53 protein-coding genes and 1 pseudogene (1 of these 54 cut by a window edge) are annotated in these 55,999 nt (G+C 68.3%); 24 read left to right on the top strand and 30 right to left on the bottom strand.

Annotated elements, in window-relative coordinates:
* Both B0293_RS34220 and B0293_RS34215 read left to right on the top strand, forming a co-directional pair.
* A protein-coding gene (locus B0293_RS34220) for an ATP-binding cassette domain-containing protein (protein ID WP_005162413.1) crosses the window boundary here: on the top strand, positions 1-194 show its 3' end. The gene continues 466 nt to the left of window position 1, outside the view; the window shows 194 of its 660 coding nt (coding positions 467-660); its start codon lies off the left edge, out of view; the stop codon is at positions 192-194.
* Positions 191-1,306, top strand: coding sequence for an FtsX-like permease family protein (locus B0293_RS34215; RefSeq protein WP_005162410.1), 1,116 nt, complete (start codon positions 191-193; stop codon positions 1,304-1,306). Before B0293_RS34220 ends, B0293_RS34215 begins: the two co-directional genes overlap by 4 nt.
* Here B0293_RS34215 and B0293_RS34210 read toward each other — a convergent pair.
* The 5 genes from B0293_RS34210 to B0293_RS34190 form a co-directional block, all read right to left on the bottom strand.
* Positions 1,303-2,004: a response regulator transcription factor gene (locus B0293_RS34210; RefSeq protein ID WP_005162407.1), complete on the bottom strand. Its 702-nt coding sequence runs from the start codon at positions 2,002-2,004 to the stop codon at positions 1,303-1,305. The genes B0293_RS34215 and B0293_RS34210 overlap by 4 nt on opposite strands.
* Positions 2,005-2,080: 76 nt before the next feature.
* The gene (locus tag B0293_RS34205) at positions 2,081-3,565 is read right to left on the bottom strand and encodes an apolipoprotein N-acyltransferase (RefSeq protein WP_005162406.1); all 1,485 of its coding nucleotides are present in this window, start codon (positions 3,563-3,565) and stop codon (positions 2,081-2,083) included.
* Positions 3,566-3,641: 76 nt separating this feature from the next.
* Positions 3,642-4,448, bottom strand: coding sequence for a sugar phosphate isomerase/epimerase family protein (locus tag B0293_RS34200; RefSeq protein WP_005162405.1), 807 nt, complete (start codon positions 4,446-4,448; stop codon positions 3,642-3,644).
* The gene (locus tag B0293_RS34195; RefSeq protein ID WP_005162404.1) at positions 4,448-5,599 is read right to left on the bottom strand and encodes a dihydrodipicolinate synthase family protein; all 1,152 of its coding nucleotides are present in this window, start codon (positions 5,597-5,599) and stop codon (positions 4,448-4,450) included. The genes B0293_RS34200 and B0293_RS34195 overlap by 1 nt, the downstream gene beginning before the upstream one ends.
* Positions 5,600-5,677: 78 nt before the next feature.
* Complete coding sequence (locus B0293_RS34190; RefSeq protein WP_039919077.1) at positions 5,678-6,718, bottom strand: LacI family DNA-binding transcriptional regulator; 1,041 nt, start codon at positions 6,716-6,718, stop codon at positions 5,678-5,680.
* Positions 6,719-6,756: 38 nt separating this feature from the next.
* Here B0293_RS34190 and pip point away from each other — a divergent pair.
* The 4 genes and pseudogenes from pip to lpdA all read left to right on the top strand — a co-directional run.
* Positions 6,757-7,695, top strand: a pseudogene (pip, locus tag B0293_RS34185) (prolyl aminopeptidase); the annotation flags it as partial.
* A gap of 63 nt (positions 7,696-7,758) precedes the next feature.
* Positions 7,759-8,166, top strand: coding sequence for a nitroreductase family deazaflavin-dependent oxidoreductase (locus B0293_RS44985; protein WP_425331830.1), 408 nt, complete (start codon positions 7,759-7,761; stop codon positions 8,164-8,166).
* Positions 8,167-8,229: 63 nt separating this feature from the next.
* Positions 8,230-9,000, top strand: a complete 771-nt coding sequence (locus B0293_RS34180; RefSeq protein ID WP_005162389.1) for a lysophospholipid acyltransferase family protein — start codon at positions 8,230-8,232, stop codon at positions 8,998-9,000.
* Between the two features lie 47 nt (positions 9,001-9,047).
* Positions 9,048-10,433, top strand: coding sequence for a dihydrolipoyl dehydrogenase (lpdA, locus tag B0293_RS34175; RefSeq protein ID WP_039919076.1), 1,386 nt, complete (start codon positions 9,048-9,050; stop codon positions 10,431-10,433).
* A gap of 44 nt (positions 10,434-10,477) precedes the next feature.
* Here the strand turns inward: lpdA and B0293_RS44740 are convergent, their stop codons facing one another.
* Complete coding sequence (locus B0293_RS44740) at positions 10,478-10,729, bottom strand: AMED_5909 family protein (RefSeq protein ID WP_143254704.1); 252 nt, start codon at positions 10,727-10,729, stop codon at positions 10,478-10,480.
* 119 nt (positions 10,730-10,848) lie between these two features.
* Here B0293_RS44740 and B0293_RS34170 point away from each other — a divergent pair, with 119 nt between their 5' ends.
* Both B0293_RS34170 and B0293_RS34165 read left to right on the top strand, forming a co-directional pair.
* Positions 10,849-11,592, top strand: coding sequence for a DUF5919 domain-containing protein (locus B0293_RS34170; protein ID WP_005162385.1), 744 nt, complete (start codon positions 10,849-10,851; stop codon positions 11,590-11,592).
* 10 nt (positions 11,593-11,602) lie between these two features.
* Positions 11,603-12,073 (top strand): NUDIX hydrolase, encoded by a 471-nt coding sequence (locus tag B0293_RS34165; RefSeq protein ID WP_039919075.1) that lies wholly within the window; start codon positions 11,603-11,605, stop codon positions 12,071-12,073.
* A 22-nt stretch (positions 12,074-12,095) separates the two neighbouring features.
* Here B0293_RS34165 and B0293_RS43310 read toward each other — a convergent pair whose 3' ends face one another.
* On the bottom strand, positions 12,096-13,583 hold the full coding sequence (locus B0293_RS43310; protein WP_143254703.1) for a hypothetical protein: 1,488 nt from the start codon (positions 13,581-13,583) through the stop codon (positions 12,096-12,098).
* A 63-nt stretch (positions 13,584-13,646) separates the two neighbouring features.
* Here B0293_RS43310 and B0293_RS43305 point away from each other — a divergent pair, with 63 nt between their 5' ends.
* Positions 13,647-13,829: a hypothetical protein gene (locus B0293_RS43305; protein WP_125681322.1), complete on the top strand. Its 183-nt coding sequence runs from the start codon at positions 13,647-13,649 to the stop codon at positions 13,827-13,829.
* A 961-nt stretch (positions 13,830-14,790) separates the two neighbouring features.
* On the opposite strand, the gene B0293_RS34160 is transcribed toward B0293_RS43305, so the two are convergent.
* Positions 14,791-15,162, bottom strand: a complete 372-nt coding sequence (locus B0293_RS34160; protein ID WP_005162383.1) for a PH domain-containing protein — start codon at positions 15,160-15,162, stop codon at positions 14,791-14,793.
* Positions 15,163-15,288: 126 nt separating this feature from the next.
* Between B0293_RS34160 and B0293_RS34155 the strand changes: the two genes are divergently transcribed.
* Positions 15,289-16,059, top strand: coding sequence for an FHA domain-containing protein (locus tag B0293_RS34155; RefSeq protein ID WP_005162382.1), 771 nt, complete (start codon positions 15,289-15,291; stop codon positions 16,057-16,059).
* Between the two features lie 35 nt (positions 16,060-16,094).
* Here B0293_RS34155 and B0293_RS34150 read toward each other — a convergent pair whose 3' ends face one another.
* From B0293_RS34150 to B0293_RS34140, 3 genes are all read right to left on the bottom strand, one after another.
* Positions 16,095-16,391, bottom strand: coding sequence for a hypothetical protein (locus tag B0293_RS34150; RefSeq protein WP_005162381.1), 297 nt, complete (start codon positions 16,389-16,391; stop codon positions 16,095-16,097).
* A 76-nt stretch (positions 16,392-16,467) separates the two neighbouring features.
* Positions 16,468-17,553 (bottom strand): winged helix DNA-binding domain-containing protein, encoded by a 1,086-nt coding sequence (locus tag B0293_RS34145; protein WP_005162380.1) that lies wholly within the window; start codon positions 17,551-17,553, stop codon positions 16,468-16,470.
* Positions 17,553-18,683 carry an epoxide hydrolase family protein gene (locus B0293_RS34140; RefSeq protein ID WP_005162379.1) on the bottom strand — a complete coding sequence of 377 codons (1,131 nt, stop codon included), beginning with the start codon at positions 18,681-18,683 and terminating at the stop codon, positions 17,553-17,555. Before B0293_RS34140 ends, B0293_RS34145 begins: the two co-directional genes overlap by 1 nt.
* Positions 18,684-18,746: 63 nt before the next feature.
* On the opposite strand from B0293_RS34140, the gene B0293_RS34135 reads away from it, so the two are divergent.
* The gene (locus B0293_RS34135; protein WP_005162371.1) at positions 18,747-19,700 is read left to right on the top strand and encodes a helix-turn-helix transcriptional regulator; all 954 of its coding nucleotides are present in this window, start codon (positions 18,747-18,749) and stop codon (positions 19,698-19,700) included.
* Here B0293_RS34135 and B0293_RS34130 read toward each other — a convergent pair.
* The gene (locus B0293_RS34130; protein WP_039919074.1) at positions 19,678-20,139 is read right to left on the bottom strand and encodes a GNAT family N-acetyltransferase; all 462 of its coding nucleotides are present in this window, start codon (positions 20,137-20,139) and stop codon (positions 19,678-19,680) included. The two genes, B0293_RS34135 and B0293_RS34130, sit on opposite strands and share 23 nt — an antisense overlap.
* A gap of 101 nt (positions 20,140-20,240) precedes the next feature.
* Here B0293_RS34130 and B0293_RS34125 point away from each other — a divergent pair, with 101 nt between their 5' ends.
* Positions 20,241-21,152, top strand: a complete 912-nt coding sequence (locus B0293_RS34125; RefSeq protein WP_005162361.1) for an NADP-dependent oxidoreductase — start codon at positions 20,241-20,243, stop codon at positions 21,150-21,152.
* 25 nt (positions 21,153-21,177) lie between these two features.
* Here the strand turns inward: B0293_RS34125 and B0293_RS34120 are convergent, their stop codons facing one another.
* On the bottom strand, positions 21,178-21,501 hold the full coding sequence (locus B0293_RS34120; RefSeq protein ID WP_005162359.1) for a hypothetical protein: 324 nt from the start codon (positions 21,499-21,501) through the stop codon (positions 21,178-21,180).
* Positions 21,502-21,784: 283 nt separating this feature from the next.
* Between B0293_RS34120 and B0293_RS34115 the strand changes: the two genes are divergently transcribed.
* Positions 21,785-23,044, top strand: coding sequence for an HNH endonuclease signature motif containing protein (locus B0293_RS34115; RefSeq protein ID WP_039919107.1), 1,260 nt, complete (start codon positions 21,785-21,787; stop codon positions 23,042-23,044).
* Positions 23,045-23,128: 84 nt separating this feature from the next.
* On the opposite strand, the gene B0293_RS34110 is transcribed toward B0293_RS34115, so the two are convergent.
* The 4 genes from B0293_RS34110 to pstC are packed head-to-tail and all read right to left on the bottom strand — an operon-like array spanning position 23,129 to position 27,637.
* Positions 23,129-24,676, bottom strand: coding sequence for a substrate-binding domain-containing protein (locus B0293_RS34110; RefSeq protein ID WP_005162355.1), 1,548 nt, complete (start codon positions 24,674-24,676; stop codon positions 23,129-23,131).
* On the bottom strand, positions 24,673-25,473 hold the full coding sequence (locus B0293_RS34105; RefSeq protein ID WP_407640114.1) for a phosphate ABC transporter ATP-binding protein: 801 nt from the start codon (positions 25,471-25,473) through the stop codon (positions 24,673-24,675). The genes B0293_RS34110 and B0293_RS34105 overlap by 4 nt, the downstream gene beginning before the upstream one ends.
* Before the next feature lie 41 nt (positions 25,474-25,514).
* The gene (gene pstA / locus B0293_RS34100) at positions 25,515-26,651 is read right to left on the bottom strand and encodes a phosphate ABC transporter permease PstA (RefSeq protein ID WP_005162351.1); all 1,137 of its coding nucleotides are present in this window, start codon (positions 26,649-26,651) and stop codon (positions 25,515-25,517) included.
* Positions 26,648-27,637 (bottom strand): phosphate ABC transporter permease subunit PstC, encoded by a 990-nt coding sequence (pstC, locus tag B0293_RS34095; protein WP_005162347.1) that lies wholly within the window; start codon positions 27,635-27,637, stop codon positions 26,648-26,650. The genes pstA and pstC overlap by 4 nt, the downstream gene beginning before the upstream one ends.
* A gap of 218 nt (positions 27,638-27,855) precedes the next feature.
* On the opposite strand from pstC, the gene B0293_RS34090 reads away from it, so the two are divergent.
* From B0293_RS34090 to B0293_RS34080, 3 genes are all read left to right on the top strand, one after another.
* A complete protein-coding gene (locus B0293_RS34090) occupies positions 27,856-30,195 on the top strand; it encodes a hypothetical protein (RefSeq protein WP_005162344.1) in 2,340 nt (779 codons plus the stop codon).
* Complete coding sequence (locus tag B0293_RS34085) at positions 30,192-31,076, top strand: sortase (RefSeq protein WP_005162327.1); 885 nt, start codon at positions 30,192-30,194, stop codon at positions 31,074-31,076. The genes B0293_RS34090 and B0293_RS34085 overlap by 4 nt, the downstream gene beginning before the upstream one ends.
* A gap of 236 nt (positions 31,077-31,312) precedes the next feature.
* A complete protein-coding gene (locus tag B0293_RS34080) occupies positions 31,313-33,205 on the top strand; it encodes a S8 family serine peptidase (protein WP_005162323.1) in 1,893 nt (630 codons plus the stop codon).
* Between the two features lie 67 nt (positions 33,206-33,272).
* Here the strand turns inward: B0293_RS34080 and B0293_RS34075 are convergent, their stop codons facing one another.
* The gene (locus B0293_RS34075; protein ID WP_005162321.1) at positions 33,273-34,376 is read right to left on the bottom strand and encodes a substrate-binding domain-containing protein; all 1,104 of its coding nucleotides are present in this window, start codon (positions 34,374-34,376) and stop codon (positions 33,273-33,275) included.
* 156 nt (positions 34,377-34,532) lie between these two features.
* The gene (locus B0293_RS34070; RefSeq protein ID WP_005162310.1) at positions 34,533-34,940 is read right to left on the bottom strand and encodes a YegP family protein; all 408 of its coding nucleotides are present in this window, start codon (positions 34,938-34,940) and stop codon (positions 34,533-34,535) included.
* Between the two features lie 221 nt (positions 34,941-35,161).
* On the opposite strand from B0293_RS34070, the gene B0293_RS34065 reads away from it, so the two are divergent.
* Positions 35,162-35,902, top strand: a complete 741-nt coding sequence (locus B0293_RS34065; RefSeq protein WP_005162300.1) for an SDR family oxidoreductase — start codon at positions 35,162-35,164, stop codon at positions 35,900-35,902.
* 84 nt (positions 35,903-35,986) lie between these two features.
* On the opposite strand, the gene B0293_RS34060 is transcribed toward B0293_RS34065, so the two are convergent.
* Entirely contained in the window at positions 35,987-37,021 is a 1,035-nt protein-coding gene (locus B0293_RS34060) for an SDR family oxidoreductase (RefSeq protein ID WP_039919072.1), read from the bottom strand.
* Between the two features lie 71 nt (positions 37,022-37,092).
* Here B0293_RS34060 and B0293_RS34055 point away from each other — a divergent pair, with 71 nt between their 5' ends.
* A complete protein-coding gene (locus tag B0293_RS34055; protein ID WP_005162296.1) occupies positions 37,093-37,971 on the top strand; it encodes a LysR family transcriptional regulator in 879 nt (292 codons plus the stop codon).
* Here the strand turns inward: B0293_RS34055 and B0293_RS34050 are convergent, their stop codons facing one another.
* Positions 37,972-39,414 (bottom strand): peptide ABC transporter substrate-binding protein, encoded by a 1,443-nt coding sequence (locus B0293_RS34050; RefSeq protein WP_005162287.1) that lies wholly within the window; start codon positions 39,412-39,414, stop codon positions 37,972-37,974.
* A gap of 100 nt (positions 39,415-39,514) precedes the next feature.
* Between B0293_RS34050 and B0293_RS34045 the strand changes: the two genes are divergently transcribed.
* The 3 genes from B0293_RS34045 to B0293_RS34035 all read left to right on the top strand — a co-directional run bounded on the left by B0293_RS34045 (position 39,515) and on the right by B0293_RS34035 (position 42,448).
* Positions 39,515-40,852 (top strand): LVIVD repeat-containing protein, encoded by a 1,338-nt coding sequence (locus tag B0293_RS34045; protein ID WP_005162284.1) that lies wholly within the window; start codon positions 39,515-39,517, stop codon positions 40,850-40,852.
* Between the two features lie 14 nt (positions 40,853-40,866).
* Positions 40,867-41,307 carry a hypothetical protein gene (locus tag B0293_RS34040; protein ID WP_039919071.1) on the top strand — a complete coding sequence of 147 codons (441 nt, stop codon included), beginning with the start codon at positions 40,867-40,869 and terminating at the stop codon, positions 41,305-41,307.
* A gap of 67 nt (positions 41,308-41,374) precedes the next feature.
* The gene (locus B0293_RS34035) at positions 41,375-42,448 is read left to right on the top strand and encodes a hypothetical protein (protein WP_005162281.1); all 1,074 of its coding nucleotides are present in this window, start codon (positions 41,375-41,377) and stop codon (positions 42,446-42,448) included.
* Here B0293_RS34035 and B0293_RS34030 read toward each other — a convergent pair.
* Positions 42,414-43,883, bottom strand: coding sequence for a sensor histidine kinase (locus B0293_RS34030; RefSeq protein ID WP_005162279.1), 1,470 nt, complete (start codon positions 43,881-43,883; stop codon positions 42,414-42,416). The two genes, B0293_RS34035 and B0293_RS34030, sit on opposite strands and share 35 nt — an antisense overlap.
* Positions 43,880-44,569, bottom strand: coding sequence for a response regulator transcription factor (locus tag B0293_RS34025; RefSeq protein WP_005162278.1), 690 nt, complete (start codon positions 44,567-44,569; stop codon positions 43,880-43,882). Before B0293_RS34025 ends, B0293_RS34030 begins: the two co-directional genes overlap by 4 nt.
* A 149-nt stretch (positions 44,570-44,718) precedes the next feature.
* On the opposite strand from B0293_RS34025, the gene B0293_RS34020 reads away from it, so the two are divergent.
* Both B0293_RS34020 and B0293_RS34015 read left to right on the top strand, forming a co-directional pair.
* Positions 44,719-45,219 carry a hypothetical protein gene (locus B0293_RS34020; RefSeq protein WP_005162276.1) on the top strand — a complete coding sequence of 167 codons (501 nt, stop codon included), beginning with the start codon at positions 44,719-44,721 and terminating at the stop codon, positions 45,217-45,219.
* Complete coding sequence (locus B0293_RS34015) at positions 45,144-45,362, top strand: hypothetical protein (RefSeq protein WP_039919070.1); 219 nt, start codon at positions 45,144-45,146, stop codon at positions 45,360-45,362. Before B0293_RS34020 ends, B0293_RS34015 begins: the two co-directional genes overlap by 76 nt.
* On the opposite strand, the gene B0293_RS34010 is transcribed toward B0293_RS34015, so the two are convergent.
* The 5 genes from B0293_RS34010 to B0293_RS33990 all read right to left on the bottom strand — a co-directional run bounded on the left by B0293_RS34010 (position 45,359) and on the right by B0293_RS33990 (position 52,449).
* Positions 45,359-45,907, bottom strand: a complete 549-nt coding sequence (locus B0293_RS34010; protein ID WP_005162272.1) for a DUF4232 domain-containing protein — start codon at positions 45,905-45,907, stop codon at positions 45,359-45,361. The genes B0293_RS34015 and B0293_RS34010 overlap by 4 nt on opposite strands.
* Positions 45,908-46,237: 330 nt before the next feature.
* Complete coding sequence (locus tag B0293_RS34005) at positions 46,238-48,031, bottom strand: choline/carnitine O-acyltransferase (protein ID WP_039919069.1); 1,794 nt, start codon at positions 48,029-48,031, stop codon at positions 46,238-46,240.
* Positions 48,028-48,870, bottom strand: coding sequence for a class I SAM-dependent methyltransferase (locus B0293_RS34000; RefSeq protein WP_077241461.1), 843 nt, complete (start codon positions 48,868-48,870; stop codon positions 48,028-48,030). The genes B0293_RS34005 and B0293_RS34000 overlap by 4 nt, the downstream gene beginning before the upstream one ends.
* A 21-nt stretch (positions 48,871-48,891) precedes the next feature.
* Entirely contained in the window at positions 48,892-49,743 is an 852-nt protein-coding gene (locus B0293_RS33995) for a HalD/BesD family halogenase (protein ID WP_005162263.1), read from the bottom strand.
* Positions 49,744-49,893: 150 nt separating this feature from the next.
* On the bottom strand, positions 49,894-52,449 hold the full coding sequence (locus B0293_RS33990) for a bifunctional FO biosynthesis protein CofGH (RefSeq protein ID WP_245192021.1): 2,556 nt from the start codon (positions 52,447-52,449) through the stop codon (positions 49,894-49,896).
* Between the two features lie 185 nt (positions 52,450-52,634).
* On the opposite strand from B0293_RS33990, the gene B0293_RS33985 reads away from it, so the two are divergent.
* Positions 52,635-54,242 carry an IS1634 family transposase gene (locus B0293_RS33985; protein WP_005162259.1) on the top strand — a complete coding sequence of 536 codons (1,608 nt, stop codon included), beginning with the start codon at positions 52,635-52,637 and terminating at the stop codon, positions 54,240-54,242.
* On the opposite strand, the gene B0293_RS33980 is transcribed toward B0293_RS33985, so the two are convergent.
* Positions 54,181-54,939 (bottom strand): SDR family oxidoreductase, encoded by a 759-nt coding sequence (locus B0293_RS33980; protein WP_039919068.1) that lies wholly within the window; start codon positions 54,937-54,939, stop codon positions 54,181-54,183. The genes B0293_RS33985 and B0293_RS33980 overlap by 62 nt on opposite strands.
* Positions 54,939-55,742: an alpha/beta fold hydrolase gene (locus B0293_RS33975; RefSeq protein WP_005162255.1), complete on the bottom strand. Its 804-nt coding sequence runs from the start codon at positions 55,740-55,742 to the stop codon at positions 54,939-54,941. The genes B0293_RS33980 and B0293_RS33975 overlap by 1 nt, the downstream gene beginning before the upstream one ends.
* Between the last annotated feature and the right edge of the window lie 257 nt (positions 55,743-55,999).

Genomic DNA, 55,999 nt, shown 5'->3' with positions numbered 1-55,999 from the left:
CGAAACTGATCCTCGCCGACGACCCGGCGGGCTGGCTGGACCGGCGAGCGGGGGAGCGGCTGCTCGGCAGGCTCGTGGAGGCCTCGGACCGGCTGGCCGCCGGGCTGCTGGTGGCCACGGCCGAGACGGCCCCGGCCGGGATGTTCGGCGAAAGCTGGGCGATGGTCGACGGGAAGCTGGTGCGGGACCGGTGATCGCGGCGATGGTGTTGTGGGTGGGCGGGATCGCGCGGGTGCGGCCCGTCCGGCTCGGCGTCCCCGCGGCCGGTGCGCTGATCGTGACCACGTTGCTCGCGGCGCACGGCTGGGCCTGGGAACCGGCGCCGCCGTGGGTGCCCGCGACGGTGCTCGTGGTGCTGCTGGCCGCCCCGTCGGAGCGTTCGCTGCGCGGGGAACACGACCTCCTGCGTGCCCGCGGCGCGACCGGCGGGCAGGTCCTCGGACTCGCCGCGGCCGAAGCCGCGGTCGCCGGAGTGGCCGGTGGTCTCGCCGGTGTCGTCGTGTCACTGGCGGGTGGCTTTCTGCCCGGCTCCGGTCTGACGCTTGTCCGGGAAATCGTTCTCTTGCTGCTCGCCGGGGTGCTCGTGGCGGCCGTCGCCGTCCTGCCCTCGGTGGTGCGCGAGTGGTACTTCGTCCCCGCCGACGACGGGCCGCCCTGGTGGTCGCCCTACGGTCTCGACATCATCCTGCTCGCGCTCGCCTTCTTCTGGCCGCTGCTCGGCTGGGCGGGCGGCACCATGTTGCTGTGGCGGCTGGTGGAACTGGGGCTGCGCAAGGGCAAACGGGCGATCGGCGGGGTGATCCGGCCGCTCGTCTCGGGGCTCGCGGGTGTGCTCGCGTTGTCCATTTCGTGGCGGAGCGCGCTGCTGGCGCGGTCGGTGGCGCTGGTCGCGCTGGCGGTGGCGTTCGCGATCTCGTCGGCCCTGACCCGGGACGGCTGCGTCGCGGCCAATGTGGACCGGGTGGTGTCCCTCGTGCTGGCCGCGGCCGCGGCGGGACCGTCGTTCGGGCTGGCGCTCAACGAACGCCGCCGTGACCTGTTGATCGTCAGCACCCTCGGCGGGAAACGCCGTCAGGTGGCGACGTTCATCGCGGGCGACGCGCTGATCGTCGGCGGCGGGGGCCTGATCGCCGGGCATCTGCTGGGCGTGTTGTTCGTCCTGCTCACGCCCGCCGAGTGGGCGGCCTTCCCCCACGGGTACTTCGCGCTGCTGGGAGCGGTGGTGATCGTGTCGTGCGTGGCGGCGTCGGCGCGGATCGCGCAGCTCGCCGCCCGCGACGAGGTCTCGGACCTGCGGGACTACTAACCCTCGAAGGGCTGTTCGAGCCGGTAGCCGTGGCCGCGCAGTGTCGAGATCCTCGGTGCCTGCTCGGGCGTGGGCGCCGATTCGGTCAGTTTCCGCCGCAGTGCCGCGATGTGGACGTCCAGGGTCTTCGTGGAGCCGTACCAGTGCGCGTCCCACACCTCGGACATCAGCGTGTCCCGGCTGACCGCGACGCCCGGCTGCTCGGCCAGCCGGGCGAGCAGGTCGAACTCCTTGGCCCGCAACGAGATCTCTCGCCCGCCGACGCTGACCCGCCGTCCGGCGGTGTCCACCCGCAGATGCCCGATGGCGATCGCGGGCCTGCTCTCCGGCGGTGCCGTCCCGCGCCGCAGGTGCGCGCGCACCCTGGCGAGCAGTTCGCCGAGCCGGATGGGTTTGGTGAGGTAGTCGTCGGCCCCGGCCTCCAGGCCGACGACGACGTCCATCTCCTCCTGCCGGGCGGTCAGGATGACCAGGACCGCGCCGGGGAGCGCCGAGCGCAGCCGACGGCAGACCTCGACCCCGTCCAGATCCGGCAGACCGAGATCGAGCAGGACGAAGTCGATGTCGTCGGCTTCCGCGGCCGCGAGCGCGGTGCGGCCGTCGCGCTGCCAGGAAACCTCGTAGCCGTGCAGACGGAGGGTCGATTCGAGGACGCCGCCGATCGCGTCGTCGTCCTCCACCACCAGCAGTTTCGGCATGCGGGGGAGCTTAACCGTTGAACACTGTTCTTTTCGGCTAAGACGTTACGAACGCCACCCATTCTGTAACGGGGCGCTAACGTTTCCCTGTGTGCCCGCGCCGGTATGTCCACAAAGGACAGATGGCGGCGACGGCCAGGCACAGCCAGGCGAACACGTCGCCGACACGGCCGTACACGGTCTGTGTTCTCGGCTGCACCGGAAGATCCGCGACGAGTGTCTGCTGATCGGTGCGGAAGTAATCGGCGTGCCCGAGAATCCGGCCCTGACCGTCCACGGCTGTGGAATTTCCGTGGGTGGAGTGCCGGAAGAGGGAGTAACCGTTTTCCACCGCGCGGAACGTCGCCTTTTCCGCGTGCAGTGAGCCGAATCCCGGCCAGTCGTTGGCGGGGACGAGCATCAGCGCGGTCTCCTTGTCCGCGGCCTGGCGCATCAACCCGGGGAAATCCGCGTCGTAGCAGATGACCGTCGCGAGCCGTCCGTGCGCCGAATCCGCGGTGGGGACCGTGCCGGGGCCCGGAGTCATCGGTTCCATCGGCGTCGGATGCGTTTTGTCGTAGGTCCACGCCACTTCGCCGGCCGGCGTGACGAGCACGGCCAGGTTGCGGATGTAGGGAGTCTGCGAGGTGTAGAGCGCGTAGGCGAGTTCTACGTGGATGCCCGCTTGCTTCGCCTCGGCGCCGACCCGCTTCAGCAGCGCGTCCTGATCGCGTTCCAGCACGCGGGCATGCGTTTCCGGCCAGACGACGATCTTCGCCCCCGCGTCCGCCTGCTGTCGTGTCCTGGTCACGAGATCCTCGGTGACCGGAGCGAACGCGGCGCCGACCGCGGCGGGATCGGCCGCGCTGACCTCCTGGGCACGCCAGTACTTGACGCCGATCCGCTCCAGCGCGTCGGAACTCGCCTTGTCCGCGCTCGCCGAAGGACTGATTCCCGCGATCCGGACGGTCTCCGTCGTCGGAGCGTCGAACAGCAGTCGCGCGCCGCCGGCGATGAACACCAGGCCGAGCACGCAGGCATGGACGAGCGCCGTGCGCCTGACCTTCGGCCATCCTTCCGCCCAACCGGTGTTCACCACCGAGGCGAACCACGCGAGGACGAAGGTGAGGCCGTAGACGCCGGTCACCGACGCCGTTTGGAGCAGCGGCAGATTCCCGGACTGGGTGCTGCCGAGCGCGCCGAAGTCACCGAAGCCGGTGATCAAGGTGAAGAGGTACTCGCCCGCGACCAGCGTCACCGGGAACACCAGCGTCCGCAACGGCCCGGCGCGATCGGCGCACAGACGGTCGGCCAGGAACGCCGTCGTCTGCAACACCGCGAGCAGGACGAAGGCGAGCAGACCGGAGAGCACGAACAGCAGACCGGTGACCCCGAGCCAGAACACCTGCCCGATCAGCAGGGACAGGCCCACCATCCGGATCGCGCGCCGGACGGGGACCTGCCGGGCGTAGCGGAGCAGGAAGATCGGGAACACCCAGGCGGCGAGAGGGACGTTCCAATCGGTGTGGACGGCGAGCAGGAGCAGCGCCGTGCCCAGCCACCAGAGGAGCCGTGGTTTCATACCGCGAACGCTAGGAAACCACGGCCCTTCGGACATCCGACCTAGGGCAGCGCCGCCCCTTACTTTCGTAAGGTTCTCAGGCGACGTGATCCCGGTACGCCACGATGGTCTCCGCGAGGACCTCGCCGCCGGGACGGCGCCAGAGGTCGGCGTCGAACACCTCGACCTCGATCGGCCCGGTGTACCCGGCGGCCTCGACACACGCCTTCAGCCGCCGGTGGTCGATCGGGCCGTCACCGGGCAGCGCCCGGCCCAGCAGCGTGTCGGTCAGCGGCACCTTCTGGTCGCACACATGGAAACCGGCGATCCGCCCGGCCGACGCGGCGATCGACTCCTCGATCCGCGGATCCCACCACACGTGGAACTCGTCGACGATCACGCCGACCTGCTCGGCCGGATGCTCCAGCGCCACGGCCAGCGCCTGATCCACTGTGGACAGCACCGACCGTTCGGCGCACTGCATGGGATGCAAGGGTTCCAGGCCGAGCCGTACGCCGCGTTCACCGGCGTACGGGGCCAGCTCGCCGACCGCGTCCGCGACCCGCTGCCGCGACGACGTGAGATCGCCGTTCACCCCGCCGACGACCAGGACGAGGACGTCCGCGCCCAGCGCGGCCGCTTCGTCGATGGCCTCCCGGGTCTGCGCGACACCGTCCACAGGGGACCCTTCCGGGGTGATCCCGGTGAAGAAACCGCCACGGCACAACGACGACACGCCGACGTCGTACTCCTTGAGCAGCCGGGCCGTCTCCGCGACGCCGGTCTCGGCGACCTTGTCGCGCCACAGGCCGATCCAGCGGACCCCGGCCTCGGCGCAGCCCGCCACGGCCTCCGGCAGCGACCACGCCTTGGTGGTGATCTGGTTCAGGCTCAACCGGTCCATCACGCCACCCCCGCCGCGGCCAGCAGCGGACGCATCCTCGCGACGGCGAGGTCCGGGTCGGCGAGTGCCCCGGCGGCGTCCGCCAGCCGGAGCAGTTCGGCCAGATGCGTGATGGACCGGGCCGACTCGCGACCCGCGACCATCCGGAAGTGGTTCTGGTGCCCGTTGAGATAGGCGAGGAACACGACGCCGGTCTTGTAGTTCCTGGTGGGCGCGCGGAAGATCGCCCTGCTCAGGGCCACCGTCGGGTCCAGCAGATCGTGGAAGCCCGCCTTGTCGCCTTCGTCGAGCCGGGCGAGTGCGGCGCCCGCGACCTGCGCGACGGCGTCGAAGATGCCCAGAAGTGCCTCGCTGTGGCCCTGTTCGTCCCCGGCGATCAGTTCCGGGTAGTTGAAGTCGTCGCCGGTGTAGCACTTGACGCCTTCGGGCAGCGCGCGGCGGAATTCGGTCTCGATCGACGCGTCGAGCACGGAGACCTTGACGCCCGCGATCACGCCGGCGTGTTCGGCGCAGAGCCTGCCGAGTTCCTTGGCGGCTTCACGGACGTCGGCGTGGCCCCAGTATCCCGCCAGGGCCGGGTCGAACTGCTCGCCCAGCCAGTGCAGCAGGACCGGACGGTCCGCTCCGGACAGCAGTTTCCCGTACGCGGCATGGTAATCCGCGGGTCCGGACGCCGACGCGGCCAGCGCCCGGCTGGCCATCACGACCGGGACGGCCCCGGCCTCGCCGACCAGGTCCAGCTGTTCACGCCAGGCGTCCACAATGGACTCAGGCGTCGCACTTCCGCCGGGGAGCTGGTCGGTGCCGACGCCCGCCACCCACGGCCGTCCGGCGGCGAGCGCGCCGGTGCGCCGGATGAGGTCCTGGGTGGTGCCCCAGTCCAGGCCCATGCCGCGCTGCGCGGTGTCCATCGCCTCGGCCACGCCGAGCCCGCAGGACCACAGGTGTTCGCGGAAGGCGAGCGTCGTGTCCCAGTCCAGGACCGCGCCCTCTTCGGGGTCTGCGGCGGCGAACGGGTCGGCGACCACGTGCGCGGCCGCGTAGGCGATCCGGGAGGTCGGCGGCGACGCCGGTTTCGCGGGCGTTTCCGCCCCTCGCGGCGTCCACTCCACCAGTCCGCCGTCGGCGGTGGGCAGGGCGATCAAGGTCATCGGGTCTCCGTGGCGCGGGTGTGAGAAAGCGCTTTCTCAGACCACGTTAAGTCACGCCGCAGGCGCCGCACAAGGGTTTCAGCGGGCGGGGGAAGCGGTGCTGGAGCGCAGGACCACCTCGCCGGACATGCGCACCACGCGCGGCCGGGTTCCGGGGGAGGCCTTGAGTGCCAGGTCCATGGCCCGTTCGCCCAGCTTCTCCAGCGGGAGCGCGACCGTGCTCAGCGACGGCGTGAGATCGCGCACTACCGGGATGTCGTCGAAACCGGCGATCGACATCTCGCCGGGGATCGAGACACCCGCGTCGCGCAGTGCCGCCATCGCGCCGATCGCCATCACGTCGGTCACCGCGAACACGCACGTGGGCCAGTCCTTGCGCGGCCGGGCGAGGACTTTCTCCATCGCCTCGTAGCCGCCGTCGCGGGTGAACGCCGCCTCGACGACGTCGTCCTCGGCCAGTCCGACGCGGTGCTCCAGCAGTTCCGCGGCGAAACCGTCGAGACGGTCGACGACGGTGGTGAGACTCTTCGGCCCGGCGAGGACGGCGAACCTCTTGTGCCCGAGGCCCAGCAGCGCCTTCGCCAGCTCGGCGCCGCCGCCCCGGTTGTCGGGCTGGACGGTGTCCACTTTGAGCCCGCGATGCCTGCTGACCGCGGCGACGTGCCCGCCGCCGCGCCGGTACGGCTCGAGTTCGGCGGCCATCGCCTTTTCCCACGATTTGTCTTCGAACGCGGAACCGATCAGCAGAATGGCCGACGCGCGCTGGGCGCGCAGCGTCGAGACGTACGCGACCTCCTTCGCCGGATCGCGGAAAGTGCTCGCGAGCATCACCAGAAGATCGTTTTCACTCGCCACGCGCATCACGCCGCCGGCGATCGCGGCGAAATACGGGTCGCCGACGTCGTGACAGATCACTCCGACGCATGCCTGTGAGCCACCGGCCAACGCCTGAGCGTGAGCATTGGGGGTATAGGACAGGTCGGCCGCCGCGGCGATCACTCGTTCGCGGAGATCTCCCCGGACGGTGGCGGTGCCGTTGAGTACGCGGGACGCGGTCGCGAGCGACACGTCCGCGGTGCGCGCCACATCTTCCAGCGTCACGTGGGGGCGGGCCTTCATCGATCCTCCAAGCTGGCGTTTGGGGCATAGTGGCGGACATGCTCGGCCTTTACCCGGAAATCGAACCTTACGTCCAAGGGATGTTGCCCGTCGGTGACGGCAATGAGATCTATTGGGAGGAATGCGGCGATCCCGAGGGCAAACCGGTGATCTTCCTGCACGGTGGCCCCGGAGGTGGTTCGAGCCCGAGACATCGGAGACTGTTCGATCCGGAGCGGTACCGGATCGTTCTTTTCGACCAGCGCGGCTGCGGACGCAGCACGCCGAACTGCGCCACCCCGGAGGCGGATCTTTCGGTCAACACGACGTGGCACCTCGTCGCCGACATCGAGCGGTTGCGCGAGCATCTGGACATCGAACACTGGATGGTCTTCGGCGGCTCGTGGGGGAGTGTGCTGGGGCTGACCTACGCGGAAACGCATCCCGGGCGCGTCACGGAACTCGTGCTGCGCGGGGTGGCCACGTTGCGGGTCAAGGAACTGCAATGGCTCTACGGCGGGGGAGCGGCGTTCCTGTTCCCCGAGGCGTGGTCGCGGTTTCTGGCGCCGGTGCCGTTTTCGCGGCGTCAGGACAACCTGATCGAGGTCTATCACGAACTGCTCAGCCATCCCGATCCCGCCGTGCACGGACCCGCCGCGATCGCGTGGAGCCGCTGGGAGGGGGAAACGGTCAAACTGCGCCCGCGGGACGAAGTGATCGACGCGTTCAGCGACCCCGAATTCGCCCTCGCGATCGCGAGGATCGAGAACCACTACTTCCGGCACGGCGGCTGGCTGGCCGAGGACCAGCTGCTCCGTGACTCCGGGAAGCTCCGGGACGTCCCGTGTGTTCTGGTCCAAGGACGCTACGACGTGGTCACCCCGGCCATCACCGCGTGGGAACTCAGCCAGGTGCTGCCGACCGCGGAACTGGTGATGGTCGGCGACGCCGGTCACGCGTTCGACGAGCCGGGCATCCTGCACGAGTTGATCAGCGCGACCGACCGATTCGCGTCAGACTGGCAGGGCGCCGCAGTATTCAGGGACGAGAGGAACGCAGACATGCTTTTCGGTGACGAGCACGTCCGTCGCTACGAAGAGACCGACGGCGAGGTGGGCCACGACTGGGAGAAGGGCGCGCCTTGCCTGATCCTCACCACCAAGGGCCGCAAGACCGGCGAGGACCGCAAGTTCGCGCTGATCTACCAGTTCGACGACGAGGACAACCCGGTGATCGTGGCCTCGAAGGGCGGGGCGCCGGAGGACCCGGGCTGGTACAAGAACCTCCAGGCCAACCCCGAGGTCAAGGCCCAGGTCAAGGCGGACAAGTTCACCGCGCGGGCCCGGACCCTCGAGGGCGCGGACCGCGCGAAGCTGTGGGAGAAGCTCGCCGCGGTCTGGCCGGACTACAACGAGTACGCGAAGAAGACCGACCGCGAGATCCCCGTGGTGGTCCTCGAACGCGTGTGATCCGCGCCGCGTTCGCGCGGGGATCCAGCCGAACCGGGGCGGGTTCGGCTACGAATTACGCTCATGGTGCTGAGACCCCGTGAACGCTGGACCGCGCTGAGCCCCGCTTCGGGTGACTTGCTGACGTTCCGCCAGATGATCGCCTTCGGCCGGCGCTTCGCCCGCGCCGGCCGGGGCGCCTGGTTCAGCCTCGCGATCAACGTCGTGTGGCCGTTCCTGGTGCTGTTCACCCGGTTCCGGGTGCGCGGCGGCGAGCACCTGCCGTCGACGGGCGGCTTCCTGGTCGCGTCGAACCATCTCTCGTTCGCCGATCCGACGACGGTGACGGCGTACTGCCTCGCGCACGGGCGCGTGCCGCGCTACCTGGCGAAGGCGAGTCTCTGGACCGCGCCGGTCGTCGGCTCGGTGATGCGCTCGGGCAAGCACATCCCGGTGTACCGGGGAGCGGCCACCGCGTCGGACGCGTACCGCGACGCCGTCAGCGCCGTCCGTGAGGGTGAATGCGTCGTCATCTTCCCGGAAGCGACCTTCAGCGATCACCCGGACGGGTGGCCCATGCGCGGCAAGACCGGGATCGCGCGGATCGCGCTGGAGACCGGCGTCCCGGTGATCCCGCTGGCGAACTGGGGCACGCACCACCTGCTGCCGTCGGACGCCGTGCTGCCGCGCGCGTTCCCGCGCAAGACGGTGAACCTGGTCGCGGGGCCGCCGGTGGATCTCTCGGACCTCGTGACTTCCTCGCCGTCGCGCGAGGTGCTGGAGGAAGCCACGAAGCGGATCATGACCGCGGTGACCGACCTGCTGATCGAGATCCGCGGCTGCCGCCCCGAGTAGGCAGTCTCACCCTTCGGACGGTCCCGGCGAGGGGTAGGTTTCGGGGTATGAGCGCACACTATGACGTCGTTGTGTTGGGGGCCGGGGTCGGCGGGTACGTGGCGGCGATCCGGGCGTCGCAACTGGGGCTGAGCGCGGCGGTCGTCGAGGAGAAATACTGGGGCGGGGTGTGCCTCAACGTCGGCTGTATCCCGTCGAAGGCGCTGCTGCGCAACGCCGAACTCGCGCACATCGTGACCAAAGAGGCCAAGTCGTTCGGGATCCAGGTCGAAGGTCAGGTCACCTTCGACTACCAGGCCGCCTTCGACCGCAGCCGCAAGGTCGCCGACGGTCGCGTCAAGGGCGTGCACTTCCTGATGAAGAAGAACAAGATCACCGAATACGACGGGCACGGCACGTTCCTCGACGCGAACACCATCGAGGTCAACGGTGAGCGGATCACCTTCGACAACTGCGTGATCGCCACCGGTGCCACCGCGCGCCTGCTGCCGGGCACCACCCGCAGCGACCGCGTCGTCACCTACGAACAGCAGATCATGGAAAGCGAACTGCCGGAGAGCATCGTCATCGCCGGCGCGGGCGCGATCGGCGTCGAATTCGCCTACGTGCTGCACAACTACGGCGTGCAGGTGACCATCGTCGAATACCTCGACCGGATGGTCCCGCTCGAAGACGCCGAGGTCTCCGCCGAACTCGCGCGCCGCTACCGGAAACTCGGCATCGAGGTGCTGACCTCGACCAAGGTCGAGACCATCGACGACACCGGCGACCGCGTGCTGGTGACCGTGTCGAAGAACGGCGAGTCCCGGGTCCTGGAAGCGGACAAGGTGTTGCAGGCCATCGGTTTCCAGCCGCGGGTGGAAGGCTACGGCCTGGACAAGACCGGCGTGGAACTCACCGACCGCGGCGCCATCGCCATCGACTCGCGCGGCCGCACCAACGTCCCGCACATCTTCGCCATCGGCGACGTCACCGCGAAACTGATGCTCGCGCACGCGTCGGAGTCCATGGGCGTCGTCGCCGCCGAGACCATCGCGGGCGCCGAGACCATGGAACTCGACTTCGTCATGATCCCGCGCGCCACCTACTGCCAGCCGCAGATCGCCAGCTTCGGCTGGACCGAAGAACAGGCCCGCGAAAAGGGCTTCGACGTCCAGGTGGCGAAGTTCCCCTTCAGCGCCAACGGAAAGGCGCACGGCCTCGGCGAGGCCGTCGGTTTCGTGAAGATCCTGAGCGACGCTACGCATGGCGAGTTGCTTGGGGCGCACCTGATCGGGCCTGAGGTGACCGAACTGCTGCCCGAGCTGACGTTGGCGCAGCAGTGGGACCTGACGGTGCACGAAATCTCGCGGAACGTGCACGCTCACCCGACACTGGGCGAGGCAGTCAAGGAAGCCGTTCACGGCCTCGCTGGACACATGATCAACATGTAGGTGGTCGGTGCGGTTGGTCGTGAGTGGTAAGTGTCGTTAGAACGTCACTTACCACTCACGACCCCAGCCGGCACGGATCGCATCCGCGCAGCCAGTTCCTCAGCCTTGCGTTCCTCGAAGCCCACCCAATACTTGAGTTCGTGGTGGTGCCATCGGTCCACCTCGGACACTTCGCGGTACATGCGTGCGTTGGCTTGGTGAAACCTCAGCCACTCTGATACTTCCGCTCCCGGCCGAGGACGCCGCGCTGTTGCGACGGAGTGTGCGTCGCGGAGGGTTTGCGGTTCGTTCTCCATAGATCACCTCCCGTTGCTTCACTCTCCGCCAGACAGCGGGGACGTGATCACCGCACGGCAGGACATCTAGGGACGTCCTTGGTACGGTCGAAGACGTCCTGCTAGTCCCTGGAGGGCGGATGCCGAACGAACGCCTGCGGGACGCCCTGCTGCGCAACGGCCTCACGCCGAAGCAGGTCGCCGACGCCACCGGGGTCGATCAGAAGACCGTGGAACGGTGGATCACCAAAGGGCGGACGCCGTACCCTAAGCACCGGCACAAGATCGCCGCGATGGCGCGCGAGTCCGAGACCTACCTGTGGCCGGACTCAGTGGCCCCGGAGCGCAAGGCCGAGACGGCCGCCGCCGAGGTCGTGCGCGTGTTCCCGCACCGCAACGCCATCCCCGTCGAACTGTGGGACCGGCTGATCAAGGAGGCGTCGGACACCGTCGAGGTGCTGGTCCACGCTGCGCTGTTCCTGGTGGAGCGCCCGCGGTTCATCAAGGACCTGACGGCAAAAGCCCAGGCCGGGGCCAAGATTCGGCTGATTTTCGGAGATCCCGAAGGGGAGAGCGTCGCTCTGCGCGGGGACGAGGAGCAGCTAGGCGACGGGACGCTTGCGGCGCGTATCCGCAACGCGCTGGCGTTCTACCGGCCGCTGATCGGGGTAGACGGGGTGGAAATGCGCTTCCACAACACCACGCTCTACAACTCGATCTTCCGCTTCGACGACGAAATGATCATCAACACGCACGTCTACGGCTTCCAGGGAGCCCACGCCCCGTCCCTGCACCTCCGCCGGCTATCCGCCGGGGACCTCTTCGAGACCTACTCGGAGAGCTTCGAAGCCGTCTGGAACCTCGCCAAGCCCGCCACCTTCTAGGAGGCCACCCATGGCACGCGTCGACTACTACAACGACCCGAACGCCCCCAAGGCGAACAGCATCGCGGTCGCGGTGTCCGCGTTCATCCAGGACGACGAAGGCCGGATTCTCATGATCCGGCGGACCGACAACGACCTCTACTCGATCCCTGGTGGACAGCTCGAACTCGGCGAGACGCTGTCGCAGGCCGCCGTGCGGGAGGTACGCGAAGAGACCGGGATTGAGTGCGAGGTGACTGGGGTGATCGGGCTCTACTCGAACCCCAACCACGTCATCGCCTATGACGATGGCGAGGTGCGGCAGGAGTTCTCCATTTGCTTCCGTGCTTCATGGCTTCAAGGAGATTTGCGGACGAGCGCCGAAAGCAAGGAGGCGCTTTGGGTGCCTATCGAAAATCTTAAATCACTTACTATTCACCCTTCCATAATGTTGCGCATAGAACATGCTCTTAGTGATAGCTTGCCGGTCTATTTTACGTAGAGAGTTTCTGTATGAATCGCCCCTATTCGTTGGTCCAGCCAAGCTCTCGACTGTAATTTTGCAGCTTGGTTAGGCAGTACTGGGCTATTGCTGATCTGTTTGAGGGTGTAAGAAAGTCCCCTGTCCGCCAAGTGTACTCAATGCATATGACTTCATTCTCGTATTCTACCGAGTTATCTGGTATTAAGGGACAGAAAGAAAGCTTCTGCTCGGAATTGACAGTCGGTAGCGGTCCCTTTTGAATTGCATAGAATGACGTTAGGGCGTCTGCCATGGCCGCGTTGTAGACCTTGTCTCTTCCTGTGGTGAAACCTACTTCTGAAAGCAGTTCGAATGCTGCGACCGAAGTGTTGCTAGGAGTTCCTCTGGTTTCATAGGTGGCTCTGGAGTTTCCGGTGAGAAACCTGCCAAAGTCCGTCCTGGTCAGGTTCCTGTGGACCGTCTGATCTCCGGTTGGCCTTATATTGAGATCGCTGAGAGCAGAAACTACATCTTCTGGGCCGTGGCGTCGCAGGACGGTAATTGATGCTGTTGGCGGAAGGCAAAATAGGCGGGCATCTAGCTGGACGATTACTTGAGTCAATAAACTTCGTCTGGCTGTCCACCACTTGCCAATTACGCTATTCTTTGTGGCGTCCAGTAGCGCTGTCGCGTCTAGTAGTCCGAATCTTGTGCTGCTCGTCAATTGAACTAGCACGCCCGCATCACTACTTTTGCTAACCCAAACTATTGCTAGGCGAAGCTGCTTTTGAACTGATCTCAATAACTCCAACTTCATTCGGGTGAAATCGCCCGCTATCCTGCGAAGGAAGTCACCGATCGACCTGAAATCGTCTGGATCATAGTCGCGGGGGTCTACTCCGAGGCCCTCCAGCGACTCGATCTCATTTGCTAGGCGCAACGTATTGGCTGCCACGTCTTGCCAGGTTTGCCGAACGGGTCCCTGTACCTCGATAGGTATCGAAACAGGTGCAGATCCGGCAATGTCCTCGTAGGCCATTGAGGTTTGCTTTGATATTTCTGCGGAGGTGTCCGGCCAAAGAATAATTGACCGCGAGCCCACTCCGGTTGTTCTTAGAAACCGCTTCATCTCGGCGATCTCCGCTCCGGAGGGTGGATTTCCTTCTCGGTGGTCGATGTTGATTGGCACGATGCGGTCATCGCTCGCAGGTAGTGCGCCAATGGCACGCCTTGTCGATTCTCTTAGTTCATCAGTTGTTACGAGACCCTCATGCACAACTGTTGGAGAAAAGGCTTTTGGTAAAAAATATGAAAGATTATTGGCAAGTGTCGTCTTGCCAGTTCCTGACGCTGCATATAGTGGTAATAACGCGCCTTCACCACGTGCTAGGACGGCATATGCTGCGTCTTCTAATGTGTTTTTAGTTTTCTCTTCTGGTGTAACCAGGAGGCTTACAACCTCGGGTCCGAGTCTTTCCACAAGTGCCTCATAGCGCGCTGGAAAGATGAGCTGCTTGAGGACATGTTGATTTGGGTCAATGCCAGCCACCTGATACCGCTTTCATGCTTCGAATTTGTCTGCTTGTGGCAATTTCTTGCCGAACTTGGCTCTATGGGATCAAGGCGCGCCGCCGTCGGCGGCGCGCTGGTCACCTTGCGTCCGCGTCTCGCCTGCGGGCGCACCTTGCCCGACACGGCGGGCTGCCGCTCCGCTCCGCCCACCGGCCGGGCGGTGCGCCCGCTGAAGCCGTGGACAGGTGCAGCCGCCGCCAGCGGCGCGCAGGTACGCCAATGAGCACGTCGGCCTCCTCGCTGAGACATTCGTGCCACCGATGTCGCAGACGGACCAACGGCTGTTACGCGGAGCCATCGCCCCGATGCCAGATCGTCACAACGGCCGTCACGACGCGTCAAGGCGGGAAAGCGTGCCTTGACCCGACGCGACGGCCGCGTGGATGGCTTCGTATCGGGGAGATGGGGGAGGAGTGGGCGAGTGCTAGGCCGTCTCCAGGCCGTCAGACGTCGGGTAGGGGTGAGAACACGCGAGAAGTGTCCAGCTCTATCCGCGCAGGCCAGGGGTCAAAAGAAGCGATCATCCCGAGGTCAGCAAAACCCCGGAACCATAAGATCAACATGTAGGTGGTCGGTGCGGTTGGTCGTGAGTGGTAAGTGACGTTAGAACGTCACTTACCACTCACGACCCACACGACAGGGCGGCCGGGTCAGTGGCTCTGCGCGACGCTGGGCCCTTGGCGTCGACTGTGTGGATTTTGGTGCGTTAGATGACCAGAAATCCACACAGTCCCTCGTGACCGGCCCCGGTCGCGAAGGGGTGTGTGGGAATAGGGACGTTGAATGTCCCTATTTCCACACACCCCTCACTCTGAGCGACACTTCGCGCCTCGTCGGCCACATCAACCCGGCACCTTGCCTCCCTTCAGCCCGAGGAACAGGGGCGGTGAGTGGCTGGTCGAGCGGGGGCCGCGGTCCCGGATCTTGATCAACGGAGGATCTGGGACACTCAACGTCCCCGATCCTCCGTTGACCAAGATCGTGCCGGTCACGACCGGTGGCTGACGACATGACGGGGGAAGATTCCGGACGTTCAATGTCCCGAATCCTCCGCACTCGATCGCCAGCCGCACCAGTGGGTAGGTAAATACGAGTCCGTCAGAACGCGACTTACCACTCACGACCACCCCGACCCAAGCCCGCCCGCAGCGCCCCAAAGCGCGCAAGTAAGTCGACGGGAGGAGCTAAAGCGTGTGGGTGGCGATGAGTTGGCCGATCGCCCGGATGTCCGAGCCTCGGAACTCCAGCCGTACGTTCCCCAGGCCGCTGAACCAGAGATCCAGCTCGGCATCCAGGTCGAAGGTGCCCGCGGTCTCGATCGAGAAGGCCTGGATCCGGTTGTAGGGCAGCGAGGTGAAGTCCTTCTTCTTGCCGGTCATGCCCTGGACGTTCACCGCGATCAGCCGCTTGTTCGTGAACACCACGAAGTCGCGCACCGCCTTGAACGACGAGATGATCTCTTCCCCCGGAATGATGATCGGCTGCACCGTGGGGGCGATGTCCTTCGGCTTGCAGGGCGAGAGCTTGAAGACGGTGTCCTTGGAGAAGTCAATCATGCTCTCCAAGGTACGGACGAAAGCGACGTCCGGCCGTGGAGCAGGCGAAGTGTACGGAGAGTGACGACGTCCGGGACCCCTCCCCGGCGGCGTGCCGCATACTGCCGTGGGACAGGAGGAGGCTCGATGAAGCGGCTTACGACGGCGCACGAAAGCCTGGCGCTCGGCGTGCCCGCGTCGGCCCCCGGCGCGGTGTTCGCCCTCACGCTCGCGGGCGGCGTCTCCCTCGACCCGGGCGAGGGCGGCGAGATCTCCTTCGGGCGCAACCGGCCGCAGGTCGACGTCTGTGTGGGGGAGAACGACCTACAGGTCAGCCGCAGGCACGGGCTGCTGAACTTCACCGGCGGACAGTGGTGGGTCAGCAACACCGGCCAGTTGCCCATCCGCCTGCCGAACTCCCGCTGGCTGTCCCGCGGCGAGGAGTCGATCCCCCTCTCGGATGGTTACACCCCGTTGTTCGTCCGCGGTTCCGGCAGGAGGGAGCACCTGCTCGAGTTGTACGTCGCCGGTGCCGACGGCGGGCAGCCCGCCACCCGGCACGACGACGTCACGGTGCCGCCCCGCCGCTGGCGCCTCAGCGCGGACGAGCGCCTGGTCCTGGTCGTCTTCGGCCAGCGCTACCTCCTGCACGACCTCAACCCGCAGCCGCTGTCCCGTCAGCAGACGGCCGAGGTGCTCGGCGAACTCCGCCCCGGCGAGACGTGGACCAGCCGCCGCGTCGAGCACGTCGTCATCGACGTCCGGGCGCGGTTGTCCGCCGGCGGGGTCTACGGCCTGCGGCGCGAGGAGGTCGGCGAACCGGTCGGCAACGCGTTGAACGACAACCTGTTGCGAGAGCTGGTGCTCTCCACCACGCTCGTCCCGCCCGACCTCGGCCTGCTCGACGCGCTCGGCTGAACGTCCGCCGCGGCTACAGCGTCCACAGAGGACGGTCAGCGCACGCCTTCCATCGCCGCCTTCGCGACCTCGCTGTCCTCGTCGGCCTTGGTGGCCACTTTCACCAGCGCCGCCGTCGCCTGGTCCCGGCTTTCCTCGGCTTTCACCCGTCCCGCCGAGGCCGCGTTCACACCGAAGAAGGCGCCCACCACGGTGCCGATCACCGTTCCCGCCGCGGTGATCACCGCCGTGACGTCCGAGGTGTTCGGGTACCGCCAGACCGCCGTCACCGCGATGACCGCGAGCGCGCTCAGCCCGGCCACCACCGTCAGGAATCCATAGTTCTTGCTCATGGCCCGCTCTCCCTTCAGGCTCCTGCGGCCTGCTTCGCCCGAACGGCGCCCTTCGTTACGGCAAAAGGCCGGACTGTTATCCGCCGATGCCGAAACGGATGTCGTGCCGTTGTCCCGGCATTACGAATTCCATGAGCCGAAGTCCCTCTTCGGTGATCGAATCCTGATCCCGCAGGGGTTTCCGGGACTCGATCGTCAAGGTCGCCCCTTCGATCGCCCAAATGGCCAGGAATTCACCGTCGACCAGCAGGGTGCCCTTTCGGCCCCCGGGGCCGGGTGGCAAGGGCACGCGACGACCGTCCGGGATCACGCGCACGCGGTCGGCGTGCGAGAGCAGGACGTTGTCGTATTCGGGCAGGAACCGGGGCGGTGCCGGGGTTTCCGGGTCGGGACGCGGCGCGTCGGGGAGGTCGAACAGCTCCTTCCCGGCGGCGTCGGCGAAAGTGCGCAGTCGCGGCCGAAGTCGTTCGAAGACCTCCTTGAGCTTGGTGAGCCCCGACCAGACCTGGGCGTCGCGGACGGTCGCCGGGCCGAACGCCGCGAGGTAGCGCGACACCAGGTCGTCCAGGGTGATCCCGTCCGTGATCGGTGCGCCGACCCATTCGTCGAGCAGGGAGAACGCCACCGGTCCCGACCGGCCCCACAGCCCTCGCGGCGTCACGTGCGCGAGCGGGAGCAGGCTGTTGACCGCGTAGGCGAGGGTGGTCGGGTCGGCGTCCGGCCACCGGTCCGCCAGCCCGGCCCGGATTTCGGCGCGAGTGCGGTGTCCTCGCGTCAGCAGGTCTCGTCCTGCCTCCGCGATCGCGGCGAGATCGAGACCGGCGACCTCCCGCGAGTAATGGCCGAGGAAACCGCGTTCGACCACCGGTTTGATGGTCGGCCACAGAGCGAGGCCGTCCTCGGCCGTCACCAGGTGCACCGTTCCCCGCATCAGTGTCGACCGGACGACCTCGCGGGCGGCCAGCGGTTTAGCCAGCTCGTCCACCTCGAAGTCCCGCAACCGCGACCACAAGCCGACGTAGGACGAGTCGGGTGCCTGCGCCTGGAGGCCTGCCAGCCGCGCGATCGCGGTGACGGCGGGCAGATCGGCACGTTCCAGCAGGAGCTGCCGGGCCAGGGTCGCGCGGTTGAGCGCGCGCGGACTCAGGATTTCCGTCGTCATCAGTGAACCTCGCGGAAGAAGGTGTGGAGGTCTTCGGCCAGAAGCGCAGGGACCTCCATCGCCGGGAAATGGCCACCGGCATCGTATTCGGCCCAGTGATCCACCGGGCCGTCCTGGAGACTTCGGATCGTGGTGTCCCCGGCGAAGACGGCGATGCCGCGCGGCGGTCCGGCGGGTGCTTCGCCGTCCCAGCCACCTTGTGACATCTGCCGATAAGCCTCCATGCCCTCGTACACCGCGTGCGCCGAGGACGCGCCCGCGCCGGTGAACCAGAACAGGCTGACCGCGGTCAGCAGGTGATCACGATCGACGGCGTCCTCGGGCAGCTCCTTGGCGGGGTTGGTCCATTCGGCGAACTTTTCCACGATCCACGCGAGCTGGCCGGTCGGTGAGTCGTTCAGCGAGTAGGCCAGTGTCTGCGGCCGGGTCGCCTGAAGATGCAGGTAGCCGAGGCCGTCGGACTGGAACCGGTTGAAGCGCTCGCCGCGTTCGCGGTCCTTTCCGGAAAGACCGTCCAGCTCGACGGCGGGCCCGAACGGCGTGCCGGCGCTCGTGCCGGTGAGGTGCACGCCGGCCACGCGATGCGGGGCGATCATCCCCAGGATGCCCGCGACGCCGGCACCGGCATCCGTGCCGTGGACGCCGAAACGCTCGTAGCCGAGGCGGTCCATCAGCGTCGTCCATGCCTGGGCGACGCGGAACAGGTTGCCCCAGCCGGGCCCACTCACCGGGGTCGAGAGGCCGTAACCGGGCAGGGACGGGATGACGAGGTGGAACCCGTCGGTCAGCAGGCCGATGACCTGCCGGAACTCGAACGGCGAACTCGGCCAGCCGTGCGTGAGGAGCAGCGGCAGCGCGTCCGGCCGGGCGGAACGGACGTGCAGGAAGTGGATGGTCTGGCCGTCGATCTCGGTGGTGAACTGCGGAAACTCGTTCAGCTCCGCCTCTTGGGCGCGCCAGTCGAAGCCGTCGGCCCAGTACTCGGCCAGTCCGTTGAGGTACGCGACCGGGACGCCGCGGCTCCAGTCGCCGATGACCTCGCGCGGCCAGCGGGTCCGGCTCAGGCGGTCCTTGAGGTCGTCGAGTTCGGCCTGGTCGACGGCGATGCGGAAGCTCTCGATTTCGTTCATGGGAGCTAAGCTAGAAGCCATTGCGGAAAGTTTCGTTCCGCGATTGCGGGCAAGGTGGAATCCATGGCGGAAACTTCGGCGAGACTGCTGCGACTCCTGTCGCTCATGCAGGCCAGGCGCACCTGGACGGGCCCGGAACTGGCGGAGAGGCTCGACGTCACGACCAGGACCATCCGGAACGACGTCGAGCGGCTCCGTGGCCTGGGCTACCCGGTCGACGCCACACCCGGCGTGTCCGGCGGGTACTCCCTGGGTGCTGGCGCAGCCATGCCGCCACTGCTGCTCGACGACGAAGAAGCCGTCGCGGTGGCGATGGGCCTGCGGACGGCCGCGGGCGGCACGATCGCCGGGATCGAAGAGACCTCGGTGCGCGCACTGGCGAAACTGGAGCAGGTGCTGCCGTCGCGGCTGCGGCATCGCGTCGAGGCGCTGAATTCCGCGACGCTCGCCGTGCAGGGCGGCGGCCCCACCGTCGACTCCGAGGTGCTCGCGGTCCTCGCCGGCGCCTGCCGCGATCGCGAGACCCTGCGGTTCGATTACTTGGGGCACAACGGATCCGAGACGCGTCGGCAGGTCGAGCCACATCGCGTCGTGCACATGAGCCGCCGGTGGTACCTCGTCGGCTGGGACGTCGACAAGCAGGACTGGCGCACGTTCCGGGCGGATCGGGTGCGCCCGCGGACCCCCAACGGGCGGCGCTTCGAGCAACGCGAACCACCCGAAGGCGGTGTCGTCGCCTACTTGCAGCGTGGGGTGGGCTCGGCGCTGTGGCGGCACCACGCGACGATCCGGCTGCACGCTCCGGCGGCCGAAGCGGCGGCCAAGGTCCCGCCCGCCGTCGTCGTCGAAGCCGTCGACGAGCGGACCTGCCTGCTCAAAGCCGGTGCGGACACGCTGGAGTACTTGGCGCTCTACCTCGGCCTGCTCGACGCCGACTTCGACATCGTCGATTCACCGGAGTTCGCCGGTCACCTGCGCAAACTGATCGGCCGGTTCAGCCGCGCGGTGGACGCTTGACGTCGAAGACCAGCTCCGGGCGCTCCCAGGTGATCTTCGGCGGGCTGGGCGGCACGACACCGGCACGGCGTGCGCCCATCCGCTCGTAGAACCCGGTGGCGGGCGGATGGGAGACGACGCGGACCTCGGCCATGCCGAGGTCCGCGGCCTGCCCGAGCATGTGCTCGACCAGCCACGCGCCGATGCCCGTGCCCTGGGCCGAATCGGCGACGAACAACAGGTCCAGCTCGGCCGGGTACTCGATCAGGCTGTAGAAACCGACCACGTCCCGCTGCGCGTGCGCGACGAACGCGGGATGGGTGGCGAGGTAGTCCTCGGTGACCCGGTAGTCCTCGAGAATCGACGCGTACTCCCCTTGATAGGCGGCCGATGCTTGCACCAGCGCTGTCACTCTGTCGGCGTCGGAGGCGCTTGCCCTGGAGATGCGGTAGCTCGTCACGTCGGCAGCTTAGAACGTCACACCGACACTTCTTGACCTCCAGTTAACTGAAGATATCAGGCTGGGTTCCGACAGCCGGGGAAACGAACTGGAGGAACGAGATGAAAGCGGCCGCGTTCACGGAAGCCGGTGGCCCGGAGGTGCTCCGGGTGCTGGAGCTGGAGGAGCCGCACGCCGGGGCGGGGGAGGTCCGGGTGCGGGTGAAGGCGGCGGGGGTGCAGCCGTACGACGCGGCCGTGCGGGCCGGATGGGAACCCGCGGGGCTCGAGCTGCGTTGGCCGCGTGTCCCGGGGAACGAGTTCGCCGGGGTCGTCGACGAGGTCGGTTCCGGGGTTACCGGCCTCGTCGCGGGGGCCGAGGTGCTCGGCTTCACCGCCGTCCAGGCGTACGCCGAGTACATCGTGGTGCCCGCGGAGAACGTCACGCCGAAGCCGCCGGAGATGCCCTGGGAGGTCGCGGGCGGTTTCACGGCCGGGACGCAGACGGCGTACCTGGCGCTGGACGCGCTGCGGGTCGCCCGCGGCGAGACGCTGCTGGTCCACGGGGCGGCGGGCGCCGTGGGCACGGCCGCCGTCCAGCTCGCCGTGCTGCGTGGCGCGCGGGTGATCGGGACGGCGAGCGAGGCGAACCAGGACTACGTCCGTTCCCTCGGTGCCGAGGCGGTGGTCTACGGCGACGGTCTCGCCGACCGGGTGCGTGCCCTCGCACCGTCGGGAATCGACGCGGCATTGGACGGGGCGGGCGGGGTCGCCTTCGACCTTTCACTCGAGCTGGTCGGCGATCCGGACCGTGTGCTCACCCTGGTCGACCACGCGCGGGCTCCTGAGCTGGGGGCGCGAGTGGTCACCGGAACGCGGTCGGCCGAGCGGCTGCGGATGCTGGCGTCGTTGTACGCCAAGGGAGAGCTGCGATTCCTGGTGCGGCGGACTTACCCGTTCGAGGAGGCCGCGGCGGCGCATCGGGAGATCGAGACCGGGCACGGGCGGGGAAAGGTCGTGCTGACCTTCTCCTAGGGGGCGGCGGCGTTTCCTGCTCCGGTCAGGGGCAGGAAACGCTGACGATCTTGATGGTCACTTTGGTCTTCGAGGACGGCGTCGAGAGGACGGAACGGTGCATTGTCACGCTGGTCCCGACAAAAGTGAGTGTTTCGGTGACCGTACCGGACTTGTCCCCGGTGATTTCGTAGGTCATCGAGCACATTCCGTGGCTCAGCATGGTTTCCGGGGTGCCTTTGTAGGACACGGCGGGTTCGCCGACCCAGACGCATCCGGCGGAACCGAAACATTGTTTGGAATGTGTCTTCGGCTCCAGGGTGAAATCGCCGGGCGTGAGCGGCGGCAGGCTGGTCGTCGTCGGCGCCACGTAGGCGGGCGGGGTCGTGCGCGTGGTGCGGTCTCGGGCTTTTCGTTGCCGAGCAGGACGAGGATCAAGGTCGTCGAGAGCGCGGCTATGGCGACGACGGCGCCGAGAATCCAAGGCCAGCGTTTGGGCTTTGCCGGGTACATGGCCGGGAAGAACTCGTTCGATCCGTGCGCAGTGTTACGTCGCCGCTGAGGCATTATCACCCACTAGTAGGAAATATGCGACTCCCGTTGTTGCTTAAAATTACGAACACGTGTTCGATTTCCGGGCGTATTATGGAGAGGTGCCCGAGACCTTCCTCCCTGAACTCCCGCAGGAGTTGTGGCGCGCCGGCAAGCTGGAGCTTGCCCATGGCGTGCGGCAGTTCTTGCAGGTGATGCGGGTGGCCTCCGCTGGTTTGGGGCGGTATTTGGCGGAGGTCGAGTCTCGGGGCGCGAAAGACTTGTTCGGGTATGGCTCGACGGCTGCGTGGTTTGCCGATGTGGCGGGCCTTTCTCGTGGTGAGGCCGGTCCGGTGGTGAAGCGGGCGATCGCGTTGAACCCGACGCGCGCTTTGGACGGGAGTGAGGTTCCGGCGGTCGCACCCGCCACTGCCGCGGTGGAGGCGGAGGGATTGGTCGGGAGTGAGCGGATCACCCAGATCCTGGAGATTCTCGCGAAGATCCCGGCTGACACGTCGGCGGAGGATCGGGAGAGTGCGGAGAAGATCCTCGGCAACCTGGCCCGGGATGCCGGGCCCCGGCAGTTGGCGGAGGCAGAGGCGAATCTGCTCGCGTGGCTCGATCCGGACGGGAACGAGCCGAAGGAGCCTGAGCCGAAGCAGCCACGCCGCGAGGTCACCATCGAGCGCCGCAAGGACGGCTTCTGGAAGCTCACCGGCCTCCTCGACGACGAAACCGGGGCCCGTACCGCCGCCGCTCTGGAGGCGTACGCGAAGCCACGGCCTGTCGACGAGTTCGGTCAGGCTGATCTGCGCATGAAATGCGAGCGTATGGGCGATGCTTGGGCCGAACTGCTGGATCTCGCGATCGCGTGCCCGGACCAGCCCGGGACCAGCGGCTACCGGACCCTCGTGCACGTGACCATCGGCCTTGAAGAGCTGAAATCCGGGATCGGGAAAGCCTGCCTCGACTTTGTCGGCGAAATGACCGCTCGCGACGCACGGATGGCCGCGTGCGACTGCCTGATGCTCCCCGTGGTCATGAACGCGGCCGGGGAGCCGCTGGATGTGGGACGGTTGAGACGGTTCGTCACCCCAGGACAACGCCGAGCCCTCAACATCCGGGACCGGGGCTGTGCGTTCCCAGGCTGTCATCGAAGACCGAGGAACTGTCACGCTCATCATATTGATCACTGGGCGGACGGCGGCCCGACCGATCTCCGGAACCTGGTGCTGCTGTGCGGTTTCCATCACCGTCTGATCCACCATGGCGACTGGCAAGTCCGGATGGCCGCCGATGGGTTACCGGAGTTCATCCCACCCCAGTACCTGGACCCGTTACGACGAACCCGGCGCAACACCCTCCACCGCGCCCCCGCCTAACCCGCATGACCCGAGGAGCCCGCCAGCCACACCGGCGACGGGCCCCTCACCATGCCTTCGAACGGCGGCTCCGCGTCTCGAGCCTCAAGAACCCCGCAGCTTCCTCACCACCCCGCGCACCACCAACGGCGCCACGATCGCCACGAACAACACCAGCGCCGCCCAGCCCCCGAAGCCGCCGAACCCGCCTTCGTCGTACGACGCCGGTGAGGCCTCCCGCCAGTTCTTCGAGCCGCCGCCCGCGGATTCCTCGTCGGGGCCCGCCGTCGCGGTCGCGGTCTTGTCGCTGACCGGACCCGCGCTGGGCCCCGAGGAGGCGCTGGGACCCGCGGCGCCCGGACCGGCCTTGGGTTTCCCGTCCGGGTTGATGATCCCGCCGGTCACCAGCGGGTCGGGCGGGCTGACCGCGCCGGCGCCGAGGCTGCCGCGGAAGGTCGGGTTGCCGCAGTTGTCCGCGTTCAGCTGCTTCGGCGGTTGCCCGGTGAGCCGCGAGTTGGAGTTCATGATCTCCTGCGACAGGTTCGGCGGCAGTGGCGAATAGCCGATCCGGGCCATGTTGATCTGGCCGTCGCAGGCGACATGTTCCAGGAAAGAGGTGATCGTCTCGGTCTTGCCGGGGTCGCCGTAGCCGCCGCGGCAGGTGTCGCGGCCGCTGGTGCACGGCATCATGACGTACGAGTACGCCGAGATCGGGTACGACTTCGGATCGGTGTTCGTGTAGACCCGGTCCAGTTTCTGGCTCAGGTCCGGCCGCAGTTCCGCGTGCTTCAACGCCGCCGCGATGTTCTCCGCGTAGGGCTGCGTGTACTGGCCTGCGCCGTTCTGCACCCACGCCGTCGGCACGTTGTGCCGTTGGGCGTAGGCGAACTCGTCGTAGCCGATGGAGAACGGGATGGTCGCGTTCTTCACGGCGGTCGCGATCTGGTCCGAGTCCGCGAGCAGCCGGTACCACTCGGCGTCCGGGCCCTGCCCGGGGAGCTGGATGGGGCGGACGCCCGCGGGCAGGTTTCCCATGCCGTTGCCGATGTTGCGGGCCACGAACCGGTTGTAGGCGTCGGGCGCGGCGTGCGCGATGAAGTCGTAGAACAACGCCGTCGTGCCCGATTGGCTGGTCCGGCCGACCAGGGTGATGGGCTGATCCGGCAGGGACTTCCCGCCGTTGGTCGCGGTGATGGCCGGGTCGCTCCAGCGGGTGATGTCCCGGCTGAAGATCCGGCCGATCGCCTCCCGGCTGAGGTGCAGGTAGTCGACGCGATTGCCGGCCTGGTCCTTGACGTTGTACATCAGCGCGATCGCGCCGGCGACGTCCGGGACGTACTGGTAGCCGCGGTTCTGCGCGGAGAGCCCACCGCCGCCCGCCGCGATGATCGAGGACACCTCGGCCTCGGTCCCGGCGAAGTCGACCGTCCGGTCGCCGAACTGGTTGACCCCGGCGGGTGAGCTGTTGGCCGAGTAGTTGATCGGGATACCGCGCGACTTCGCGCCGTTCTGCCAGTCGTTCATCGCCGGGCCGACATAGCTGGACCCGGAGCCGGTGACCGGGGTGAGCGCCGCCGCCCCGGGCGCGGTGGCCACGGAGACCAGCGACAGCAGCACCGTGACCCCGCCCAGCGCGGCCAGTCTCCGGATCATCCGAATCGCCCGTTCACGTAGTCGTGGGTGCGCTCGTCCGACGGCGCGTTGAAGATGGTGTCCGTCGGACCGTGCTCGATCACCCGGCCGGGTTCGTTCTCGGCCGCGAGGAAGAACGCGCAGTGGTCCGAAACCCGTTGGGCCTGCTGCATGTTGTGCGTGACGATCACGACCGTCACCTCGTGCCCGATCTCGGCGATGGTCTGCTCGATCCGCCGGGTCGACGTCGGGTCGAGCGCGGAGCAGGGCTCGTCCATCAGCAGCACGTTCGGTTGCACGGCGAGCGAGCGCGCGATGCAGAGCCGCTGCTGCTGCCCGCCGGACAGCGCGCCGCCGGGGGAGCTCAGCCGGTCCCGGACCTCGCGCCACAGCCCGGCCCGTTCCAGGCTCTGCTCGACGAGCGCGTCCTTGTCGCCGCATTTGACGCCGGCGAGCTTGAGCCCGGCCAGGACGTTGTCGCGGATGGACATCGCCGGGAACGGGTTCGGCTTCTGGAACACCATGCCGATGCGCAGTCGGACCTGCTGCGGACGGGTCCCGTCGGCGTAGATGTCCTTGCCGTCCAACAGGACCTCGCCGGTCAGCGACGCCGACGGCACCAGTTCGTGCATGCGGTTGAGGATGCGCAGGAAGGTCGACTTGCCGCAGCCGGACGGGCCGATGAGCGCGGTCACCTCCTTGGCGGGCATCCGCAGCGAAACCCCTTCGAGCACCAGGCGGTCACCGAACCAGGCGCCGATCTCCCGGGATTCGAGCTCCGCCGCGCCGGGCGGCGGACCACCGGTCAGTTCGACCAGCGGGCGCGCCGGACTGTCCACGTAGGACACTTCAGTGTCGGTCACCGGTTCTCCTGTGTCTTCACGGTGGTCTTCTTGGCCTTGCGCTTCGACCGGTCGCGGCCCACCACCCTGGCGATCGCGAACAGGCCGAAGATGAGCAGGATCAGCACGAGTGCGCCGATGTAGCCGCGCTGCTGGACGTTCTCCAGCGGCTGTTTGATGAACCGGTAGATGAACAGCGGAATGCTCTCCTGCGGATCGGAGAACGGATTGGCGTTCATCCCGAGCGCGCCGAACGACGTGAACAGCAGTGGCGCGGTCTCACCCGCCACCCGGGCGATGCCGAGGATCACGGCGGTCGTCACCCCGGTCCGCGCGGTCGGGAGAACCACGGACCACACCGTGCGGGCCCGGCTCGCGCCGAGTGCCAGCGACGCCTCGCGAAGGCCGTCCGGAACGAGCCGGAGCACCACGTCCACCGTCCGGGTCACGGTCGGCAGCATGACCATCGTCAGGGCCAGGGTGGCCATCATCCCGTTGTAGCTGAACAGTCCCACGCCCGCCTGGATGCCGGGGATGATCAGGGCCGCGTACACGAACAGACCGGCCACAATGGACGGAAGGCCGCTCATCGCGTCGACCATGATCCGCACCGGACGCCGGAACCGGGACCGCGTCTCGTTCAGGAACACCGCGGTGAGGACGCCCAGCGGTACCACCAGCACCAGGGTCAGCGCGGTCTGTTCGAGGGTGCCGACGACGGCGTGCAGACCGCCGGTCTCGGTCGCCGGATCGGTCGGCGCGACCGTGGACATGTCGTGGGTGAAGAAAGCGAGCCGAAGATAGGGCGCGCCTTCGGCGACGATGTAGATCAGCAGTGACAGCAGCGGGGCGAGCAGGACCAGCGCCCCGGTGACGACGACGGTGGACACGAGCCGGTCCGACGCCGCGAGCCTGCCCAGCCTGTCGCGGGTGACCAGGTAGAGCATCGCCAGGTAGAGCAGGTACGCGACGATCAGGTCGGCCAGCCAGCCGGGGGAGTCCAGCAGCAGATGCATGACGAACCAGGTCAGCAGGGTGGCCGACACCGCGCAGCCGATCGCCGCGAGCCGGTCCTGCCTGGTGGTCTCCGACGGACGCCGTTTGACGAGCTTGCGCGGGGCGGGCGCGACGGGGGGAGTCAGGGTCGCGGTCACGCGTCCACCCCCGCACCCGAACGGCTCTTGGAGATGATCACCGACGCGGTGAAGTTCGTCGCCAGGGTGAAGACGAACAGCACCAGCCCCGCCGCCATCAGGCCGGACAGCGCGAGCCCGGACGCGCCGGAGTTGTTGGCGATGAACCCGGAGATCGTCGCGCCGCCGAACTGGAGGATGTGCTTCGTGATCTCCGGAACCTGGGGCAGCAGCAGGGAAACGGCGATCGTCTCGCCGAGCGCGCGGCCGAGCCCGAGCATCGAACCGCCGATGATCCCGCCTCGCCCGAACGGCAGCATGACGGTTTTGACCATGCCCCAGCGGGTGCTGCCCAACGCGAGCGCCGCCTCCTTCTCCCCGGGCGGTGTCTGCGCGAACACCTCCCGGATCACCGACGTCGTGATCGGGAGGACCATCAGCGAGACCACCAGTCCCGCGATGAACATCGACTGGATGTACAGCGCGTTCTCCTTGTCGGAGAACAGCGGGAACCAGCCGAGGTTTTCGGTCAGCCACACCGAGATCGGCATGATCTGCGGGCCGAGGAAGGCGAAGCCCCACAAACCGTAGAGCAGGCTCGGGATCGCCGCGAGCAGGTCCACCAGCCCGGTCAGGAACCCGCGGATCTTCCCGCTGGAGTACTCGGTGATGAACAGCGCGGCCAGGATGCTCAGCGGGACCGCGATCAGGACCGCGATCAGCGCGACCACGATCGTCCCGTAGAGCAGGCCGAGCACGCCGAGTACACCCGAGGCCGGGTCGAACCGGATGGTGGCGAAGAAACCGAAACCGGCGGTGTCGAAGGCGGGCCCGGACCGGTAGACGAGGAAGAAGCCGATGACCACGAGGATCGCCAGCATGGTCAGCCCGGCACCGGTGGTGACCCGGCGGAACGCGCGGTCGGCCCGCGACAGGACTTCGGTGATCGCCCGCCGCACCGGGGCTCCCGGTGGGGACGGGTCGGGCCGGGGTGGCGCGACGGTCACGAGCGGCCTTCCTTCGTGTTGGCAAGTAAAGGAGTTCAGGGCACACCACGTCGCCCCTCGATGCGGCCAGTATGTGGTGCCCGTGGCCGGGAAAGGTGTCCGCACGGGGAACGCCCGACGGGGCGTGTGTGAATCAGTGCGGGCATACGGTCCCGGCCCGTTGACCCCGAACGGGTGATTCGGGGACGTTGGGTCGCGTGAAATCTGGGGAGCCGTCCATGGTCCTGGTCCGCGCGAGACGAGTCGGGATCCTGCTGATCTGCGGGATGCTGGCGGTCGCCGGCGTGTCCGTTCCCGCCGCGCAGGCACAGCCGCCCGACAATCCGAAGTACCGGCTCAAGACCGAGCCCGCCGATCTCTCGGCGGTCCAGAACGGCGACCCGCTGCGGATCACGCTTTCGGGCCTGCCCAAGGGGGCGCGGGCGAAGCTCGTCATCTGCCCGAAAGACGTGCCGGACAATTTGATGAAGAAGGTCTACGTCCCGCCGTGGCCGAAGGACAGCACGCTTCTCACCAGGGTGCAGTCCTACTGCCAGGACGAGTTCGGCGACGAATTCGCCGGGAAGAACGCGGGCATGCAGTCGATGGAAAGGGTGCGGAGCAGCACGACCGGGGACGTCGTCTTCGACACGACGATCCCGCGCGGCACTTTGCGGCCGCACGCCGTTGCCTGGGACCCGCTTTACACCACTTATGAGAAAGCGGTGAATCCCGGGGACAAATTCCCCAAGGTCCCGTGGGCGGACAATCCGCTGGTCGTCGATCCGGTGACCGGTGCGAAGACCAGGCGGCAATTCTCCTTCACCTGCGACGAGAACAATCCGTGCAGCGTCACGATCCAGATCACCGCGCAGGACGCGGCGGGCAAGACCGTGACCTGGGTCGACGACTCGATCAAGTTCACCCCTTACCTGCCGGGCATCGGGGTCAAGGGCTGCCAGGGGATCGGCAGGAACACGCTCGACGCCAGCATGCCGGAACGGCTCGGGCGGGCCGCGGTCGCCTGGAACCAGGCGATCTGCGCTCCGACGAAGGCCGACCAGCCCACCAACATCGTGAGCGAGACCGAGGACACCGGGCTGACCGCGTTCGACAAGGGCGCCTCCGATCTCATGATCACCGGAAGCGGGAGCGCGCTGGCCGCGCAGACCGTCCGGTCCAGGGAGTACGTCCCCGTCGGCGTCAACGCGGCGGTGATCGCCGCGGTCGGGTGGTCCCCGACCGACGTCAACGACGAAGGGAACCCCCTCGGCGCGAAGCTCGCCGGCACGATGGCGTTCACCAGCGCCGAGCTGGCGAACATGTTCACCAAGGGCGGGCAGAACCCCGACGCCGACGGCCGGGGCGGCATCTTCAAGAACGGGTCGCCGCTGGTCGGCCGCAACGCCGCGCTCTCGGCCATCAAGGACGGCCAGCCCACCGGCGTGGTCGCCGCGAACCGCCGCTCCGGGTACAACGGGAGTGCCGACTTCTTCGGGGTGACCGGGGAGTCGGGAGCGGGGACGGTTCCGCTCGCCTTGAGCAGGCTCCTCGCCGGGACCGCGCCGAAGGAGTGGGTCTTCCCGGCGCTCGGCAACGACTATTTCCTTGGGCTGAGCGGGAAGTCTCCCGGGGTGATCTCCGATCTGAGCGTGCTCGACCCCGGTCGGTCGCGGGTGAACAACGTCGACGCGAAGACCGGCCAGCTGGCGGTGCGCAAGACCGTGGACAACGCCGTCGCCGGGCGTGGCGCGGACTGCGACGGCGGCTGCGTGAACTGGGTGATCACCGATCTCGCGACGGCGACGATCAACCGCTGGACGCCGGTGGCGCTCCCGGACGGCAAGGGGAACTTTGTCGCGCCGAACGAGCAGAGCCTCCACGCGGCGGTCGACGCGATGAAGATCGGCCCCGACGGGACGGCCGAGGCCGGCACCGTGGCCAAGGACGGCGCGTACCCGCTCACCTTCGTCGAGTACATGGCCGTCCCGGTCAACCCGTTGATCGACGCGAACTGCAAGCCGATGAAGGAGAAGCAGGACAGGCTGAAGGCGTTCGCCGGTCTCGCGGCGGGCTACGGACAGGCGCTGCTTCCTCCCGGAATGGTCCGGTTGAGCTCCGGCCTGGCCGCGACCGCCTCCGAACGGATCGCCAAGATCGGCACCGGCACCGTCGAAAAGGCCTGTGAGGAAAAGGAAGAGGCGAAGAACCCGCCCCCGCCGGGAGCGAACGGTGTCACGCCCGCTGCCAACCCGTCGCTGGGCGGACCGTCCGGCGGACAGGGTTCGTCGGCCGGGACGCCGGTGACGGCCGCCGTCGGACCGGTTCCCGCGGTCGCCCCGACTCCGGAAAGCGTGGCGGCGGCGAAGAACCTCGCCGAGTCGATCAGCATCCCGAAGTTCGCCGGTGCCGGTGCGCTCGGCGCCCTGATCCCCTTGGTGGCCTTGGTGCTCCTGGCGACCCTCCCGTCCGCGACGGCGTACCTCGCGGCCGGGCGGCCGGTGCCGTCGTGGCTGACCAGGGCGCTGGCGATGCTGATCGGTCTCCTGCGTCGCAAGCCGTCGGGTGGCGTGGCGTGAGCGTCGAGGTCGAGGAGAGGCAGTTCCTGCGGTTCGGCCCCGGCTGGATCGGCGCGGTCGTGTTCGCCTGGCTGGTCACCACCCTGGTGGCGCTGGCGCTGGTCGTCTACGCGCTGGGCCCGATGCTGCAATCGGGCGATCAGCGGAAGGCGCTGACCGAGATCCGGGGCGAGATCGGGGTGGCGCTGGGCGCGAGCCAGAGCCTGTTCGGTGGCGGGCCGCCCGCCAAACCGGTCGAGTTCGGCAAGCCGGTGGCCGTCCTGGAGATCCCCGCCCTCAAGGTGCAGCAGGTGGTCATCGAGGGCGCGTCGAGCAGCGAGACGGCGTCCGGGCCCGGGCACGTCCCGGGAACGGCCGGGCTCGGCCAGCCGGGCAACGCCGTGATCGCCGGCCGCAACGCCGGATACGGCGGCCCGTTCGGCGCGCTCGACACGCTACAGCCGGGTGACGAGATCGTCGTCGCGACGACACAGGGCAAGTCCGTCTACCGGGTGACCGAGGCGGGCACGAGGACGCTGGACGAAGGTGCCGACTACGGCAAGACCCAGAACGACCGGCTGACCTTGGTGACGTCGGCGTCCTGGTGGCCGCTGGCCTCGGCCGAGGCGACGGTGGTGACCGCGGCCCTGGAGGGGAGGCCGTTCCGGCCCACCCCGCAGAACGGCCGGGCGGACGCGCAGGACGGCCGGACCGGCGACACGACCGCGTGGGCCGGGTTGGTCCTGGCCTTCGGCGGTTTCGTGGCGGCGGCGGCCGGGGCGACATTCCTTTATCGCCGGTGGCGTCCGGTTTCGACCTACGTCATCACCGGACCGGTACTGCTCACTCTGGCGTCGTTGGCGGCTTTGGCGCTTTGGCGACTCTTTCCGGCCTGGGCTTAGGTCCTGAGAGGGAGTTCGGTCTTTCCGGACTTCAGTTCCTTCTCACGATGTGGATCTTCGCCCGATACCGACTTTGGTCGGTGGACTCCTCACTGATAGCTCTTTAGATTCTCTCCATTGCACCCGATCAGGGGTAATTCATTCGGGCAACCGAAGGGATTCCTGTGACGGGGCGTCACGCCGTCAGCGCGCTTTAGCCGGAGTGCGCTGTGTTGCTGCAAAACAGGGAGAGTTCGATGAGCAGATTCAGCCGAGTGGTCACATGCTCGGTTCCGGTCGCGGTCGGCGCTTTGCTGCTGTCGACCGCGGTTTCCGGTGCCCAGCCGTCGGAGGAGGCACGCACGCAGACCGGGATCACCGCGCTGCAGAGCATCAAGAACAGCCTCACCCCGGCTGAGCGCAAGCAGTCGAGTCAGCTCGTCGTCGAAAAGCGCCTGCGCGCCGACAAGGGCCTGGCGGGCAAGCTGCCCGACTACCGGACTGGGCTGGGCGTCAGCGACGCCGGCACCGTCGCGGTGGACATCAAGGGCGCCGGACAGTCGCTGGTGGACGCTGTCAAGGCAGCGGGCGGCAGCGTCCGGTACGCCTCTCCCACCGGCGCGATCCGCGCCGACCTGCCCCTCGGCGCCGTCGACGCGATCGCCGGACGCGGGGACGTCGCCGAGGTCAAGGCCGCCTCCCAGGCGATGACCTGGAACGAGTCCGCGCCGCAGGACCGGCGCCAGGCCGCTGCCAAGAAGACCGCCGCCGCGCTCCAGGTCGCCGAGGGCGACAAGGCGCACGGCAACGACACCGCCCGCACCAAGTACGGCGTCACCGGCGCCGGGCAGAAGGTCTGCGTGCTCTCGGACGGCGTCAAGTCGCTCCAGGCGTCCCAGACCGCCGGCGAGCTCCCCGCCGTCGACGTCCTTCCCGGTCAGGCGGGCAGCGGTGACGAGGGCACCGCGATGCTGGAGATCATCCACGACATGGCGCCCGGCGCCACGCTCGGTTTCGCGACCGCGTTCACCAGCGAGCAGAGCTTCGCCGACAACATCCGCGCGCTCCGTACCACGGGCAAGTGCACGATCATCGTCGACGACGTGTCCTACTTCGACGAGTCGCCGTTCCAGGACGGCCCGGTCGCGCAGGCCGTCAACGACGTGACCGCGGCGGGCGTGCTCTACTTCTCCTCCGCGGGGAACTCGGGCAACCTGACCGACGGCACCAGCGGCTACTACGAAGGCGATTTCCGCGGCTCCACCAGCAAGATCTCCGGGATCACCGGGACGCCGCACGACTTCGACCCGAGCGGTACGACCCAGCTGTACAACGCGCTTTCGCCGAACTCGGTCGGCCGCTACGTCACCCTGTTCTGGTCCGACCCGTGGGGCAAGGCCACCAGCGACTACGACCTGTTCGTCCTGAACTCGTCCGGTTCGGTCGTCGCCTCCAGCGAGAACGCGCAGAACGGCACCCAGAACCCGTACGAGATCGCCCAGGTCCCGGCCAGCGGCTCGGGCTTCAAGGTCGCCGTCGTCAAGTACAGCGGCTCCGACCGGTTCATCGCGCTGAACGTGATCCGCGGCCGCTTCGTCGCCTCCGGCTCGCTGAAAGCCTTCAGCACCAACGGTGTCACCTCCGGCCACTCGGCCGCGGTCAACGCCTTCAGTGTCGCGGCCGCCCCGGCCGCCGGTGCCTTCGGCCGCGCGCTCGAGACCGGTGACCCGGCGAACCCGGCCGGTCCGTTCCCCGGCCTGTTCACCGCCGCCAGCAAATGGGAGCGGTTCACTTCGGACGGTCGCCGTCACCAGTTCTACAACCCGGACGGTTCGGTGATCACCCCCGGCAACGTGTCCTCGACCGGTGGTGCGACGCGGAACAAGCCGGACATCACCGCGGCCGACGGCGTCGCGACCTCGGTGACCGGCTTCCAGCCGTTCTTCGGGACCTCCGCCGCCGCGCCGAGCGCCGCCGCCATCGCGGCGCTGCTCAAGCAGGGCAAGCCCGCCGCGACCCAGGCGGAGATCCGGAACGCGCTGACCTCGACCGCGATCGACCTCGGCGCCCCGGGCTTCGACCCGGTCACCGGGGCAGGCGTGATCATGACCGACCCGGCGCTCGCCGCGCTGGGCGTCGCTCCCAAGTAAACGGTTCTCAATCAAGGAAAACGGCCCGGCGCACGCGCGCCGGGCCGTTTTCTGTCATTCAGGAGCTTCAGGACTTGACGCAGGACAGGCCGTTCGGGCCCGACACGGTCAGGAAGCCGTACCGCTGGATCGTGGTGGCGAGCTGGCCACCGCACAGCGGGCTGGCGGTCGAGGCCGAGTCACCGGCGTCGAAGCCGACGGCGCGCTTGGCCTGGTCGTAGCTGGGGGTGCGGGAGTCGACGACGTTGTAGACGCTGCGCGAGCCCAGGAACGCCGTGGTGAACGCCGGGGTGTAGCTGCCGGCCGAACCGGAGACCGGGGAGCCGTTGAAGCCGGCACCGGTCAGCGGGTTGACGGTGAAGCCCGCGCGCTTGTCGGCGGTCACCGCGTTGCCCTGCGCGATCCACTGGGCGATGGAGAACGGCGCGATGGCGGTGGCGCGGTCGGCGGCCGGGATGGAGTTGCCGTCGTGCTCCTGGAACCGCTTGACGGTGACCGGCTTGGTGGTCGGGTCGAAGCCGAGGACGGTGCCGGTGAAGAAGCTCAGCGTGCCGGAACCGGTCTGCGGCAGGTAGACCGCGATGGGGGAGTTGGCGCCGCCGACCTGGTTCCAGTTGGTGATGGAACCGTCGTAGATGCCGCGCAGCTGCGCCAGCGTCAGGGTCAGGCCCGCGCCCGAACCGGTGGCCGAGGACGACCAGGTGACACCGTCGGTGGCGAACGCGAAGAACTCGAAGCTGGCGGGGTCGGACGAGCTGCGGGCCGAGGACGACCGCGCGATGTCGATCTTGCCGTCGCCCGCTTCGGCCGAGGCCTTCAGCGCGGCCTTGCCCTGCGACGAACCGTTCGGCACCGGGACACCGCCGCTGCCGTAGGTGACCGCGTCGGCGAACGGGTCGGCCGGGACGGTGAACGTCTGGCCCGCGGCCAGCACCGGCGGCACGTTGACGTAGTTGTCGGGGTCGGTGTTCCAGGCCGCCTTCGCCGCCGCGCTGTTGGCGTTGGCCAGGATCGCGCCGGTGATGTCGACGGTGGTGTCCGAGCCCGCCGCGGCGATGACCTCTTCGAGGCCGTTGGCCGGGGCGACCGCCGAGGCGGTGCCGGTCAGGGTGAGGCAGGCACACGCGGCGATCGCGGTGGCGCCGAGAAACCGAGTGGTACGAGCACGCATCTTGTTTGCACTCTTTCTCTAGTCCCCAAGTCGTCACGGGATTCCGTGACTTGGCACAATCCTCGCTCCGCAACACTGTCCGGCGACGGTGCTTCGCCTTCCCGCCCGACGTCCTGATGGTTAATCTCCGGGGAACGCACTTTCCGTGATCGATCGTCACGGGGAACGATTCGGTGAATGTCCGCCGGAATCGCGACGGTATTTCCGGCGCCAATCGGCTATGGTCTCGATTCCTTCGCCGATGGCCGCCTCGGTGGTGGCCGACCGGAACCGGTCGAGTCCGCGCTGCGCCTCGATGCGCCGTCCGTACGCATGGGTGGCGATCGCGACGACCCGGTCGCCGGTATGCAGCCGCCAGCGCCAGCGGCCGCCGCTGAGATGGCTGAAATCGCTGGTCAGCTCGGAAATGTTCGTGCTGAGCCAGGCGATCGCGACAAGGCATTCCTCGGCTCGTGGATAGTCGGCGGGGGCGGAACCCAGCGACACGTTGTTGCCGCCGAGCAGTCGCCATCGCATGGTCTGTTCGCCGGTCTGGACCAGCTGGAAGCGTGGATTCTTCTTCACCGTTCGGCACTCCGTCGGCGGAGTGAACGGTGTGAATTCCCCCTGGGCACATCCGGTGAATCGCCTCGATGTGGTGAAGGGGTTACCGGTTTTCCTTAAGGCGCGACGGCCGCCGGGTGAACGTTTTGCCCCGGCGGCGGCGCGCTAGCCTGAACGGACGCGGGTAATCGGAAAACAATCACCGAGCCGGATCGGTCCGGCACGGTCTGCGAGGAGGATCGATGGGCAACGGCAGGACCGCGGTCGTCACCGGGGCGGGTTCCGGGCTCGGCAGGGAGATCTCCCGTGCGTTACTCGGCGCCGGTTACCGGGTCGCGCTCGCCGGCCGCCGCGCGGACGCGCTGGCGGAGACCGCCGCGGGGGACGCGAAAGCGCTTCCGGTGCCCACCGACGTCGCCGACCCCGATTCCGTCGCCGCGTTGTTCGAGACGGTGCGCGCCGAGTGGGGACGGCTGGATCTCCTGGTGAACAACGCGGGCGTGTCGGTGGGCGGGACCGTCGACGAACTGTCCTTCGCGGACTGGAAACGCACCGTCGACACCAACCTGACCGGGATGTTCCTGTGCGCGCAGCAGGCCGTGCGGCTGATGAAGGCGCAGGACCCGCGTGGCGGCCGGATCGTCAACAACGGCTCGATCTCCGCGCACGCCCCGCGGCCCGCGTCCGTCGCCTACACCGCGACGAAACACGCGGTCACCGGGCTGACGAAGTCGATCTCCCTGGACGGCCGGGCCTGGAATGTCGCGTGTGGACAGATCGACATCGGCAACGCCGCCACCGAGATGACGCTGAAGATGGCCGACGGCATCCCGCAGGCGGACGGCGGCGTCAAGGCCGAGCCGACCTTCGACGCCCGGCACGTCGCGGACGCCGTGCTGTACATGGCCGGGCTGCCGCTGGACGCGAACGTGCAGTTCCTGACCGTCACGGCGACCGCGATGCCGTACATCGGGCGGGGTTAGGGCGGCTGAAGGGGACTTTCCCCTCGTCTCACGCGGTGAAGGGCGCTTTCCCCACATCGCATGCGGGGAAAGTCCCCTTCAGCCTCACGGGATCACCTTGGCCTTCTTGAACTCGTCGAACAGCCGGAAGAACATCGACGAGGTCTCGGCGTACTCGTGGAAACCGGCCCGCCGGGCCTTCGAGCCGTCCGCGAACATGTCGTAGTCCCAGCCGAACACGAAGTCGGCGAAGCCCCACGACGACGAAACCGCGCTGTACGGAACTTCGAGGCCGTACTTCGCGGCGATCGAGGTCCAGAGTTCTTCCTTGTCCGCCATGACGACGTCCAGCGACATCGGCAGCGGCGGCGCCACCTCCAGGTCGAAGTAGCGCGCGATCTTCGGCCAGAGGTCGCTCCACCGGAACAGGTCGCCGTTCGCGATGTTGAACGCCTCGTTCTCCGCGCCCGTTGCCCAGACGGTGGCCTTCGCCAGCAGCCCGGCGTCGGTCATCTCCAGAAGGCTGTCATACGCGCCGGGCTTGCCGGGGAAGCGCAGCGGCAGCCCGAGTTCCTTCGAGATCGACGCGTAGACGGCGATGGCCAGCGCGAGGTTCATCGGATTGCCCAGCGCGGTCCCGCCGACCACCGACGGCCGGATCGCCGACCACGTCCAGGCCTTCCCTGCCTGCCGCCGCTCCAGGAACTGCTGCTGGTCCACATTGAACTCGGGCGGCATGTGCCCGGCGTCGTCCTCGCGCGCGGGGGTCTTGAACGGGCCGAGGTGGGCGCCGTAGACCTTGTAGCCCTGCATGAGGCTGACGTGGCGGAGGCCGGGCGCGGCGGGCTCGATCGCGTCGACCAGGTTGGTCAGCATCGCCAGGTTCGGCGGGACGAGCTCGGCCCAAGTCGGCTTGTCGACATAAGCCGCGTAGAACACGTGCGTGACGTCGTCCAGGCCGCCGAGCTTCGCGCGGGTGTCGTCCGCGTCGAGCAGGTCGACGGCGATCTGGCCGGGGCCGCCGCGCCGGGACAGGCCGATGACCCGCCAGCCGGGCCGGCTCTCCAGGTGTTCGATCAGGTTCTTGCCGATGACCCCGTTGGCCCCGGCGACCAGGGCGACCTTGCGTTCTTCGTTCATGTCACCGAGCCTGGACTCCTCGCGCGGATAAGTCCAAGACATAGATCTCACCGCTTCGATAAACTCTCTTCATGACCAGCTTGCGGCAGCTCGAATACCTGGTGACCGTCGTCGACACCGGCTCCTTCACCAGGGCGGCGGAGTTGCTGCACGTGACGCAGCCCGCGCTGTCCCACCAGATGCGCGCGCTGGAGAAGGGGGTCGGCGGCCCGCTGCTCGAACGCCTGCCGCGCAGTGTCCGGCTCACGCCGATGGGCCGCGCGATGCTCCCGCACGCCCGCGCCACCCTCGCCGACGCCGAACGCGCGCGGTGCGCGGCCCGGCAGGCGTCCGGGCTGGAAGCGGGCGAACTCCAGATCGCCACGGTCTACTCGGTCGGTATCGGTGTCCTGCCCACGGCGTTGCGGGTGTGGCGCCGGGAGCGGCCGGACGTCGACGTCCGCCTGGTGGAGTTCCGGCACGCGGACGAACTCCGGGACGCCATGGCGGCGGGGGAGGCCGACGTCGCGGTCGGCCCGGTCCCGCCGGGCTGGGACGGGCCGGTGCGCGAGCTCGGCACCGAGGAGTTCGTGGTCGTCCTGCCGATCGACGGGCCGCGCGAGGACGACGGCACCGGCGTCGTCGACCTCGCGACCCTCGCCGACTGCGCGTGGGTGCACTACGCGCCGGGCAACGGCCTGGCCGATCTCGTAGACCAGGCCTGCGCCGCGGCGGGATTCCAGCCGAGGGCCGCGGTCCGGACCGAACAGACCGCGGCCGCCCCGGTGCTCGCGGCGGCGGGGCTCGGTCCCGCGCTGGTCCCGGCCAACGTGCTGCCCGAAGGCTTCCACGGCCGCGTCCTTCGCCCCGAACCGGCGATCCGGCGCACGCTCGCCGCCTACTGCCGGAGCGCGCCCGACCCGCTGACGTCGGCCTTCATCGACGTCGTCGCGGGGAAGTGCACGCTCTGATCAGTGCAGGGAAACCGCCGACAGGTCCACGCCGCCGAACGTCGTCGCCGTGACGTCGCCCGCGCGCTCGGCCCACACGGCGTGCCCGTGCCCGGACCACAGCGGCGCGACCGGGAGATCACGCAGCAACTGGTTCTCCACCAGGCGATAGACCTCGCCGCTGTCGGCGGATTCGGTCTCCTCGGCCGATTTCAGCAGGTCGGCGAACCCGTCACTGGCGTAACCGGTGGTTTTCGCGATCTCGGAGAGCACTTCCTGCGGGCTCGGCGTCATCAGGCCGATATCGAGCGCGAACGGGCCCTGGCCGGGTTCCGGCGCGAGCGGGACACCGACGGCCTTGGTGACCTGGTCCGCCAGCGGTCGCAGCCAGTTCGCCTGGGACTGTCCGAAATGGACAGGTGTGGCGGGGAACTCGGCCTGGGTCAACAGGGATTTCCCGGCGCCGGCGTCGAACGTGCAGGGGCGGCAGGTGCTGCTGCGCTCACCGGGCGCGACGGCGGGCGGCAGGAGCGACTTCGCCGGGTCCACCTGCTTGCCGAGGACGCCTGCCTCCAGCGCGGCGCGATCGACACCGAGCGCGAAGCCGTGCCGGACCGTCGTGTCGGAGAAATGTGCCGCCGTCAACGGAAAGCCGAGGTAGGAGACGTTCGGGAGCGCCCACATCACGTGCCGCTGCGCGAAATCCGCGTGCATGGCCTCGTGGCGATCGCCCGGGACCACCGTGGAGAGATCGAGCTTCCCTGCCTTGACCTCGTCGTACTGCGCCGCCGCGTCCCCGGTCTTCAGCTCGATCACGCGCGCCTTGCCCGGCGCGTCCGCGACGCGGACCAGTGTGCCGCCGGACGGCTGCCAAGCGCCGTCCAGCCGGAACGGCCCGTTGCCGACGGGCCGCTGCGCGAACCCCGCCCAGTCGCGGGACGCCAGTGCCGACGCGGGCAGCGGGACCAGCGCGGGCGAGGAGAGCAGCGCCGGGGTCTGCCCGGACGGCCGGTCGAGCACGAGCCGGATGGTCAGCGGGTCCGGCGCGGTGATCTCCTTGGCCCGCAGGAGCTCCTTGACCACCCGCGACGCCTGCCACTGCTCCTGGCCGATCGTCTTCCAGGTGTCCACATAGGACTGCGCGGTCACCGGGGTGCCGTCGTGGAACTTCGCGCCGTCCTTGAGCTTGACCGTCCACGTCGTCCGGTCGGGGCTGGTGACCGATTCGGCCGCGCGTGGCGTCATTTTTCCCGTCGTCGGGTCGTAATCGCCCAGCGGCGTCCACAGTGCCCCGGCGAGCATCCGGCCGGATTGGTCGCGGATGTCGGCGGGCAGCAAGGTCGCCGGGGCGGCCAAGCCCACGCGAAGAACGTCCGGTGCGGGCGATTCGCCGGATTCCGTGCAGCCCGCCGCGACCAGGGCGGCGGCGAGGAGCGGGGCCAGAAGACGCAAGCGCATGGTCATGTCATAGCAGTCCCGGACCGACCAACGGCGGTTGTGCGGGCAAAGTGGTGATCATAGGGTGGGGTGACCAGCCTGGGAGGTTTCTGTGCGAGGAAACTGGTTGCTCCGTTCGTGCCTGGCGATCGCGACGGTCACCGTGACCCTGATCGCCACCGGCCTGCCCGCCGCCGCGTGCGGCGAGGAGGACAAGCCGGCGAGTGAGAAGGTCCGGGTCGCGGGGGCACCCGGCGCGGTGAAGAACGTCAAGGCCGTCGGCAACGTGCCCGACGCGCAAGGCGCCATCGCCATGGGCTTCCTCCAGTACGGGAATCGCGACGTCATGGCGGTTTCCGGCGAGTTCGGCCTGAAGGTCTACGACCTGACGAAGAACCCCACCGCGCCGAAGCTGATCGGCGAGGTCAGCCTGCCCGGACTGTGGGAGACCGAGGACACCGAGGTCGACGTCAAGCGCAAGCTCGTCTTCCTCGCGCGGGACCCGCGGGCCTTCGGCGGCACCACGCAGACCGGCGAGTCCGGCATCTACATCATCGACCTGAAGAACCCGGAAAAGCCGGCCATCCTGAGCTACACCAAGGTGCCCGCCGGCCACACGACCAGCTGTGTCGACGACTGCCGGTACCTCTGGACCGGCGGCCCGGCGAAGGCCGCGAACCAGCCCGCGGACTGGGGCGGCCGCCCGATCTGGGTGACCGACATCCGCGATCCGCGCAACCCGAAGACCGCCCCGGACCCGATCGAACTCGCGCGCAACGACGGCAAGACCGACTACGTGCACGACGTCCAGGTCGACGACGAGGGAGTGGCGTGGGTGTCCGGGCGCGGTGGTGTCCGCGGCTACTGGACCAGCGGCTATCACCGCGATCCCGTCCAGGGCAAGGTCCGCCGCGCGACCGCGTTCAACCCGGTGCCCTACGCGGGCGGCGGGATCGAGGAGACGGCGGCGCCGTCGAAGTTCATGCACAACAGCTTCCACCCGGCGGGGCACCGTTCGGCCGACGGCGCGGACTCGAACCGCTGGCACGGCCGCGACCTCATCTACGCCACCGAAGAGAGCTTCCTCGACGGCTGTGCCGGTGACGGCGTTCTGACGATCTCGTCGCTGCAGAACTCGTACAACGGCGAAGGCTGGCGTTCGACGCCGGAGAAGCCGTTCCGCCTCAAGTCCGTCGGCACCTGGAGCGTCGCCGGGCAGGAAGGCAGTGACCCGACGACGGGTGACTGCTCCGCGCACTACTTCGACGTCCGCGGCAAGGTCCTCGTGCAGTCGTTCTACACGCAGGGCACGCGGTTCCTCGACGTCAGCGACCCGACCGACCCGAAGCAGATCGCCTACTTCCGCCCCGCGGACGCCTCCGCGTGGGCGCCGTACTGGCACAAGGGTTATGTCTACGTCGCCGACAACACTCGCGGAATCGACATCCTGAAGCTCACCGCCTGAGTCAAGATGTCCCCATGCGCACCATGGGGAAGACGTTGGGGATCACGGCCGCGGTCGTCCTGATCGCGGCCTGTGACCCGGCACCGCCGGAAGAAGAAGCGGTCGTCCACACCGATCCGGCGCCGGTCGCCGAGACGTTCCCCGAAGTCGGGGAGATCGTCGAGGCGTCCTGGGTCGAAGAGAAGATGGGTGCTCCCGAAGGTCGCGTGGCGGCGCCCGGGCCGACCGACTACCGGCTGTCCGCCCTGGTGAAGCTCGGGCCGGGCGGGGCTCAGAAAGTACTGGGCGGCTACGAATGCCACACGGGCGTCCCGGCGGCGCCTGAACAGCTCAAAGCGCTTCTGCCGTCCGGCGCGACGTGGCGTTCCTGCGAGCTGCCCGCGAACGGCAAGGCACGGACCGCGTTCGTCGTCGCCGGGGCCGATCAGGCGTTCCTCACTTCGACAACCATGTAACGAAGCTGTGCCGAGACTGTCGCGTGACTATCACGGGAACCGCATGATCCGTTCCTAGCTTGGCGTCATGACCCTCTTGCTGGAACGGGCCCCGGTTCCCGCCGCCAAGACGACTCTGCGGCGAAGCGTCACAGCACTGTTCGCGATCGCCGTCCTCGTCGCCGGATACACCGGGTTCCGGTTGCCGGGGGAGTGGGCGGCGACCCTGCAGGCCGTTTCCCTGACCGACGGGTTCCATCGGCGTTTCCTCGTCGGCACGCTCCTGAAGCCGTTCGGGCACGACTACGTGGTCTTCGCGGTCGCGAGTTTCGCCGTCCTCGGCGCGGTGCTGGTGGCCGTGACGCTCGCGTTCTTCCACAGCCGTACCGAAAGCCGGCGGCTGCTGATCGTCGCCTGGCTCCTGCTGCCGACCGGCGGCTACCTGTTCCACGAGGTCGGCTACTTCGACCAGATGCTGTATCTCCTGCTGTTCGGCGCGCTGTGGGCGCTGCACCGGAACCGGCCGGTGGTCGCGAGCGCGGTGATGGCGCTTTCGGTGACGGTGCACGAAATCGCGCTGCTCACCGTGCTGCCGGTGTTCGGTTTCGTCCTGCTGCGGAAGGTCCCGTTCCGGCGCGCGTGCGCGCTGCTCGCCCCGGCCGCGATGCTCGGTGCGGTGATCCTCGCGTTGCCGCCGGTCGCCCCCGGCAGCATCGACAAGCTCCGGCAGGAACTGTCCACAACGGACTTCGCTTACCGGGTCGACGCGCTGAAGCTGTTCGGCCGCACGCAGGCCGAAAGCTGGCAGCTGTACTCGATCACCAATGTCCTGCTGTATTTGCTGCCGATCGTGATCGTGGTGGCCGGCGGCTTCCTGTACCTGCATCGTCCGACGCTCGCGGCGGCGGTGCCCGTCGCGGCGATCGCGGCGCCCGCGTTGCTCGCGTTCGGCGGCTGGGACGACGCCCGCTGGGGCTTCCTGCTGGTGAGCAACTTCGTCGTCGTGCTGTGGCTGTGGCTCGGCCGCCGTGAGCTGGAACTCAGGCAGGTGGCCGTGCTGACCGCGTTGTTCCTTGTCCTCACGCACGTCCCGATGCCGTACTTCGACGGTTACGCGCCGCGTGGGCTCACGCTGGTGACTCCCGTGGAAGGCTTACCGTGAAGACGGCGCCGCCGTCGTTGTGCGCGGTCAGCTCCCCGCCGTGGATCAGCGCGTTCTCCCGCGCGATCGACAGTCCCAGCCCACTGCCCTCGGTCGCCTGGCGCGCGTGATCGCCCCGCACGAACCGGTCGAACAGGATCGGGAGCAGGTCCTCGGGGATCCCCGGCCCGGAGTCGGCGACGCGGATCCACACCGCGTCCGCGGCGCCCGTCAGGGTCACGGTGATCGGGGTCCGGCCGTAGCGCGCGGCGTTGACCAGCAGGTTGACCACGACGGTGTGCAGGCGGCGCGGGTCGGCGACGATGGTCGTGTCCCCGGTGCTCGTCACCTCGACGGGGGTCTCCGGCGCGGCGGCCCCGATCGCGTCCTCGACGAGCGCGGGCAGATCGACCGGTTCGGGGCGGAAGTCCGCGGAACCCGCGTCGAAACGCGAGATCTCCATCAGATCCTCGACGAGCCGCGCCAGCCGCCGGGTCTGGGTGCCGAGCAACTCGGTCGCGCGGGACCTGATCTCGGGGCTGGAACTGTCGAGTGTGTCGACCGTCGCGACCATCGACGCGAGCGGCGTCCGCAGGTCATGGGCGACATCGGCGACGAACCGTTGTTGCTGCCGGTCCTTGGCACGCAGCTCCTCGATCGCGGCGCCGACCCGATCGGCCATCGTGTTGAACGACTGGGCGAGGTCGGCGAGTTCGTCGCGGCCCTTCACCGGGACACGCACGTCGAAGGCGCCGTCGCCCAGCTCCCGGGCGGCGGAGGCGACCCGGCGCACCGGCCGCTGGATGCCGCCCGCCGCGAAGACGGCGGCCGCCACGCCGAGGACGGTGACGCCGAGCGCGATCCACACCAGCTTCCACCGCTGGGCCGCCAGATCCTGCTCGAACCTGGTGAGGTCGAAATACTGCACCACCCAGTACGCGACGAAGTTCGCGCTCACCACAAGGAGCTTTCGGCCGGTCGCCGGATCGATCGTGACGGTCGACAGCAGGTTCTCCGGGCCCGTGGTCCGCAGCAGGACCACGTCCTTCACGCCTTCCAGCGCGGCCTTCCGGTCCGGAGGAGCCGCGTTGTCGATGCCGGTCGTCCAATCGACGGTCTTCGACGACGCCTTGACGACTTCGGCCGGTCCTTGGGGTGTCGTGAAGTCGTCGTTGGTCATTTGCGGATATCGCGTGACGAGCATCCAGTCCGCCCCGGCCTTGTTCATGCCCTGGGAGAACAGATCCAAGGCCTGCGGGCTGCCTGCCATGAACTGTTCGAGATGAGGCCAGGCCTGCCCGAACATCGCCCCGAACGAGGTCTTCGCCGCGGCGGTGAACCTGTCGAGCGCGTCGTCCTCCTGGATCCTTGCCGCGCTGAAGGCCATGACGGCCGTCGCCGTCGTGGTCACCACCACGACCGCCGCGATCACCCGGGCGCGGAGTCCGAACCTCATTCGCTCACCAGCCGGTAGCCGAGTCCGCGCACGGTCTTCAAAACCACGGGATTCGCCGGATCGTCCTCGATCTTCGCCCGCAGCCGCGCGACCGCCGCGTCGACGATCCGCGAGTCGCCGACATAGCCGTAGTCCCAGACCCGTTTCAGCAAGGTCTGCCTGCTCAGCACCTGGTTCGGATGTTCGGCGAACTCGACGAGCAGCCGGATCTCGGTCGCGGTCAGCGCCAGTTCGACGCCGTCGCGGGTCACGCACATCGCGCTCGCGTCGATCTCCAGCCGTCCCACCCGCAACTGCCCGGCCGACGGGCCGGGAGCGGTGGCGGCGCGCCGCCCGATCGCCTTGATCCGCGCGTCGATCACCCGCGGTTCGGCGGGTTTGACCACGTAGTCGTCGGCTCCGCATTCCAGCCCGGCGACGATGTCGATCGGGTCGCCGCGGGCGGTCAGCAGCACCAGCGGCAGCCGGCTGCGCGCGCGGATCCGGCGGCAGACCTCGAAACCGTCCATCCCGGGCAACATGACGTCGAGCAGGACGAAGTCGAGTTCCAGCCGGTCGGTGAACAGCGCCTCCAGCGCTCGCTCTCCGGTCGGCGCGACGACGACGTCGTGACCGAGTGTTTTCAGCGCCAGTGTGAGCGCTTCGGCCAGGGCGACGTCGTCCTCGACGAGCAGGATGCGCGGCATGGTTCCCCCAAGATCGAAAGCCTCACCGATCGTAAGGGCGCTTCGTCGCACTCGCCCGGGTCCGCGGCGGAACCGTCGCGGAGCCGTGCGGTCTCGTCACAAACCTCGGTTCTCTGTTTCACTGTCGTATCCGCGGACGAGGGGGAATCGTGTCGGTCGAGGTGGGGAAACGCGCGTCCGAGTACTTCAGGGTTTCGGACGCGGTGGCGATCGTGGCCGGTGCGGCGTCCGGCGCGCTCGGTGCCTACGCCTACTACAACGAGCTGCTACAGCCGCTGGCGCACAGCTTCACCATCTGGATCGTGCTGATCGTCGCGGTCGTCCCCGGGATGCCGAGGCGGCGAGCGATGGTTCGAGCGGTCTTCGCGCTCATCGCGGCGGTACTCGCGTTCTATCCGGGCAAGGCGGTGATGTACGGCTTCAAGTACGCGGGGATGCCCTATCAGGTCGACCCGTCGACGCTCGTGCTGTGCTGTGGTGCGGCCTGGCGGTGGCCGCCGGCCTTGTCGCCGGACTGCTGTTCGCCGCCGTGGGACGGACCGACCGGCGCGGCACCCTCGCCACCGCGGCACTCGTGGGACTGCTCGTCGCCGATCTCGTCCGCCGGTCCGACCGCTTCGGTGTCGAAACCCTGCTGGTCGCGACCCTGATCGCGATCGTGTTCGTCGCCTGGCGGGGAATCCGCTCACCCCGGCAAGCCGGCCAGGTCGCTCTTGCCGCCGTACCGATGGGACTTCTGGGGTTCGTGATCGTGTCGGCGCCGGACTTCTTCGAGGGACTTCTGCTCGTCTAGTGCTTGAGTGCGGCGTTCCAAGCCGTCAGCGTCAGCTTGCCCGTGGTCCCGAGGTCGGTGTCGACCGTGATCCGCTGCTCCGGGTCGCCCGTGGCGGCCGCGACGGTCACATAGGCGCCCGCCTCCGGCGAACCCGCGGTGACGGTGTTCGACCACGAGACCACCGACAGCAGCGTCCCGCCGGGCTGGACCGTCTGCGGGCTGACGCCGGGGTCGATCGCCATGTACGACGTCCCATGCTCGACCTCGACGGCCATCGGCTGCTTTTTCTTGTCCAGCAAGCGGACTTCGGGATAGCCGGTGAGCGTGCGCGGCGTCGTGCCGCAGTTGGTCAGGGTCAGCACGACCGCGCGATGCCCCAGCGCGACCTCGACCGGCCCGGACTTCACCGTGACCCCGGTGCCGAGGCAACCCGCAGGTTCGACTTCGCCCGGCACTGGAGTGTGGACGGTCGGCGGGGCCGGCGGTGGTGGTGGCGGAGGCGCACTGCACCCCGCCACCACCAGCGCCGTCCCGGCCACGCTCAAGATCGCTTTCCCCAGCACGCGCGGATCCTATCGACTTCGCAGGTGGCGGTTTCGTGTGCTTGGACGGACGACACACGTGATCAGACGGACGACACGAGGCCGGTCGCCTGCGTGTCGTCCGTCCCGTCACGCGTGTCGTCCATCTGATCACGCGAGTCGCGTCTCTGATCACGCGAGTCACGCCGGTTCGGGTGTCCGCCGCCTTTCGGGCAGGTTGGTCTCGCCGGACAGCGTCGCGAAAGCCACTTTCGCGACATCAGACGTCCCTAAAGTGGCTTTCGCGACACCCGAAGCCGACAGACGTGCGAGCACTCGAGCAAGGCAAGATACGTATGCCTTACCCCGAACTCAGGCCAGCAGCTCCTGGAGTTCCACCACGGCCGTGGCGAGTTCCGTCGCGAACAGCTCCATCTCGTGCGCGACGTGCTTCGGCGTGCACAGGTACAGGTTCAACGAGTCCGGCAGCAGCACGTACGCGACGCCGATGCACTGCGGACTGGTCGACCCGAACCCGAAGTACCGGATGTTCACCGACGGCGCCGAGCTGGTGCTCAGGTAGTCGTTGCGCATCTTCAGCCAGCCCGGCGACGAGTACAGCGACGGCGATTCCTCGACGCCGCGACGCTTCTGGATCAGCTGCAGCTCCCACAGGTGCTGCTCCGGCGCGTCACCCGCCTGGCACTCCTTCGCCCGCGTGACGTGCTTCGCGGCCGCCGCGCGGAAAGCCGCCTGACGAGTCTGCCGGTCGGCCTCCGGATCGTTCATCACCTGGACGAACCACAGCACCTCGGGCGTCACCACCCGCATCGCTTCGGTGCGCCCGTTCTGATACTGCCGCGTCGCGATCGACTCGTACGTCGCGCCGGTGATCCCCTTCGCGCGCTTGTGCGCGAGTTGATACGCCATCTGCGCGAAGCCGTCGGGGGACATCCCCAGCTCCTTCGCCCGCTTCGCGCCGAAGTCGGTGAAGGACACCGTCTTCGTAGCGGTCGCGCCGGCGTACTCGGCGAAGGATGCTGCCGCCGCACGGGCGTCTTCACGGAGGGCGTCACCCAGGACGAACTCGATGACCTCGGACGCCGGGACGCCGTCGGCGGGCGGCCGCTCCAGCCGTGTCCCGCTGAGCAGCGCGTCGGTGAACCCGAGGATCGTGGTCCCGTCCAGTTCGCAGTGCTCGACGTTGATGCCCGCCGTGCCGTCCTCGAACACGATCAGCGAGACGGCCTTGTCGAACCAGCGGTTCCCGCTGTCGCCGTGCAACAGCTGGTCGCACGCCTCCTGCGTGTCCGCCGGGGTGAAGTCCTCCAGGCACAGGCAGAACAACGCCGTCTCGATGTCGTCGAGCGCGGCCGCGTTCCCGGCGGCCAGCAACGCCTCACGCGTCGCCGCCCACTCGGCCCTGGCCTTGGTGGTGAAGTGCCCAGCGGCGGTCTGCGGGTCTTCGACGAAGCTCCCGGCGTCTTTGAATGAACGCTGCATGATCGCCTGCAGCCCCGCGACCAGCTGTTCGGGGGAGTACGGGCGGCCGTCCGGCGCGATGACGTCCATCCGGAACGGGGTGTCGCGGTGGAAGACCACGATGTGCCGCGCCCTCGACGGCCCCGGCCAGTCCTCGCGGTACGGCGTGCGCGCGGTGTCCTGTACGGCGCCGGGGATCCGCGTCGCCGAGAACAGGAACTTGTTCTGCACCATCGACTGCGGCTGCCCGCGCAGCACGATCGGCGGCAGCAGTTCCTCGTCGAGCTTCAGCTTGTAGTCCACCGCCGACGCGGCCAGCTCGGCCGCGCGTTCCAGCTGTCCCAGCGGGGACTCGGAGAACAGGAAGAAGAAGTTCGCGTTGAGCGCGATCCGGTCGCGGCGGCCGAGGTAGCGGTACGGCCAGAAGGTGTCGAGCCAGCTGCGTACGCCTTCACGGCCGTCGTACGCCTCCAGCGCGCTCTGGAGCTCGTGCGCCGCGCTTCCTTCCGCGAGGAAGTCGGCGACGGCGCCTTCGGTCTCCGCGAGTTCTCCGGGGGTGAGCAGCGGCGAGCACCACTCGAGGAACCGGCGGCAGGTGTCCTCCAGGCTGGGGACGGGGACCCGCGGCAGGACGTCCTCGTTGCCGAACGTGCGGGTGGACAGTTCCGGACTGCTCACGATCATCCTTGATCTCGAAGGGGAAGGGCGTTCAACGCGGAGGCGAGCCCGCCCGCCGCGCCGTTCGGGCGGGAGACGAACAGCCGCGCGTACAGCCGGCCGTCGGCCTCCAGCCCCCGCGGGTCGAGGCCCGCGACGGACAGATTGTCCAGGATCTGTGTCTGCTCCTCCTCCGAAGCGAACTTCCGCTGCCGGAAGACGCCGTCGATCCCGGCGGTCTCGTAGTCGAGTTCGCCGAGGCTGTCGGCGACCGGACCGTAGGAGAACATCCGCAGGACGAAATGCGCCATCCACGGCCGGTTTTCCCGCGCTATCCGGACGAGGGTCTTCTCGGTGACGTAGCCGACGCAGCCCGTCGAGACGACGATGTCGACGTCGGCCAGCAGCGCGCGTTGTTCCTCTGTCGGGTCTTCGTTCTCCAGATCCGCGTGGATCGCGTCGTCGATGAAGCCCGCTGCGAGCGCGTAGTCCAACGCGGGCGCGGAGGCGTCGAGACCGATGAAGCGGACCTCGTCGCCGACGGCGAGCCTTTCGACCATCCGGCGATCACGCGCGATCAGATCGTCCCGGCTCAGCGACCCGGCGGACGCGTAGTGGTCGTACAACCGCTCCATCGAGGTGTCGCATCTGTGCAGCGCGGCGTTGACGCCATAGGAGCAGCCGAGGTCGAGCACGGTCGGGACCTTGACGTCCCGTTCCGAGCGGTACTCGTCGATCAGCTTCGCGAAGTAGGCCTTGGCCTGCTGGGGGATGCCGTAGTCCAGCCTGCGCAAGGTGCCGAAGAAGGCACGGGGATCAGGTTCGGTGTAGATGTCGTCGAAATTGATCTTGCCGGTCGAATCCAAGGGCACGGCCAAGCTCCTGACTTAGTCGAGCAGCTGATCGCCCCGGACCGCCACGGAAGCGACGTGTTCCGGCAGGACCCGGCCGAACAGCTGTCTCGTCCGTTCCGGACTGCCGATGACCCCAGGGCGCTCGCTGTACGCGAAGATCGCGGAATGGCGGGCGACTGCCCCCTGAACACTACTCACGCGATGCAGTGCGAAGCGTCCGCGAAACAGTTGAAGATCGCCAGGACGCAGAGTGAGCCGTCGGATCAGGTGATCCCCTTCGCCCGCCAGGACGGCACGGACGTCGTCGAGGTTCTCCGCCGTTTCGGAGCGGATGTTCGGGCAATATTCGAAGACACCGCCGTCGGCCGCCTCCTGCGTGAGCATGCTGACGGTGTACTCGTTGGTGTCGAAATGCCACGGATGCGAGCGGCCCGGCTCGATCACGTTGAGCACCAGGCCTGACAGCGGATCGGCGAGTTCGTGCAGCGCGGGGAGTTCGAAGCAGTCGGCGACGAACCGCTGGAACTGAGGGCTCGTGTACAGCTGCTGGATGATCGCGTTCGACGGGATCCGGTCGCGGGCCACGAAGGCGTTGCCGCGTTCCATGATCGTGCGGCCGGGATGGTCTTCCGGTAGCGGAGTGTCGATGGCGATGTTGTAGGCGTTGACGCGTTCGACCTTCGCGTAAGCCTCCGGAGCGATCTTCGCGCCTTCCTGGCGGAGGACGTCGCGCAACTCCGGGCGGATGAAGTCGGCCAGCACGCTGCAACCCGTTTCCCACAGTTCGGCGCGGGTCCGGGAAACGATTTCGCGCCACGCCGGGCTTCCCGGTTCGGAGAGCGGATAGCGGGCGGTGTCGGCAACTTGGACTGCGCTCGCGGTCATCGACGTCCTCTCGGCTGCCCGGAAGTGATTCTCGGGTTTAGCACAGAAAACGCCCGCGACCCCCGCGCCTTGTGAGCGGTGCCACACGGAACGTGACGGCCCCCTGCCTCGCGCCTGTACGCGAGTCAGGGGGCCGTCAGGGACTTTTCGTCAGCTGGTGACAAGCGGCAGCAGCGGCCGCCGCACCGCGGTCGCGACGCCGTCGGACGCCTGGGCCGCGGCGATCCGCTCGGGCGTCGGCGTGCCGTACTCGGTGGTCCGCTGCCGCAGCGGACGGCCCAGCGGCTCGACCATCGAGCGCATGTCGCTGATCGTCTTGTACGACCCGTTGGCCGCACCCGCCATCCGGCTGATCGTCTCCTCCATCAGCGTCCCGCCGATGTCGTTGACCCCGCCCTGGAGCACCGCGCGGCTGCCCTCTTCGCCGAGTTTCACCCACGAACTCTGGATGTTGTCGATCATCCCGTGCAGCAGCAGCCGGGCCAGCGCGTGCACCGCGCGGTTCTCGCGCAGCGTCGTGCCCGCCCTGGCCAGCCCGGCGAGGTAGATCGGGGAACTCTGGTGGATGAACGGCAGCAGCACGAACTCGCTGAACCCGCGCCGCCCGTTGCGTTCCAGGCCTTCCCGCTGCAACTTCGCCAGCAGCTTCAGGTGCCCGACCCAGTGCGACGGGGTGTCGACGTGGCCGTACATCATCGTCGACGTCGTCGTGATGCCGAGCTTGTGCGCGGTCGTGACGACGTTGATCCACTCCGACGTCGGCAGCTTGCCCTTCGTCAGCACCCAGCGGACGTCGTCGTCGAGGATCTCCGCCGCCGTGCCCGGCAGCGAGTCGACGCCGGCTTCCTTCGCGCGTGCCAGCCAGTCCTCGATCGACAGGTTCGTCCGCGAAGCGCCGTTGACGACCTCCATCGGGCTGTAGGAGTGCAGGTGGATGTCCGGCTGACGGCGTTTCACCTCGGCCGCGAGGTCGAAGTACGCGGTGCCCGGCAGATCCGGGTGGATGCCGCCCTGCATGCAGATCTCGGTCGCGCCCGCGGCCCACGCCTCGTCGACCCGGTCACCGACCTGCTCCAGCGAGAGCGTGTACGCGTCGGCGTCGGTGCGCCGCTGGGCGAACGCGCAGAAACGGCAGCCGGTGTAGCAGACGTTGGTGAAGTTGATGTTCCGCGTGACCACGAAGGTGACGTCGTCGCCGTTCACTTCACGGCGCAGGTCGTCGGCGATCTTGGTGAAGGCGTCGAGCTCCGGACCGTCGGCGTGCAGCAGCGCCAGCGCCTCGTCGTCCGACAGTCCGGCGGGGTTCTTTTCCGCGCTGCGCAAGGCATCCCGGATGTCGGTGTCGAACCGCTGCGGCCCGGTCTTGATGTTGCCCTTGATCTCGTCCCAGTCGCCGTAGACCGAATCGAAGTCGCTGCGGCGGTCTTCGGTACGCCCGACGGTGTCGACCTCGACGTGCAGATCGGTGCGTCCGGCCTCCTTCCAACCGCCGTCCGGCTCCTGCCACGGGATGCCCACCGGGATCGCTTCTTCGATCGCCAGCCCGGTCTCGGTCTCGGTGAGCGGCGCGAGGTGCGCGTTCATCCGCGGGTCCAGCCACGGTTCGCCGGTCTTGACGTACTCCGGGTAGATCGGCAGCCGCTCGCGCACGGTGAAGCCGAGCGCCTCGGTGCGGCGCTTGAGCTCGTCGATCTGCGGCCACGCGCGTTCGGGGTTCACGTGGTCCGGGGTCAGCGGGGAGACGCCGCCCCAGTCGTCGATGCCGGCGTTCAGCATCAGTTCGTACTGCTGGCCGATCAGGTTCGGCGGCGCCTGGATGCGCATCGTCGGCCCGAGCACCAGCCGCGCGACGGCGATGGTCGCCGCGAGCTCTTCGAGATCGGCGTCCGGGGTCGCCCGCATCTTCGTGTCCGGCTTCGCGCGGAAGTTCTGCACGATGACTTCCTGGATGCCGCCGTAGGTCTTCGCGACCTTGCGGATGGCGAACAGCGCGTCGGCGCGTTCCTCGAAGTTCTCGCCGATGCCGATCAGGATGCCGGTGGTGAACGGCACCGAACTGCGGCCGGCGTCCTCCAGCACCCGCAGGCGGACGTCGGGGTCCTTGTCGGGCGAGCCGTAGTGAGGGCCGCCCTTCTCGGTGTAGAGCCGCTTCGCCGTCGTCTCCAGCATCATGCCCATCGACGCCGAGACCGGCTTGAGCCGCTGGAAGTCCTGCCAGGTCAGCACGCCCGGATTGAGGTGCGGCAGGACACCGGTCTCTTCGAGGACCCGGATCGCCATCGCCCGGACGTAGGACAGCGTGTCGTCGTAACCGTGCGCGTCGAGCCAGTCCTTCGCCGCCGTCCAGCGGTCTTCGGGACGGTCGCCGAGGGTGAACAGCGCTTCCTTGACCCCCATCGCGGCACCCTTGCGCGCGATGTCGAGGACCTCGTCGGGGGAGAGGAACGGCGAGTCGACGCGGCCGGGAACGGTCGCGAAGGTGCAGTAACCGCAGCGGTCCCGGCACAACCGGGTCAGCGGGATGAACACCGAACGGCTGTAGGTGACCACGCCAGGGCGGCCCGCCGCGACGAGCCCGGCGTCCCGGACGCGCGAGGCGTGCTCGGACAGCGTCTTGAGGTCGTCGCCGCGAGCCTGGAGCAGGATCGAGGCCTCGGTGAGGTCGAGGGTCTTCCCGTCGCGGGCCCTGGCGAGCGCACGGCGCATCGCCGAGGTGGTGGGGGCGGTCGCGTCAGCAGGGGATGCCATTCCCGCACGCTATGGCCGGACTCGCTCCAGCTGCCAGTGCGCATCCCGCCACCACGTCACCCGTGTGGGTGCGGTCACTGTTCGCGCTGGTCAGAGCGCGATCTTCGTTGCCGATCAGTGGGCCGCGGTGTATTACCTAAAGTGTGGCTTCGGTGATCGGCAAGAAGGTCGGCGGGCGGACGTACTACTACCTCGTCACCTCCGCCCGGGTCGACGGCGAGCCGCGGGTCGTCTCCCAGCGCTACCTCGGCACCGCCGAGGAGATCGGACGCGCGATGGAGGGCGACGTCTCCGCGCCCGGCGAAGCGCGGCACCGGACCTTCGGCGACGTCGCGGCTGTGTGGGCCACGCTGCGACGGCTCGACTTCGTGCGCCGCGTCGACGACGCCGTCGGAGCCCAGCGCGCCGCGACCACCTTGGGAACGCATCTCGCGCTCGCGGTCCTGCACCGCGCGACGGCGCCGGACACGGAGCTGGCCACCTGGTGGGAGGACGGCGTCGCGAGGGAGTTCCTGAAAGCCGACCTGTCGAATCACTGGCGGGCGCTGCAACGTCTCACGCCCGAGCGGATCGCGCGGATCGAGACCGCGATTGCCGGCGCCGTGCTCTCCTGGCTGGGGACGGGGAACGCCGCGCTCGCCGTCGACGTCCCGCAGTTCGCCACCTTCTCCACGGCCGACCCCTGCCACTGCGAACTCGCCGGACTCGGCCTGGTGGTGACCAAGGACGGCGCGATCCCGCTGGCGTCGCACGCGTACCCGAGGGAAGGTGCGCCGCCGTTCGCCGCGCTCGCCGAGGACCTCCGCTCGCTGTCTCCCGCGAACGACGTCACGCTGGTCTTCACCGCGGGCCAGGCCGCTCAGCTCGACCTCGGACGGCATTTCGTCGGCGCGTTGCCGCTCTCGGAACATCCGGACCTGCTGGCGAAACCGGCGTCCGCGCGCAAGCCCGTCGACCCGGAGCGCTTCGCCGGGCTCACCGCCTTCGACACCAGGGCCGTGGTCGCGGGCGTGCGGCGGCGCGTGATCCTGACCCATTCGGAAACCCTGCACCACGCGCAGGCCCGCGCTTTCGGCGAGGAACTGGGCACCGCGACCCGTGAGCTCGCCGGCCTCGACGCCGCGCTGGCCTCGGGCACCTACCGGGGCGACCGGGGCCAGGTGAACGCCGAAATCGCGCGGATCACCCGCGGCCGCCGCGTCGAACGGGTGCTTTCGCCCTCGCTCGCGGGCACCAGGCCGGGGGAGATCCGGCTGACCTGGAAGGTCGACGCCGCCGCCGTCTCGCGGCTGCACGACGAGTTCTTCGGCAAACAGGTACTGGTCACCGACCACGACTGGCCGGTGTCCGAGGTCGTCACCGCGTACCGGGCGCGGACCCACCTCGACTCGACGTTCCGCTGGCTGACCGGTCCCGCCGTCGCCGGCCCGGCCCCGCGCTGGGACTGGACCCCGCACCGGATCGCGGTGCACACGCTGGTCACGGTGCTCGCGTCGACGGTCACGCACCTCATGCGGCGTGAGGCCGACCGCGCCGGGATGAACCTGTCCGTCCGCGAACTGATGGACAGTCTCGCGGGGATAGGGGAGACGGTGCTGCGGTATCCGTCCACCGGCGGCCGCCCGCGGACGCGGCGCCTGCTGACCGAGCGGAGCCCGGAACAGCAGGCGCTCTTCGACCTCTTCGGGCTCAGCTCTCTCGGTGGATATGGAGAGCGGAGAAGCTCTGGACCACCGGCATCAGCTCGATGACGTTGATGTTCACGTGCTCAGGCTGCGAAGCCGCCCAGAAGACGGACTCGGCCACATCGGCGGCCGTCAGCGGCGTCGTGCCCTGGTAGACGTTGCCGGCCTTGCTCCGGTCACCCTCGAACCGGACGACCGAGAACTCCGTCCCGCCGACCAGGCCCGGTTCGACATTGGTCACCCGGACGCCGGTGCCCTGCAGGTCCGCGCGCAGGTTCAGGCTGAACTGGTGCACGAACGCCTTGGTCGCGCCATAGGCGTTGCCGCCGGGGTACGGGTAGCTGCCCGCGACCGAGCCGATGTTGATCACGTGCCCGCGGCCGCGTTCCACCATGCCGGGCAGCAACGCGCGGGTGAGATGCGCGAGCCCCTTGATGTTCGTGTCGATCATCTGGTCCCAGTCGTCGAGCTTCGCCCGGTGGGCGGACTCGAGGCCCTTCGCGAGGCCGGCGTTGTTGACCAGCAGGTCGACCTCGGCGAACTCGGCGGGCAGTGTGCCGGGAAGGGCGGCCACCGCGTCGGCGTCGCGGACGTCCAGCTCGATCGGCAGGACGTTGTCGCCCAGCTCGTCGGCCAGCTTGTCGAGCCGGTCCTTGCTGCGCGCGGCCGCGACGACCTTGGCGCCGTCCGCGGCGAACCGGCGGGCGATCTCGACGCCGAACCCGGCGCTGGCACCGGTGACGAAAACGGTCTTCTGGGGCATCAATTTGTCTCTTTCAAGAACTGGGCGAACACGGTGTTGAACTCGGCCTCGCGTTCCAGGTTAGGCATGTGGGCGGCGCCTTCGATCACCGCCAGGGTGGAGCCGGGGATGAGGTCGTGCATGAGTTCGGCGTCCGAGACCGGGGTGAACTCGTCCTCGGTCCCGACGACGATCAGGCTCGGCACCTTCACCTGGGTGAGGCTGTCCCGGTAGTCCGGGCGTTCGGCCCGCCCCCTGAGCGCGGCCGCCGCTCCTTCCTTGGGCGTCGTGCGCATCATCTGTAAGACGTGCGCCGCGACGTCCGGCATCGTGCGGACGTTGTCGGGGGAGACCATCTTCGTGAGCACCTCGTCGGCGTACCAGCCGATGCCCTCGGCGAAGACCCGGTCCGCCGTCTCGGTGCGGACGAGCTTGCCTTCCTCAGTCTCCTCCTGGGGGGAGGTGTCGGCGAGCAGGAGCCCGGCGACGCGCTCGGGGTACGTGCGGTGGAACTCCATGACGATCTGTCCGCCCATGGAGAGGCCGCCGAGCACGAAGCGCCCGAGACCGAGGCGATCCGCGAGGCGGGCTATGTCCTTGGCGAAGACGTCGAGTCCCGTCTTCTTGCTTTGCGCGGGGAGGGTGGTCTCGCCGTACCCGCGGAGGTCCGCGGTGATGACCCGATAGCCCTCCCGGCTGAACCGCTCGGCCTGGGGACGCCACATCGAACGGTTGAAGGGGTGGCCGTGGACGAGGACGACGGGCAACCCGGTGCCGAGGTCGTCGTAAGCGACGGAGATGCCGTCGAGTTCCGCAGTACTCATGAGCCCGACGCTAATCGGAGCAATCGACAGGATCAATACGGTGCAATGTACTCGGAGCAATGTTCTTGCCTGGGAGTTCACCTGGGGTCTCCCGGGGCGATCACCGCGTGATCGCCGGGGCCGAGCCCGTTTATGGCCTCTGACCTGCGCGAATGTCGTTAAGGTACCCCCCTGTTTTCGGGGGTTTCCGGCCATGTAAAGTTCTCTTCGTCGCCAGGGAAACCGAGCGGCCGACCGGGACACGAACCAAGCTCTCA

Origin of the sequence: Amycolatopsis azurea DSM 43854, from assembly GCF_001995215.1 — a bacterium.
GTDB classification, from domain to species: Bacteria; Actinomycetota; Actinomycetes; order Mycobacteriales; family Pseudonocardiaceae; genus Amycolatopsis; species Amycolatopsis azurea.
This window is presented reverse-complemented; position numbering and strand designations above follow the sequence as displayed.

What these genes read in the sequence shown, in the direction of transcription:
- B0293_RS34155 (WP_005162382.1), top strand. Translation starts at nt 15,289, where the DNA reads ATGAAGCGGCTTACGACGGCGCACGAAAGCCTGGCGCTCGGCGTGCCC.
- B0293_RS34195 (WP_005162404.1), bottom strand. Translation starts at nt 5,599, where the DNA reads ATGACCTTGATCGCCCTGCCCACCGCCGACGGCGGACTGGTGGAGTGG.
- B0293_RS34150 (WP_005162381.1), bottom strand. Translation starts at nt 16,391, where the DNA reads ATGAGCAAGAACTATGGATTCCTGACGGTGGTGGCCGGGCTGAGCGCG.
- B0293_RS34035 (WP_005162281.1), top strand. Translation starts at nt 41,375, where the DNA reads ATGACCCTCTTGCTGGAACGGGCCCCGGTTCCCGCCGCCAAGACGACT.
- B0293_RS34200 (WP_005162405.1), bottom strand. Translation starts at nt 4,448, where the DNA reads ATGGACCGGTTGAGCCTGAACCAGATCACCACCAAGGCGTGGTCGCTG.
- B0293_RS34180 (WP_005162389.1), top strand. Translation starts at nt 8,230, where the DNA reads ATGGTGCTGAGACCCCGTGAACGCTGGACCGCGCTGAGCCCCGCTTCG.
- B0293_RS43305 (WP_125681322.1), top strand. Translation starts at nt 13,647, where the DNA reads ATGGGATCAAGGCGCGCCGCCGTCGGCGGCGCGCTGGTCACCTTGCGT.
- B0293_RS34205 (WP_005162406.1), bottom strand. Translation starts at nt 3,565, where the DNA reads ATGAAACCACGGCTCCTCTGGTGGCTGGGCACGGCGCTGCTCCTGCTC.
- B0293_RS34145 (WP_005162380.1), bottom strand. Translation starts at nt 17,553, where the DNA reads ATGACGACGGAAATCCTGAGTCCGCGCGCGCTCAACCGCGCGACCCTG.
- B0293_RS34050 (WP_005162287.1), bottom strand. Translation starts at nt 39,414, where the DNA reads ATGACCATGCGCTTGCGTCTTCTGGCCCCGCTCCTCGCCGCCGCCCTG.
- B0293_RS34210 (WP_005162407.1), bottom strand. Translation starts at nt 2,004, where the DNA reads ATGCCGAAACTGCTGGTGGTGGAGGACGACGACGCGATCGGCGGCGTC.
- B0293_RS34030 (WP_005162279.1), bottom strand. Translation starts at nt 43,883, where the DNA reads ATGAGGTTCGGACTCCGCGCCCGGGTGATCGCGGCGGTCGTGGTGGTG.
- B0293_RS33995 (WP_005162263.1), bottom strand. Translation starts at nt 49,743, where the DNA reads ATGACCGCGAGCGCAGTCCAAGTTGCCGACACCGCCCGCTATCCGCTC.
- B0293_RS34160 (WP_005162383.1), bottom strand. Translation starts at nt 15,162, where the DNA reads ATGATTGACTTCTCCAAGGACACCGTCTTCAAGCTCTCGCCCTGCAAG.
- B0293_RS34135 (WP_005162371.1), top strand. Translation starts at nt 18,747, where the DNA reads ATGGCGGAAACTTCGGCGAGACTGCTGCGACTCCTGTCGCTCATGCAG.
- B0293_RS34055 (WP_005162296.1), top strand. Translation starts at nt 37,093, where the DNA reads ATGACCAGCTTGCGGCAGCTCGAATACCTGGTGACCGTCGTCGACACC.
- B0293_RS34065 (WP_005162300.1), top strand. Translation starts at nt 35,162, where the DNA reads ATGGGCAACGGCAGGACCGCGGTCGTCACCGGGGCGGGTTCCGGGCTC.
- B0293_RS34165 (WP_039919075.1), top strand. Translation starts at nt 11,603, where the DNA reads ATGGCACGCGTCGACTACTACAACGACCCGAACGCCCCCAAGGCGAAC.
- B0293_RS34190 (WP_039919077.1), bottom strand. Translation starts at nt 6,718, where the DNA reads ATGAAGGCCCGCCCCCACGTGACGCTGGAAGATGTGGCGCGCACCGCG.
- B0293_RS34125 (WP_005162361.1), top strand. Translation starts at nt 20,241, where the DNA reads ATGAAAGCGGCCGCGTTCACGGAAGCCGGTGGCCCGGAGGTGCTCCGG.
- B0293_RS34005 (WP_039919069.1), bottom strand. Translation starts at nt 48,031, where the DNA reads ATGATCGTGAGCAGTCCGGAACTGTCCACCCGCACGTTCGGCAACGAG.
- B0293_RS34040 (WP_039919071.1), top strand. Translation starts at nt 40,867, where the DNA reads ATGCGCACCATGGGGAAGACGTTGGGGATCACGGCCGCGGTCGTCCTG.
- lpdA (WP_039919076.1), top strand. Translation starts at nt 9,048, where the DNA reads ATGAGCGCACACTATGACGTCGTTGTGTTGGGGGCCGGGGTCGGCGGG.
- B0293_RS33990 (WP_245192021.1), bottom strand. Translation starts at nt 52,449, where the DNA reads ATGCGCCGTGCGCTCGCCAGGGCCCGCGACGGGAAGACCCTCGACCTC.
- B0293_RS34140 (WP_005162379.1), bottom strand. Translation starts at nt 18,683, where the DNA reads ATGAACGAAATCGAGAGCTTCCGCATCGCCGTCGACCAGGCCGAACTC.
- B0293_RS33980 (WP_039919068.1), bottom strand. Translation starts at nt 54,939, where the DNA reads ATGCCCCAGAAGACCGTTTTCGTCACCGGTGCCAGCGCCGGGTTCGGC.
- B0293_RS34075 (WP_005162321.1), bottom strand. Translation starts at nt 34,376, where the DNA reads ATGCGTGCTCGTACCACTCGGTTTCTCGGCGCCACCGCGATCGCCGCG.
- B0293_RS44740 (WP_143254704.1), bottom strand. Translation starts at nt 10,729, where the DNA reads ATGGAGAACGAACCGCAAACCCTCCGCGACGCACACTCCGTCGCAACA.
- B0293_RS34110 (WP_005162355.1), bottom strand. Translation starts at nt 24,676, where the DNA reads ATGATCCGGAGACTGGCCGCGCTGGGCGGGGTCACGGTGCTGCTGTCG.
- B0293_RS34025 (WP_005162278.1), bottom strand. Translation starts at nt 44,569, where the DNA reads ATGCCGCGCATCCTGCTCGTCGAGGACGACGTCGCCCTGGCCGAAGCG.
- B0293_RS34080 (WP_005162323.1), top strand. Translation starts at nt 31,313, where the DNA reads ATGAGCAGATTCAGCCGAGTGGTCACATGCTCGGTTCCGGTCGCGGTC.
- B0293_RS33975 (WP_005162255.1), bottom strand. Translation starts at nt 55,742, where the DNA reads ATGAGTACTGCGGAACTCGACGGCATCTCCGTCGCTTACGACGACCTC.
- B0293_RS44985 (WP_425331830.1), top strand. Translation starts at nt 7,759, where the DNA reads ATGCTTTTCGGTGACGAGCACGTCCGTCGCTACGAAGAGACCGACGGC.
- B0293_RS34060 (WP_039919072.1), bottom strand. Translation starts at nt 37,021, where the DNA reads ATGAACGAAGAACGCAAGGTCGCCCTGGTCGCCGGGGCCAACGGGGTC.
- B0293_RS34170 (WP_005162385.1), top strand. Translation starts at nt 10,849, where the DNA reads ATGCCGAACGAACGCCTGCGGGACGCCCTGCTGCGCAACGGCCTCACG.
- B0293_RS34090 (WP_005162344.1), top strand. Translation starts at nt 27,856, where the DNA reads ATGGTCCTGGTCCGCGCGAGACGAGTCGGGATCCTGCTGATCTGCGGG.